The organism is Streptomyces sp. LBL (genome assembly GCF_029893585.1).
Classification (GTDB): domain Bacteria; phylum Actinomycetota; class Actinomycetes; order Streptomycetales; family Streptomycetaceae; genus Streptomyces.
On the sequence record NZ_JARXYX010000011.1, the window covers coordinates 113195 to 170865 of the forward strand.

General features: G+C 70.2%; 48 protein-coding genes and 1 pseudogene (1 of these 49 cut by a window edge). 22 read left to right on the forward strand and 27 right to left on the reverse strand.

The annotated features are described in order from the left end of the window. Positions 1-109 precede the first annotated feature (109 nt). Entirely contained in the window at positions 110-718 is a 609-nt protein-coding gene (locus M2271_RS15730) for a DUF1349 domain-containing protein (protein ID WP_280887820.1), read from the reverse strand. Positions 719-737: 19 nt separating this feature from the next. Further along, positions 738-2267 (reverse strand): aldehyde dehydrogenase (NADP(+)), encoded by a 1530-nt coding sequence (locus M2271_RS15735; RefSeq protein WP_280887821.1) that lies wholly within the window; start codon positions 2265-2267, stop codon positions 738-740. A gap of 144 nt (positions 2268-2411) precedes the next feature. On the opposite strand from M2271_RS15735, the gene M2271_RS15740 reads away from it, so the two are divergent. The 6 genes from M2271_RS15740 (at position 2412) to M2271_RS15765 (ending at position 9269) form a co-directional block, all read left to right on the forward strand. Beyond that, positions 2412-3185 (forward strand): IclR family transcriptional regulator, encoded by a 774-nt coding sequence (locus M2271_RS15740; protein WP_280887822.1) that lies wholly within the window; start codon positions 2412-2414, stop codon positions 3183-3185. Between the two features lie 4 nt (positions 3186-3189). Beyond that, positions 3190-3660 carry a GNAT family N-acetyltransferase gene (locus tag M2271_RS15745; protein ID WP_280887823.1) on the forward strand — a complete coding sequence of 157 codons (471 nt, stop codon included), beginning with the start codon at positions 3190-3192 and terminating at the stop codon, positions 3658-3660. A gap of 94 nt (positions 3661-3754) precedes the next feature. Beyond that, a complete protein-coding gene (locus tag M2271_RS15750; RefSeq protein ID WP_280887824.1) occupies positions 3755-5206 on the forward strand; it encodes a penicillin-binding transpeptidase domain-containing protein in 1452 nt (483 codons plus the stop codon). A gap of 215 nt (positions 5207-5421) precedes the next feature. Further along, positions 5422-5988, forward strand: a complete 567-nt coding sequence (locus M2271_RS15755) for a SigE family RNA polymerase sigma factor (RefSeq protein WP_280887825.1) — start codon at positions 5422-5424, stop codon at positions 5986-5988. Beyond that, positions 5985-6890, forward strand: a complete 906-nt coding sequence (locus M2271_RS15760; RefSeq protein ID WP_280887826.1) for a hypothetical protein — start codon at positions 5985-5987, stop codon at positions 6888-6890. The genes M2271_RS15755 and M2271_RS15760 overlap by 4 nt, the downstream gene beginning before the upstream one ends. Before the next feature lie 177 nt (positions 6891-7067). Next, entirely contained in the window at positions 7068-9269 is a 2202-nt protein-coding gene (locus M2271_RS15765) for a family 43 glycosylhydrolase (RefSeq protein ID WP_280887827.1), read from the forward strand. Between the two features lie 134 nt (positions 9270-9403). Here the strand turns inward: M2271_RS15765 and M2271_RS15770 are convergent, their stop codons facing one another. The 10 genes from M2271_RS15770 to M2271_RS15815 form a co-directional block, all read right to left on the reverse strand. Beyond that, positions 9404-10735 (reverse strand): polysaccharide lyase family 1 protein, encoded by a 1332-nt coding sequence (locus tag M2271_RS15770; protein ID WP_280887828.1) that lies wholly within the window; start codon positions 10733-10735, stop codon positions 9404-9406. A 212-nt stretch (positions 10736-10947) separates the two neighbouring features. Further along, entirely contained in the window at positions 10948-12297 is a 1350-nt protein-coding gene (locus tag M2271_RS15775) for a sugar ABC transporter substrate-binding protein (protein WP_280887829.1), read from the reverse strand. 93 nt (positions 12298-12390) lie between these two features. Then, on the reverse strand, positions 12391-13893 hold the full coding sequence (locus M2271_RS15780) for a glycoside hydrolase 43 family protein (protein WP_280887830.1): 1503 nt from the start codon (positions 13891-13893) through the stop codon (positions 12391-12393). Beyond that, positions 13890-14738: a PmoA family protein gene (locus M2271_RS15785; protein WP_280887931.1), complete on the reverse strand. Its 849-nt coding sequence runs from the start codon at positions 14736-14738 to the stop codon at positions 13890-13892. The genes M2271_RS15780 and M2271_RS15785 overlap by 4 nt, the downstream gene beginning before the upstream one ends. Positions 14739-14740: 2 nt before the next feature. Next, positions 14741-15895, reverse strand: coding sequence for a Gfo/Idh/MocA family oxidoreductase (locus tag M2271_RS15790; protein WP_280887831.1), 1155 nt, complete (start codon positions 15893-15895; stop codon positions 14741-14743). Between the two features lie 121 nt (positions 15896-16016). After that, positions 16017-16913 carry a carbohydrate ABC transporter permease gene (locus M2271_RS15795; protein WP_280887832.1) on the reverse strand — a complete coding sequence of 299 codons (897 nt, stop codon included), beginning with the start codon at positions 16911-16913 and terminating at the stop codon, positions 16017-16019. After that, on the reverse strand, positions 16910-17845 hold the full coding sequence (locus M2271_RS15800) for a sugar ABC transporter permease (RefSeq protein WP_280887833.1): 936 nt from the start codon (positions 17843-17845) through the stop codon (positions 16910-16912). The genes M2271_RS15795 and M2271_RS15800 overlap by 4 nt, the downstream gene beginning before the upstream one ends. A gap of 229 nt (positions 17846-18074) precedes the next feature. Then, positions 18075-19811 (reverse strand): L-arabinonate dehydratase, encoded by a 1737-nt coding sequence (araD, locus tag M2271_RS15805; protein ID WP_280887834.1) that lies wholly within the window; start codon positions 19809-19811, stop codon positions 18075-18077. Then, a complete protein-coding gene (locus M2271_RS15810; RefSeq protein ID WP_280887835.1) occupies positions 19808-20716 on the reverse strand; it encodes a dihydrodipicolinate synthase family protein in 909 nt (302 codons plus the stop codon). The genes araD and M2271_RS15810 overlap by 4 nt, the downstream gene beginning before the upstream one ends. Then, positions 20713-21381 carry a GntR family transcriptional regulator gene (locus M2271_RS15815; protein WP_280887836.1) on the reverse strand — a complete coding sequence of 223 codons (669 nt, stop codon included), beginning with the start codon at positions 21379-21381 and terminating at the stop codon, positions 20713-20715. The genes M2271_RS15810 and M2271_RS15815 overlap by 4 nt, the downstream gene beginning before the upstream one ends. A 210-nt stretch (positions 21382-21591) precedes the next feature. Between M2271_RS15815 and M2271_RS15820 the strand changes: the two are divergent. Beyond that, a pseudogene (locus M2271_RS15820) lies at positions 21592-22503 on the forward strand (MFS transporter); the annotation flags it as partial. Here the strand turns inward: M2271_RS15820 and M2271_RS15825 are convergent. Both M2271_RS15825 and M2271_RS15830 read right to left on the reverse strand, forming a co-directional pair. Next, positions 22440-23603, reverse strand: coding sequence for a hypothetical protein (locus M2271_RS15825; RefSeq protein ID WP_280887837.1), 1164 nt, complete (start codon positions 23601-23603; stop codon positions 22440-22442). The pseudogene M2271_RS15820 and the gene M2271_RS15825 overlap by 64 nt on opposite strands. 192 nt (positions 23604-23795) lie before the next feature. After that, positions 23796-24737: a 5-dehydro-4-deoxyglucarate dehydratase gene (locus tag M2271_RS15830; RefSeq protein ID WP_280887838.1), complete on the reverse strand. Its 942-nt coding sequence runs from the start codon at positions 24735-24737 to the stop codon at positions 23796-23798. Between the two features lie 227 nt (positions 24738-24964). Between M2271_RS15830 and M2271_RS15835 the strand changes: the two genes are divergently transcribed. From M2271_RS15835 to M2271_RS15865, 7 genes are all read left to right on the forward strand, one after another. Next, a complete protein-coding gene (locus tag M2271_RS15835) occupies positions 24965-25774 on the forward strand; it encodes an NAD(P)-dependent oxidoreductase (RefSeq protein ID WP_280887839.1) in 810 nt (269 codons plus the stop codon). A 264-nt stretch (positions 25775-26038) separates the two neighbouring features. Then, positions 26039-26809: a DeoR/GlpR family DNA-binding transcription regulator gene (locus tag M2271_RS15840; RefSeq protein ID WP_280887840.1), complete on the forward strand. Its 771-nt coding sequence runs from the start codon at positions 26039-26041 to the stop codon at positions 26807-26809. Between the two features lie 79 nt (positions 26810-26888). Next, entirely contained in the window at positions 26889-28262 is a 1374-nt protein-coding gene (locus M2271_RS15845; protein ID WP_280887841.1) for a sugar ABC transporter substrate-binding protein, read from the forward strand. Continuing rightward, positions 28259-29203: a sugar ABC transporter permease gene (locus tag M2271_RS15850; protein WP_280887842.1), complete on the forward strand. Its 945-nt coding sequence runs from the start codon at positions 28259-28261 to the stop codon at positions 29201-29203. The genes M2271_RS15845 and M2271_RS15850 overlap by 4 nt, the downstream gene beginning before the upstream one ends. Further along, on the forward strand, positions 29200-30051 hold the full coding sequence (locus M2271_RS15855; protein WP_280887843.1) for a carbohydrate ABC transporter permease: 852 nt from the start codon (positions 29200-29202) through the stop codon (positions 30049-30051). The genes M2271_RS15850 and M2271_RS15855 overlap by 4 nt, the downstream gene beginning before the upstream one ends. Then, entirely contained in the window at positions 30048-31037 is a 990-nt protein-coding gene (locus M2271_RS15860; protein ID WP_280887844.1) for a zinc-dependent alcohol dehydrogenase family protein, read from the forward strand. The genes M2271_RS15855 and M2271_RS15860 overlap by 4 nt, the downstream gene beginning before the upstream one ends. Before the next feature lie 168 nt (positions 31038-31205). Continuing rightward, complete coding sequence (locus M2271_RS15865; RefSeq protein WP_280887932.1) at positions 31206-32426, forward strand: TerD family protein; 1221 nt, start codon at positions 31206-31208, stop codon at positions 32424-32426. An 81-nt stretch (positions 32427-32507) separates the two neighbouring features. On the opposite strand, the gene M2271_RS15870 is transcribed toward M2271_RS15865, so the two are convergent. From M2271_RS15870 to M2271_RS15905, 8 genes are all read right to left on the reverse strand, one after another. Then, the gene (locus tag M2271_RS15870) at positions 32508-33380 is read right to left on the reverse strand and encodes a carbohydrate ABC transporter permease (protein WP_280887845.1); all 873 of its coding nucleotides are present in this window, start codon (positions 33378-33380) and stop codon (positions 32508-32510) included. After that, complete coding sequence (locus M2271_RS15875; RefSeq protein ID WP_280887846.1) at positions 33370-34401, reverse strand: sugar ABC transporter permease; 1032 nt, start codon at positions 34399-34401, stop codon at positions 33370-33372. Before M2271_RS15875 ends, M2271_RS15870 begins: the two co-directional genes overlap by 11 nt. A gap of 1 nt (position 34402) precedes the next feature. After that, positions 34403-35710, reverse strand: coding sequence for an extracellular solute-binding protein (locus tag M2271_RS15880; RefSeq protein ID WP_280887847.1), 1308 nt, complete (start codon positions 35708-35710; stop codon positions 34403-34405). Between the two features lie 274 nt (positions 35711-35984). Then, positions 35985-37028 carry a LacI family DNA-binding transcriptional regulator gene (locus tag M2271_RS15885; protein ID WP_280887848.1) on the reverse strand — a complete coding sequence of 348 codons (1044 nt, stop codon included), beginning with the start codon at positions 37026-37028 and terminating at the stop codon, positions 35985-35987. A gap of 128 nt (positions 37029-37156) precedes the next feature. Beyond that, positions 37157-38173 (reverse strand): 1-aminocyclopropane-1-carboxylate deaminase, encoded by a 1017-nt coding sequence (locus tag M2271_RS15890; protein WP_280887849.1) that lies wholly within the window; start codon positions 38171-38173, stop codon positions 37157-37159. A 12-nt stretch (positions 38174-38185) separates the two neighbouring features. After that, entirely contained in the window at positions 38186-38824 is a 639-nt protein-coding gene (locus M2271_RS15895; RefSeq protein ID WP_280887850.1) for a GntR family transcriptional regulator, read from the reverse strand. Positions 38825-38993: 169 nt separating this feature from the next. Then, a complete protein-coding gene (locus M2271_RS15900; protein WP_280887851.1) occupies positions 38994-40451 on the reverse strand; it encodes an alkaline phosphatase PhoX in 1458 nt (485 codons plus the stop codon). 516 nt (positions 40452-40967) lie between these two features. After that, positions 40968-42404 (reverse strand): hypothetical protein, encoded by a 1437-nt coding sequence (locus tag M2271_RS15905; protein WP_280887852.1) that lies wholly within the window; start codon positions 42402-42404, stop codon positions 40968-40970. 322 nt (positions 42405-42726) lie between these two features. Here M2271_RS15905 and M2271_RS15910 point away from each other — a divergent pair, with 322 nt between their 5' ends. After that, positions 42727-44553, forward strand: a complete 1827-nt coding sequence (locus M2271_RS15910; protein WP_280887853.1) for an endonuclease/exonuclease/phosphatase family protein — start codon at positions 42727-42729, stop codon at positions 44551-44553. A gap of 48 nt (positions 44554-44601) precedes the next feature. On the opposite strand, the gene M2271_RS15915 is transcribed toward M2271_RS15910, so the two are convergent. After that, complete coding sequence (locus M2271_RS15915) at positions 44602-45339, reverse strand: SRPBCC domain-containing protein (protein ID WP_280887854.1); 738 nt, start codon at positions 45337-45339, stop codon at positions 44602-44604. Positions 45340-45352: 13 nt separating this feature from the next. Beyond that, on the reverse strand, positions 45353-45964 hold the full coding sequence (locus M2271_RS15920) for a helix-turn-helix domain-containing protein (RefSeq protein WP_280887855.1): 612 nt from the start codon (positions 45962-45964) through the stop codon (positions 45353-45355). Positions 45965-46499: 535 nt separating this feature from the next. On the opposite strand from M2271_RS15920, the gene M2271_RS15925 reads away from it, so the two are divergent. From M2271_RS15925 to M2271_RS15935, 3 genes are all read left to right on the forward strand, one after another. Beyond that, positions 46500-48728: an MMPL family transporter gene (locus M2271_RS15925; RefSeq protein WP_280887856.1), complete on the forward strand. Its 2229-nt coding sequence runs from the start codon at positions 46500-46502 to the stop codon at positions 48726-48728. A gap of 289 nt (positions 48729-49017) precedes the next feature. Then, entirely contained in the window at positions 49018-50235 is a 1218-nt protein-coding gene (locus tag M2271_RS15930; RefSeq protein ID WP_280887857.1) for a sensor histidine kinase, read from the forward strand. Beyond that, the gene (locus M2271_RS15935) at positions 50232-50900 is read left to right on the forward strand and encodes a response regulator transcription factor (protein ID WP_280887858.1); all 669 of its coding nucleotides are present in this window, start codon (positions 50232-50234) and stop codon (positions 50898-50900) included. The genes M2271_RS15930 and M2271_RS15935 overlap by 4 nt, the downstream gene beginning before the upstream one ends. Positions 50901-50923: 23 nt before the next feature. On the opposite strand, the gene M2271_RS15940 is transcribed toward M2271_RS15935, so the two are convergent. Together M2271_RS15940 and M2271_RS15945 are read right to left on the reverse strand one after the other, a co-directional pair. Then, positions 50924-51394: a DUF3618 domain-containing protein gene (locus tag M2271_RS15940; protein ID WP_280887859.1), complete on the reverse strand. Its 471-nt coding sequence runs from the start codon at positions 51392-51394 to the stop codon at positions 50924-50926. After that, the gene (locus M2271_RS15945; protein ID WP_280887860.1) at positions 51391-51810 is read right to left on the reverse strand and encodes a phage holin family protein; all 420 of its coding nucleotides are present in this window, start codon (positions 51808-51810) and stop codon (positions 51391-51393) included. Before M2271_RS15945 ends, M2271_RS15940 begins: the two co-directional genes overlap by 4 nt. Before the next feature lie 428 nt (positions 51811-52238). Between M2271_RS15945 and dapA the strand changes: the two genes are divergently transcribed. Beyond that, positions 52239-53129, forward strand: coding sequence for a 4-hydroxy-tetrahydrodipicolinate synthase (dapA, locus tag M2271_RS15950; RefSeq protein WP_280887861.1), 891 nt, complete (start codon positions 52239-52241; stop codon positions 53127-53129). 193 nt (positions 53130-53322) lie between these two features. On the opposite strand, the gene dapD is transcribed toward dapA, so the two are convergent. Then, a complete protein-coding gene (gene dapD / locus M2271_RS15955) occupies positions 53323-54312 on the reverse strand; it encodes a 2,3,4,5-tetrahydropyridine-2,6-dicarboxylate N-succinyltransferase (RefSeq protein ID WP_280887862.1) in 990 nt (329 codons plus the stop codon). A 268-nt stretch (positions 54313-54580) separates the two neighbouring features. Between dapD and M2271_RS15960 the strand changes: the two genes are divergently transcribed. From M2271_RS15960 to M2271_RS15970, 3 genes are all read left to right on the forward strand, one after another. Next, complete coding sequence (locus tag M2271_RS15960) at positions 54581-55441, forward strand: AbfB domain-containing protein (RefSeq protein WP_280887863.1); 861 nt, start codon at positions 54581-54583, stop codon at positions 55439-55441. 193 nt (positions 55442-55634) lie between these two features. Continuing rightward, positions 55635-56450 (forward strand): response regulator transcription factor, encoded by an 816-nt coding sequence (locus M2271_RS15965; RefSeq protein ID WP_280887864.1) that lies wholly within the window; start codon positions 55635-55637, stop codon positions 56448-56450. Position 56451: 1 nt separating this feature from the next. Continuing rightward, positions 56452-57671, forward strand: partial view of a HAMP domain-containing sensor histidine kinase gene (locus M2271_RS15970; protein ID WP_280887865.1) — the 5' portion only. It continues 73 nt past the right edge of the window; only the first 1220 of its 1293 coding nucleotides appear in the window; the start codon lies at positions 56452-56454; its stop codon lies off the right edge, out of view.

A 57671-nucleotide genomic window follows, 5' to 3' on the forward strand; every position in this document is an offset into this window, starting at 1 on the left:
TCGTGGCCGGTCCCGCGTCTCACAGTCGTTCTCCGGGTGACTACGGCGTAGTCCCGCAGCACCCCGGCGTCGGCCGCCGCCTCACCGGCGAAGTCGGTGACCTTCGCCCTCAGCTGCCGTCTCGCAGGCCGTCCGGCCAGTGAGGCCTGAACTCGAGGTGGTCGTACGTCACGACGCATCCCTCCCCCATCGGCGACTGCGTCATGAAGCCGACCAGGGCGTCGCCGGTCTCCTTCTCGTCCCCGAGCGTGAAGAGCCGGACGAAGGTCCAGCGCTCGCCGTCCCGGGAGGCGTGGAAGGCGAAGGCCCGCCCGGTGCGGCTCACCCGCAGCCACACCGAACTGCCGTCCACGGTGAAGGAGTTGGCGTCGTCGGAGTGGCCCCGGGTGACCACCGTGCACACGGTGGGCACGTCCGGGGAGTACTCCAGACACAACTTGGCCCAGGCCCGCTCCCCGACATGGACGTACAGCACCCCTGCGTCGAACGCCTTGGCGAACCCGACCCGGACGCGGGCGACGAGCTGGAAGTCCCCCAGGGGCGCGCCGAGGAGGCGGGGTGCGTCGGAGGCGGGGTCCAGCGCCTCACCGGTGGGCGTCACGAAACGGTCCTGGCGAGGACCGGCCCATCCGGTGAGGACTCCGTCCTCGTAGGACCAGTTGCCTTCGGGTCCGTAGGTACGGAGGGGGAAGGGCAGTTCGGGAATGTCGACGTCCATGGCCCTCACCCCTACGGCGCTATCGCTCCAGCAGCCCGTCGAACCGACGAGGCAGCCCCAGCGGATTGTCGTCCTTCAGCTCCGGCGGCAGCAGGGCCTCCGGCGCGTTCTGATACGCCACCGGCCGCAGCCAGCGCTCGATGGCCGTACCGCCGACGGACGTCGACGTGGACGTCGTGGCCGGGTACGGCCCCCCGTGATGCTGAGCCGCGGCCACCGCCACACCCGTGGGCCAGCCGTTCACCAGCACCCGCCCGGCGAGCGGGGTCAGCTCCTGAAGGATCTCCGCCCCGCGCCCCTCCCCGGCCGCTTCCCCGGCGGACAGCTGAACGGTCGCCGTCAGGTTTCCCGGCAGCCGCGACAGCACCGACTTCACCTCGGCGTCGTCCTCGTAGCGGGCCACGACGGTGACCGGCCCGAAGCACTCCTCCAGCAGCAGGTCGTACGCGCCCTCCCGCGTCAGCTTGTCGGCCGGCACCGTCAGGAAGCCCGGGCTCACCGTGTGCTCGCCGCCCGGGCCCGGCGTCACCGGCGAGTCCACGTGGGGCAGCTCGGTCCGCTCGGCGACCCCCGCGATGAAGTTGTCCCGCATCCGGTGGTCGAGCAGGACGCCCGCGTCGGTGTCGCTGACCGCGTCCGTGAGTGACTTGACCAGGCCGTCACCGGCGGCGCCGGACGGCACCAGCACCAGGCCCGGCTTCACGCAGAACTGTCCGACGCCCAGAGTCATGGACCCGGCGAGGCCCGCACCGATCGCCTCGGCCCGCTCGGCGGCGGCGGCCTCGGTGACGACGACGGGGTTCAGCGATCCCAGCTCGCCGTGGAACGGGATCGGCACCGGCCGGGCGGCGGCGGTGTCGAACAGCGCGCGCCCGCCCCGGATGGATCCGGTGAAGCCCGCCGCGGTGACCAGCGGGTGCTTGATCAGCTCGATGCCCGCCTCGAAGCCGTGGAGGAGGCCGACGACTCCCTCGGGGATGTCGTGCGTGACGGCGGCCCGGCGCAGCACGGAGGCCACGAGCTCGGACAGGCCCGGGTGGTCGGGGTGGGACTTGACGACGACCGGGCAGCCCGCGGCCAGCGCGCTCGCGGTGTCACCGCCGGCGACCGAGAAGGCGAAGGGGAAGTTGGAGGCCGAGTACACGGCGACGACGCCCAGCGGCACCTTGTAGCGGCGCAGGTCGGGGATGGGCGGGGTCGCGGTGTCGTCGGGGTGGTTGATGACGACGTCGAGGAAGGCGCCCTCGTCGACGATGTCCGCGAAGGCCCGCAGCTGGTAGCAGGTACGGGCGAGTTCGCCGGTCAGCCGGACCGGACCGAGCGCGGTCTCGGCGTCGGCGGCCTCGACGAGGTGTTCCTTGGACGCCTCCAGGCCGTCGGCGGCGGCGCGCAGGAACGCCGAGCGCACCGTGCGGTCGGCGAGGGAGCCGCGTGCGGCGTGGGCGGCGCGCACGGTGGCGTCCACCTCCTCGGCCGTGGCCTCCACCGCGACCTGCTCACGCTGCTTCCCGGTACGGGGGTCGACACTCCAGACTGGTGCTGCTGCCACCGAGGGTCCCTCCAGGTATGTGTAGCGCTGTAATGCCGCAGTATGTGGGTCATCCACCAGGGTCGTTCGATATGCTGAACGCTGTCTCTGATGATGAATATGCTGTTGGAGACTATTTCCCGTCGAACGAAGGGGTCAAGGGCGATGTCGGCAGCCGAGACAGGCGGCGGGGCGCAGGTCAAGTCCGCGGTACGGACGGTTGAACTGCTCGAATACTTCGCCGGTCGCCCCGGCATGCACTCCCTGGCGGCGGTCCAGGAGGCCGTCGGGTACCCCAAGTCCAGTCTGTACATGCTGCTGCGCACGCTCGTGGAGCTGGGCTGGGTGGAGACGGACGCGACAGGCACACGGTACGGCATCGGCGTACGGGCGCTGCTGGTGGGAACGTCGTACATCGACGGCGACGAGGTGGTCGCGGCGGCCCGCCCGACGCTGGACCGGCTGTCGGACGACACCACGGAGACCATCCACCTGGCCCGTCTGGACGGCACCAACGTGGTCTACCTCGCCACCCGCCAGTCCCAGCACTACCTGCGCCCCTTCACCCGGGTCGGCCGTCGGCTGCCCGCGCACTCGACCTCCCTCGGCAAGGCGCTGCTGAGCACGTACTCCGACGAGCAGGTGCGCAAGATGCTCCCGGAGACCTTGCCCGCGCTGACCGAGCACACGATCACCGACCGGGAGAAGCTCATCGAGGAGCTTCACCAGATCAGGGACCAGGGTTTCGCCGTCGACCGCGAGGAGAACACGCTGGGGCTGCGCTGCTTCGGCGTGGCGATCCCCTACCGGACGCCCGCCCGCGACGCGATCAGCTGTTCCGTGCCGGTGGCCCGGCTGACCCCCGCGCACGAGCAGATGGTGAAGGACGCCCTGTTCGACGCCCGCGACCGGCTCACCCTCGCCACCCGGAGGCTCTGAGTCCATGGAGGTCGTACTCCGCGCGGTCCACGACAGCGACCTGCCGGTCTTCTTCCGGCAGACGAACGACCCGGAGGCCCTCCGCATGGCGGCCTTCGGCCCGGCGGATCCCGCCGACCGGGACGCCTTCGAGGCCCGGTGGAAACGGATCCGGTCCTCGGCCGACGTGGCGCGGACCGTGCTGGCCGACGGTGACGTGGTGGGCAGCGCGGCGGTGTACGGGGAGCCGGGCGAGCGCGAGGTGACGTACTGGGTGGACCGCGCGTACTGGGGGCGGGGCGTGGCCACCGCCGCCCTGCGCGGGCTGCTCGCCGAGGTGCCCGAGCGCCCGCTGCACGCCCGCGCGGCCGCCGACAACCAGGGCTCGCTGCGTGTCCTGGAGAAGTGCGGCTTCCGGATCACCGCACGGGCCAGGGGATTCGCGAACGCGCGGGGCGAGGAGATCGACGAGGCCGTGCTGGTCCTGAACGGTTGAACCGTCCCTTCCCGGATGGGTGTTCATGAACACCCGGTGAGAATCCCGACGGGCGGGAACGTTCCGCTTGCCCCCGTTCGTCTTTCCCAGCGGCATGAACAAGACGATCAGGCGCGCCTCCGTCTTCACACTGCTGCTGGTGCTCGCCCTGCTGGTGAGGGCGACCTGGGTGCAGTTCTACGACGGCCAGGCGCTCGCGGACGACAAGGACAACCGGCGCAACGCGATCGAGACGTACGCGGCTCCGCTCGGGAACATCATCGTGGCCGGAAAGTCGATCACCGGTTCCACGGCGACGAAGGGCAGCGACCTCACGTACAAACGCACGTACCCGGACGGGCCGCTGTACGCGGCGGTCACGGGCTACGCCTCGCAGGCCTACGCGCCCACCCAGTTGGAGGGCATCTACCAGGATCTCCTCAACGGCACGGACAGCCGGCTGAAGACCGTCATGGACACGGTCACCAACGAGCGTGCCGAGCCGGGCAACGTGGTGACCACGATCGACCCCGCTGTGCAGAAGGCGGCGTACGACGCGCTCGGTGACAAGAAGGGCGCGGCCGTCGCGATCGACCCGAGCACCGGCAGGATTCTCGCCATCGTGTCGACGCCGTCGTACGACCCGACGGAGCTGACCGACGCCAACACCGCCGGGTCCGCCTGGCAGAAGCTCACCACGGACGCGGACAAGCCGCTGACCAACCGGGCGCTGCGCCAGCCGCTGCCGCCGGGCTCGACGTTCAAACTGGTCGTGGCGGCGGCCGCGCTGGAGGACGGGCTGTACTCGTCGGTGGACGAGAGGACGGCCAGCCCGAACCCGTACAAACTGCCGCTGTCGAACGACGTGCTGTCGAACGAGAACCCGTCGGCGCCCTGTGAGAACGCCACGATCCGGGTGGCGCTCGAGTACTCCTGCAACAACGTCTTCGCGAAGATGGCCGTCGACCTGGGCCAGGGCAAGGTCCGGGCGATGGCCGAGAAGTTCGGCTTCGACAACGCGACGCAGGACGTGCCGGTGCGCGCGTACGAGAGTGGTTACCCGAAGGACATGGACAAGGCGCAGACGGCCCTCACCGGCATCGGCCAGTTCGATGTCACCGCCACCCCACTCCAGATGGCCATGGTGTCCGCCGCCATAGCCAACGGCGGCAAGCTGGTCTCGCCTCATATGGTGTCGGAGATCACCACCAGTGGTGACGACGTTCTGGAGAACTACGACGACGCCACCGACACCACGGAGGTCGTCAGCTCCTCGACCGCCGAGCAGTTGCAGTCGGCGATGCGGACGGTCGTCGAGGACGGCACGGGGACCAACGCGCGGATCTCCGGCGCGACGGTGGGCGGCAAGACGGGCACGGCCCAGCACGGCGAGAACAACAGCCAGACGCCGTACGCCTGGTTCACGTCCTACGGAAAGGCCGACGGCAAGGAGGTCGCCGTGGCGGTTCTCGTGGAGCAGTCGAACGCGGCACGGTCGGAGGTCAGCGGCAACGGGCTGGCCGCGCCGGTGGCCAAGGCGGTGATGGAGGCCGCGCTCGGGAGGTAGGGCACCGTCGGGTCATTGACGTTTTCTCCGTGTGACGGCATCAGGGCCGACCCGGTCGGCCCGCCACACGATGTTCGAAGAGCCGTACGAACAATGCGGCCATCGCTGCTACGCTTCCGGATCTCGTCCGGACCCCTCCGGGTCATCACATGTCAGACACATGACACGCACGGGCGCCCTGTGGGTGCCCGAGCCCCTGTGAGGAGAGGTCACCCGTGGGCACAGTCGTCGACGACGCCGCCTCCGCGGAGTTCCATGCCTTCTTCGAGCGTCACTACGCCGAACTCTCCCGACTCGCCCATCTGCTGACGGGTGAGGCGGACGCAGCCGACGACCTGGCGGCGGACGCGCTCCTCGCGTTATGGCACCGCTGGGACCGGGTCCGCGCGGCCGACCATCCGGTGGCGTACGCGCGTGGAGTGGTCGCCAATCTGGCCCGCACCCGGATCCGCAGCGCGGTCCGCGAGCGACGGCGGGTGGCGCTGTTCTGGTCGCAGCGCGAGGAGAAGACCGAGAACCCGGACGTGGCGGGCGTGGTCGACGTGCAGGAGGCGTTACGCAGACTCCCGTTCCGCAAACGCGCCTGCGTGGTGCTGCGGCACGCCTTCGACCTCTCGGAGAAGGACACCGCGCTCGCCCTGGGCATCTCGGTCGGTACGGTGAAGAGCCAGACCTCCAAGGGAATGGCCGAACTGCACCGGTCGCTCGGAACACAGGCGGTCCCGCGGCAGGTGCACGCGGCGATGGCACGCACCGGTGAGGCCGGAGGAAGGAACCGATGACCATGCGGCGGGACGTGCACGACGAGCTGCGCGCCCGGCTGCACGAGGCGGCCGGGGCCCACGAGCCCGACCCCGCGCGCATCCTGGCGCGGATCGAGCGCGGTATGACCGAGCAGACCCGCACCGACGACCGGGCGACCCGTCCGCCCGTGTTCGGCTGGGTGCGGGTGGTGAGCGCCACGGCCGCGGTCGCCTGTGTGCTCGGTGTCGGCGGGTACGCGGTCGCCTCGGCGGTGAAGGAGAAGGCTCCCGCGCGGCAGACGGTCGCCAAGTCGCCGCCTCCCGCCCCGGCACCGGACGCGACGACCGGGGCGCCCATTTGGCCGGTGGAGCCGACGGACGGGACGGACGGGACGAAGGGGACGGCTGGAACGCCGGGCTCCCCGCAGGAAACCGGCAGGCCGAGCACGTCGCCCCCGCGGTCCCCGAGGTCCACCGCGACCGCGGCACCGCCCGCCTCCGGCACCGAGGACGGCCCGTTGTGGTCGGACGGTTCGGTCGACCCGCACAGCAACGAGTTCTGGGCGCAGAGCGACATCACCCTCAAGACCACCGAGAAACTCACCGCGCTCACGGTCGAGCTGAAGGTCAGGCAGACCGGCGGGGTCAGCTCGGCGGGCGCCTGGCGGTCCCTTCCCGAGGGCGACTTCACGGCGACGGTCACCGAGCGGGACGGCTTCCTCGTCTACACCTGGGTGCTCAGGACGGGCCGTACGGTGTGGCCGGGCGAGTGGGTGTTCGCGGGCCAGTACGACCACACCCGCGGCGGCCGGGACGCGACGAACGACGGCTACTCGGTCACCGCCACCGCGAGCGGCGAACAGCTGGCCGTGGCGGGCGACTTCGCCGCTCACGGAGACGGTGGGGAAGACGACGGGGAAGACGCCGCGGGCGACTCGTAGCAAAGCGACGAGGGCGATCCCTCAAGAGACCGGAAGAAGTCGCCGCGGCCGAGCGAGAACGATCGAAACTTTCGCCGGGTCTCGTCCCGCTCTCGCCGATTGACGCGCGGATTCCCACTGGTGACACTCCGAGGCGCAACACTCAACAGAAACCCCCACGCTCCGACAGGATTGCCCATGCGCCTACGAGCCGCGCTCCTCGCCTGTCTCACCCTTCTGCTCTCCCTCCTCGCGATACCCCCCAGCACCGCCCAGTCAGGAGCACCACCCGTGAAGCAACCCCAGTACGCCGGGTATCTCTTCGCCTACTTCACCGGTGAGGGCACCGCCGACGGCGAGCAGATCCGCTACGCCCTCAGCCGCGGCAACGACCCGCTGCACTGGCGTGAACTCAACGCGGGCAAGCCGGTCCTGACGTCCACGACCGGGGAGAAGGGGCTGCGCGACCCGTTCGTGATCCGCTCCCCCAAGGGGGACAGGTTCTACCTGATCGCGACCGACCTGCGCATGTACCAGAACAGCAGCGGCAGCTGGGACGACGTCCAGCGGCACGGCAGCAGGTCGATCATGGTGTGGGAGTCGACGGATCTGGTCCACTGGACCGACCAGCGGCTGGTGAAGGTCTCCCCGGACAGCGCGGGCAACACCTGGGCCCCGGAAGCCTACTGGGACGACTCACTCGGTGAGTACGTCGTCTTCTGGGCGTCGAAGCTGTACGCCGACGACGATCCCGGTCACACGGGATCGACGTACAACAAGATGCTGTACGCGACCACCAAGGACTTCCGCACCCTCAGCGAGCCGAAGGTCTGGAACGACCCGGGCTACTCGGTCATCGACTCCACGGTCGTGAAGGACAAGGACACCTACTACCGGTACACCAAGGACGAGCGGGACCCCACCTCCAGCTCGCCCTGCGCCAAGTTCATCACCGGGCAGAAGTCCAAAAGCCTGACGTCGACGACGTACGACTCCGTCGCGGACTGCATCGGCAGCGGTGCGATGGAACGCGGTGAGGGGCCGACGGTCTTCAAGTCCAACACCGAGAACAAGTGGTATCTCTTCATCGACGAGTACGGCGGCCGCGGCTACGTCCCGTTCGAGACCACCGACCTCGACTCGGGCAAGTGGACCCCGTCCACCGACTACCAACTGCCCGCCAGCCCCCGGCACGGCACCGTCCTGCCGGTGACCCAGAAGGAGTACGACCGGCTGCTGTCCGCGTACCCGGTGAGTCCCACGTCGGTCGTGGACGCGACGGCCAAGGGACAGCAGGGGTACGCGATCACCACCGATGCCGCGTCCAAGGTGGTGCTGCCGATGGAGCCCGACGCGGACCTGCGCGGCCTCGCTCCGAAGATCCACGTGGGTGAGGGCGCGACCGTCAGTCCCAGGTCCGGTACCCGCCGGGACTTCCGCACGCCGCAGACGTACACCGTGACGGCCGCGGACGGGACGAAACGCACCTGGACGCTCAAGGCGGCGGTGACCCGAAGTCCCGTCCTGCCCGGCCTCAACGCCGACCCCGATGTGCACTATCTGAACGGCGAGTACTGGATCTATCCGACGACGGACGGTTTCCAGGGCTGGAGCGGTACGCGGTTCAAGGCGTACTCGTCGAAGGACCTGGTCCACTGGAAGGACCACGGCGTGATCCTGGACCTCGGGCCGGACGTGGCCTGGGCGGACAAGAACGCGTGGGCGCCGGCGATCGCCGAACGCGACGGCACGTACTACTTCTACTTCTGTGCCGAGCAGCAGATCGGCGTGGCGGTGGCGGACTCCCCCGCCGGCCCCTTCAAGGACGCGCTGGGCAAGCCCCTGGTGGCGAAGGGCGGTGCGCTGAGCGGCCAGATGATCGACCCGGCGGTGTTCACGGACGACGACGGGACGTCGTATCTCTACTGGGGCAACGGGCACGGGTACGCGGTGCCGCTGAACGACGACATGGTCTCCTTCGACGCGACGAAGGTGAAGGACATCACCCCGGACGACTTCCGCGAGGGATCCTTCGTGATCAAGCGGAAGGGCACGTACTACTTCATGTGGTCCGAGGACGACACCCGCAGCGAGAACTACCACGTCGCCTACGCGAGTGGACCGTCCCCGCTCGGCCCGTGGACCAAGCGGGGGACGATCCTGTCCAAGCGTCCCGACCACGGCATCCTCGGCACCGGCCACCACTCCGTGGTGAACGTCCCGGGCACCGACGACTGGTACGTCGTCTATCACCGGTTCGCCCTGAACGGTCCCGGCCGGCCGGGCGGCGACGGCATGCACCGCGAAACGACCATCGACCGCATGGAGTTCGCGGCGGACGGCACGATCAAGCCCGTGCTGCCGACGCTGGAGTCGGTGAGCCCCGTGCGTTCCGGCTGACCAGCTCGGAGGACGGAGTCGAGCCGGGTGACGGCGCCGCGGCGGCGGCGCCCGTCACGCACGTCAAGGGTCTCGCGCGCGAGGGGGTGGGGCCGGGGCGGAGTGGGATCCGCCCCGGCCGGTTCGGGAGCGGGTCAGCGCAGGCGGCCGGCGCCCGCGCCGTGGTCGACGATCGCGGGGACCGCCCTGGTCCGGTCGACCTCGGTGCGCAGGGTCGGCGTCCAGCCCGCGCCGGACCGGAGGGTCTCGCCGGGGATCTCCGCGTTGTGCACGGCGATCAGGTCGACGGGCTTGCCGTTGACCTGGTTGTCGGCGGCGGTGACCGGCGCCTCGCTCCACTTCTTGAGGGCCTTCGCCGCGCTGACACCGGCGGGCAGCGTGAACGCGTTGTGCTCGGCGACGAGTTGGGACTCCTTGCCGATGCCGAAGCTGTAGGCGTAGTCGCCGTTCGCCACGAAGTGGTTGTTGTACGAGTCGACCTGCCCGAAGCGGACCCGGGGCGCGCGCTCGACCAGGTGCGAGAACAGGTTGTGGTGGAAGGTGACCTTGAGGTGCCCCCGGTCGCCCACCGCCGTGGACTCGCTGTCGCTGTTGCCGATCAGGATCGTCTTGTCGTGCTCGGTGAAGACGTTCCAGGAGGCGGTGACGTGGTCGGCGCCGCGGACGATGTCCAGTTCGCCGTCGTGCTGCTGGTAGAGCATCCCGAAGTAGGTCGGGGCCGCGCTGTCGGGGTGGCTGCCGTCGGTGAACGTGTTGTGGTCCAGCCACACATGCGTGGAGCCGTAGACCACGGCGGTGTCGTACTCGGAGTTCCAGTTGCCGGTGGAGCCGTCCGTCGGGTCCCACTGCGGGAAGCAGTCGACCGGGCTCTCGAAGGTGAGGTTGCGGACGATGACGTTGTCCACGGCCTTGATCTGGAGGCTGGCGCCCTTGAAGCCGGCGTTCCGGCCCACCCCGATGATCGTCGTGTTGGCGGGGACGTCGGCCTTGACGGTCTTGTCCTGGTCGGCGGCGGAGACGCGGCGCAGTCCCTCGGGGCTGTCGGCGGGCTCGGCGCTCAGGTCGGTGTCCAGGCCCCACTTCTCGGGCGAGTACTTCGCCAGATAGGCGTCGAAGTCGTAGCCCGGCGCGGCGAGCGCGGCGCAGCCCTCCGAGACCGCGTCGATCGTCCCCTTCACCTTGATGATCTTCGGCGCGCCGCCGCCGGCGGCGAGGGCGGCCTTGAACCCGGCCCAGGTCGTCACCGTGTAGACGTGCTCGGCGTCGGCAGCGGCGCCGCCGGTGGTCCCCGTCCCGTACGAGGCCCAGCCGTCGTGGGCGGCGAGGGTCTGCCGGGCCGGGTCACGGGGCGGGGCCGGGTGACGGGGGTGGGCCTGGGCGGCGGGGCCGACGGCCGTCAGCACGAGGGCGGCGCAACCCACCACGACGCTACTCGTGACATGGGCATGCCATCTCGGTGTGTTCATTATGGGCCTCTCTCTTCCGGATCCGGGGTGGGTTACGCGGTGGTGACCTGTCTGCGGGTGAGGGACACGACGGTGCCTTTCTCACCAGGCGTACCAACAGGCGTACGAAGAAAGGTGCTGAACGGTGTCTTCAAGTGGGGGTGCCCCGCGCCCCGGAAGGGCGCGGGGCGGTGCCTGATGTGCGACTGCCGCCGCGCGGGCGCGACCGGCTTCTAGTTTTTCCGGCCGTTCCACTCGGTCTGCGCCTTGTTCAACTGTTCGGCCAGCGTGTCCAGGAAGTCCTTCGCACTCATCTTCCCGAGCAGCACCTTCTGGAAGTTCGGCTCGTTGTCCGACTTCGAGATCGTGTTCCAGTCCGGCAGGTAGTACGGCAGCTGCACGATGGTGGTCGACCCGTCGGTCAACGCGTCCGCCGCCAGCTTCGTGGGCTCGGCCTTGGAGATCCACGCGTCCTTCGCCGCATCGGTGTTCGACGGCACTTGCCCCGCCGTCTCGTTGAACTTCGAGTTCTCCGCGCGCGAAGTGGCGAACTCGATGAACTTCCAGGCGGCTTCCTTGTTCTTGGAGTTCTTGAACAGCCCCATCCCGTCCACCGGGTTGGACACCTGGACCCGCTTGCCGCCCGGACCCGTCGGCTGCGGAATGCCGCGGAACTTGTCGGCGCCGAGTGCCTTCACATGGTCCTGGTAGGAGCCGAGGTTGTGGTTGAGCATTCCGATCGTGCCGGAGTCCCACTGGGCGACCATCTTGGTGAAGTCGTTGTTCAGGTCGGCGGCCGGCGTGACCTTCTTGTAGAGGGCCGCGTACTTCTCCAGCGCCGCCACGTTCTTCAGGTCGTTGACCGTGGTCTTCTCACGGCTCGCGTCCCAGAACGACGTGATGCCGGACTGCCCGTACATCGCGTCCAGCGCCTGGGCGATGGAACCGGTGCCACCACGGATGGTGTAGCCGAACTTGTTCTTGCCCGCGTCGGTGAGCTTGTCCGCGGCGTCGTAGAACGTGTCCCAGGTGGTCGGCGCGTCCAGGCCGGCCTGCTTGAACAGGTCGGTCCGGTAGTAGAGGACACCGTTGTTGGCGGAGGTCGGGATCGAGTAGAGCGTGTCGTCCCGGCCGCCGGCCGCCTTCAGCGACTTGACCATGTCCTCGTTGAGCTTGCCGGCCAGGGAGGACTTGGCCACACGGCCGTCCAGCGGCTCCAGCGCGTTCTGCGCGGCGAACGACGCGATCATCGCGGCGCCGACACCGCCGACGTCCGGCAGACCCCCGCCCTGGATGGCGGTGTCGACCTTCGACTGGTACTCGGTGGAGGCGATCCCGACGTACTCGACCTTGATGTCCGGGTTCGCCTTCTCGAAGTCGGCGATGACCTCCTTCCAGATGTCGGTGCGCACACCGCCGTTGTTGTCCCAGAAGACGATCTTGCCGTCGCCGCTGCCCTCGGCGCCCTTGCCACCGCCCGAGCCGCTGCCGTCGTCACCGCAGGCGGTGGCGGTCAGCGCGAGGACGGAGCCCAGGGCGACGGCTATGGCGGCGCGCCTGCTTCTGCGGATGCTGATCTTCATTGGTCGGCTCTCTTCTTCTGGATCCGGCGGAGCTACGAAATGGTGACGTGCGGTGCCGCGCGTCAGAGGGTGTTCAGAGGGTGGTGCCGTGCGTCAGAGCGTGGTGATGCGGAACGTCTCGAAGCTCGCCGCGCCGGCGTGTCCCGGTCCGGCGGGGGCGAGGGCGAACAGGCCGAGCAGAGCGCCGACCCAGCGCCAGGGGGTGGCGGCGAAGACAGGACCCGACGGCCTGAAGCCCTCGCCGACGTCGTAGAAGAAGCGGCAGCGCGCCCCGGCGCCGATCTCGATCCGCAGCCTGGCCCGTCCCTCGGGCGCGAGGCGCGGATGGTCGGCGTCGCGCTCCCGCTCCGCGACCGTTTCGGCGAACCGGTGGACGAGGTGGACCGTGCCGTCGGCGCCCCGCTGCAGGCCGATCCAGCTGAAGGCGTCCCCGAGGACCGCGAGTCCGGCGCGTGCTCCCGGCTCCTCGCCGTGCAACGTCAGTTCCACCTCGGCGGCGGACGGGGTGCCCGGCAGCCGCTGGGTGAGGACGTTCGGCAGGGTGCGCAGGTCGTGCGCGGCGGCCGCGCGGACGCAGGTCAGACGCAGCCCGTCCCCGGAGTGCTGGGTGGCCCAGCCGTCCTGGGGATCGGCGGTCCATGACCACTGGCGGCCGAAGCGTCCGCCGGGGAAGTCGTCGTCGGTGGCGGGGGCGGCGGCCGGCTGCGGCGGCAGGTCCGGCTTCTCGTGCACGGCGACGGGGGCGCCGTCGTCGCCGATCACCGGCCAGCCTCCCTCTGAGTCCCAGCGCATCGGCTGGAGGTGGACGACCCGGCCGTAGGCGCCGCGCTGCTGGAAGTGCAGGAACCAGTCCTCGCCCGAGGGGGTGCGCACCCAGCCGCCCTGGTGCGGCCCGTTGACGTCGGTGTCCTTCTGTTCGAGGACGACCTTCTCCTCGTACGGCCCGAAGAAGGAGCGGGAGCGGAAGGCGCCCTGCCAGCCGGTCTCCACGCTCCCGGCGGGGGCGAAGATCCAGAACCAGCCGTCGTGCCGGTAGAGCTTGGGGCCTTCGAGGGTGAACCAGCCGGGGATGCGGTCCCCGTCGACGATCACCTCGCCCTCGTCGAGGAGGGAGGTGCCGTCCGGGTGCATCCGGTGGCCGGTGAGACGGTTCTTGATGCCGGAGCGGGATTTGGCCCAGGCGTGCACGAGGTAGGCCTCGCCGGTCTCGTCGTCCCACAGGGGGCACGGGTCGATCAGGCCCTTGCCCTCCTTCACCAGGTGCGGGCGGGTCCACGGGCCGCGGATGCCGGGGGCGTTGACCTGGAAGACGCCCTGGTCGGGGTCGCCCCAGAAGATCCAGAAGCGGTCGTCGTGGTAGCGGAGGGAAGGGGCCCAGACTCCGCAGTCGTGGCGCGGGGTCCTGAACTCGGCCGCCGGTTCGAGGCGTTCGAGTGCGTGACCGACCAGGGTCCAGTTCACCAGGTCCCGGGAGTGCAGCAGCGGCAGGCCGGGGGCGCGGCCGAAGCTGGAGGCGGTGAGGTAGAAGTCGTCGCCGACGCGGATGACGTCCGGGTCGGACCAGTCCGCGTCGAGGATCGGATTGCGGTACGTCACTGGCTGACCGCCTTCCTGACCAGGGCCGCCGACGCGTCCCGGTCCAGCCGGCCGTCCGCGACCACGGTGACGATCCGCCGTACGACGGTGTCCCCGGGCGGGATCGGCAGCCGCTCGTCGTACGCCAGGGACGAGCCGACGCCCGGGTACTGGGCGGTGCGCACGAACCACGGGTCGCGGCGGGTCCGGTCGGTGGCGCCGGCGAAGACCAGGGTCCAGGTGGAGCCGGCCAGGGCGAGCCAGTCGGCGCGGGCGCCGTGGACCTCGGCCTCGCCCTCGGCGCCGGAGGTGAAGACCCGCGGGGCCTCTCGCTCCTTGCGGGCCCGCCAGAAGAACCCGCCGTAGGCGGCGCCGGGCCGGCCGTTGGTCGCCGGACTGCCGATGGACAGCGGGCCCGGGGTGACATTGGTGAGTGAGAAGGTGAAGTCCAACGCCCAGGCCCTGTCGGTGAGTTCGGTGGCCGCCACGGTACGGCGCTCGCGCAGCACCTCCGCTCCCGAGGCGACCCAGCGCAGCTCCTCCACGAAGCCGTCGGGGTCCCGCAGCTGGAACGTGGTGTGGCGCTGGGCGCCGTGGTTGTCGAGCTCGGTCGGACCCTGGTCGCGGACGTAGGTGCGGCCGCCCCAGAAGTTGGTCCCCTCGACGTCGGGAACGGCGACACCGACGCCGAGGTGGTGGGTGTGGTCGGCGGGGCTGAGCTCGGTGACCGCCGTGCCGGCCAGGGTGGTGACGGGGTGCAGGTAGGGGCGTGGGGAGAGCCGGACGGGCAGCTCGGGCCGGGTGACATACCGGCCAACCGGGCGGCCCGCGACACGCAGCACCGGCGTGTCGTTCGTGGTCGTCATCATCAGGTGCTCACCTCTTTGCGTGGAGCGTTCGGGGGCGTCCAGGGGGCGCCCAGCTCTGAGTAGAGGGCGAGGGTGTCGGCGGCGGCCGCGACCAGTCCGTCGATGCCGGGCACGACCCGCCGCTGCTCGTCGGGGAGCAGCTGCCAGGTCCCCGCCGGCAGCGGGGTCGGGTCGGGGGCCCGGCGGATCGCCTCGACGACCTTCATGAAGGAGCCCGTCGCCTCCGGCGTGACCAGCAGTTCGGCGCTGTCGGTGAGGTGGTCGACGAGGTTCTCGAGCAGGTCGGTGCGGCCGTACTCGTACTCCTCGGGGCCGTGGCCGGCGCGCTGGAGCAGGACGCGGTCCTGCTTGTACCAGAAGGTGATCCGGCCGCCGCTGCCGTGCACCAGGACGTAGGGCTCGCCGGGGTGCTCGGCGCACAGGGTCACGGCCACGGTCACCGGCAGGTCCTGAGCGGTGGTGACGCGGACGCACGAGGTGTCGTCGGACTCGATGGCGTTGGCGCGCAGCAGCTCGGTCTCGATCGCGCTGACGTCCTCGGCGCGCGGGGCGCCGGCCAGCGCCAGGGCGGTGGCGACGGCGTGCGCGAGCGGGTTGGTGAGCGCCCCGTCGATCACCTCGACCCCGTTCAGCCGCCGCTTGCCCGCCCAGGGGGCCCGCCGGTAGTAGGCCTCGGGCCGGGCCCAGGCACCGGCGCCGCCGACCCCGGTGAGCTCGCCGATCACGCCTTCGTCGATCATCCGGCGGATCGCGGGCACCGCGTGCGAGCCCAGCGACTGGAAGCCGATCTGACAGGCGACCTGGGCCGCGGCGACCCCGTCGGCCATCCGGCGGAACTCGGCGTAGGAAGGGGCGGGCGGCTTCTCCAGCAGGAGGTGCACGCCCTTGCCGGCGGCGGTCAGCGCCAGGTCGGTGTGGGTCGGGATCGGCGTGCAGACCACCGCGATCCGGGCGCCCGTGGAGTCGAGGAGGGCACCGAAGTCGGCGGACTGCTCCGGCGCACCGAGGCCCTCGGGGATCTCGTCCCCGGTCAGCGGGGTCAGCTCGCAGATCCCGGCGAGCCGCACGATGCCCTTGTCCTGGAGCCGGCGGATGTTGTCGAGGTGCCAGCGGCCGTGGCCACGCGCGCCCGCCAGGACGACGGGTACGGTCATGGGATCCTCCCCGCGCCCGCGCCGCGTGCCACCTCTCGGTCGGCCGTGGCGGCGTTGTCGATCGGTATCGCCCTGTCGTGGTCGGCGAACCGGCTCCGGGAGAGGGTGATCTGACGGATCCTCATCCCTTCACCGCCCCCGCGCTGAAGCCGGTGATCAGCCACTTCTGGATGAAGGCGAACACGATCACGACCGGGACGGCCGCGATGATGCCGCCCGCGGCGAGCGCGCCGAGGTCGACGCTGTCCGCGCTCATCAGGGAGTTGAGGCCGACGGGGATGGTCTGCTTGCTCTGGTTGTTCAGGAACATCAGGGCGAACAGGAAGTGGTTCCAGGAGTGCACGAAGGCGAACGAGCCGACGGCGATCAGACCGGGCCTGAGCAGCGGCAGGACGACGATCCTGAAGGCGGTCATCCGGTTGCAGCCGTCGACCCAGGCCGCCTCCTCCAGCGAGTACGGCACGTTCTTGATGAAGTTGCTGATCAGGATCATCGACAGCGGCAGCTGGAAGACCGTCTCCGCGATGATGACGCTGCCCAGCGAGTTGATCATCTTCAGCTCGGCGAAGATCTCGAACAGCGGCACCAGGAGCAGCGCGCCCGGCACGAACTGGGAGCAGAGCAGGGCCAGCATGAACGCCTGCTTGATCTTGAAGTTGAAGCGGGCGAGAGCGTAGCCGCCGGCCAGCGCGACGAGGGTGGTCATCAGAAGGGTGGCGACGCCGACGAGCACGCTGTTCTGGAAGTAGGTGCCGAAGCTGCGGTCCGTCCAGACCTTCTCGAAGTGGTCGAAGGTGATCGGCCAGGGCACCAGCGAGCTGGAGCCGGCCGGGCGCAGCGCGAAGAGCAGGATCCAGTAGAACGGGATCAGGGTGAAGACGAGGTAGATCGACAGGGGCAGATAGATCTGCCAGCGCGGGGCCTCGTCCCAGTTGCGGCCGGCCTTGCGGGGCCGCGGGGGGTCGGGGAGCACAGGCGCGGGGGCGGGCGCCGGCTGGGTGGCCTCCTTGGTGATCACTTGGCCTCTTTTCCGAACTTGCTCAGCCGCAGATAGATCATCGAGCAGAACAGCAGAATCACGAACGCGACCGTGGTCAGGGCGGACGCGTAGCCGAAGTTGTGGGCGTCGACGCTGGTGTTGGCGATGTAGAGCGGGAGGGTGGTGGTCTCCCCCGCGGGTCCGCCGCCGGTCAGGGTGTAGAGCAGGTCGACGTTGTTGAACTCCCACACCGCGCGCAGCAGCGTGGCCAGGACGATCGCGTCCTTCAGGTGCGGCAGGGTGATGTGCCAGAACTGTTTGATCCGGCCGGCCCCGTCGACCTCGGCGGCCTCGTACAGGTCCTTCGAGACGGACTGCAGGTCGGCGAGGATGAGGATCGCGAAGAAGGGGACACCGCGCCACAGGTCGGCCACGACCGCCGCCGGGAACACGGTGGAGGTGTCCGACAGCCAGCTGGTGCCGTAGCTGCCGATGCCCATGTCCGCGAGGTACCGCGTGATGCCGGTCTGGGAGTTGTAGAGCAGCACCCAGATCGCGGAGGTCAGTACGCCGGAGACGGCCCACGGGGAGAAGACCATCGCGCGGCCCAGCCCTCGTCCGACGAAGGTCTGGTTGACGATCAGCGCCAGCGCCAGCCCGAACAGCAGCTGCAGCCCGACCTCGACGACGACCCACTTGGCGCTGAAGGTGATCGTGTCCCAGAACACCGGGTCGTCGGTGAAGGCGTGAACGAAGTTGTCGAAGCCCGCGTAGCCGTTCCGCCACGGCTTGGTGGGGTTGTAGTTCTGCAGGCTGTAGTAGAAGACGCTGATCACCGGGTAGGCGATGAAACCCAGCATGAGCAGGGCGGCCGGGGCGATCAGCAGGTACGGCAGTCTGCGGGGCGTGGCGGATCCACGGCGCCGCCGGGGTGGCGCGGGCGGCTTCGCCACGGCTGCGGCTTGGGCCATGACTGTTCTCCGTTCTCGTACGTCGTCGTACGCGGTGCTTACGTCGTGCAGGAAGCGCTTTCTCTCTGCGCAGGGAGGTGCAAGGTGGTGCACGGTGTGCGGGGGGCGTGCGTGGTCGTACCGGGGCGTGCGTGGTCGTACCGGGGCCTGCGGATGGTGCACGACCGTGCACGGTCGTACCGGGACGTGCACGGTCGTGCGGGGCGTGCGGCGTGCGGGCGGTGGCTCTTCAGCCGGCGTACGGGTCCTGCACCTTGCCCGGACGGGCCAGGAACTCGAAGTCGCAGCCGGTGTCGGCCTGCGTGATCTGCTCGTTGTAGAGCGCGCCGTACCCGCGCTCGTACCGCACGGGCGGGGGCGTCCACTGCGCTCGTCGCCGCTCCAGCTCCTCGTCGTCCACGTGGAGCTGGAGACTGCGCGCCTCGACGTCGAGGGTGATGCTGTCCCCGGTGCGGACGAGGGCGAGCGGACCGCCGACGTACGACTCCGGGGCCACGTGCAGCACACAGGCGCCGTAACTCGTGCCGCTCATCCGGGCGTCGGAGATGCGGACCATGTCCCGTACCCCCTGCTTGAGCAGGTGGTCGGGGATCGGCAGCATCCCGTACTCGGGCATGCCCGGGCCGCCCTTGGGCCCGGCGTTGCGCAGCACCAGCACCGTGTCGGCGGTGATGTTCAACGACGGGTCGTTGATGGTCCGTTGCATGGTCCGGTAGTCGTCGAAGACGACCGCGGGCCCGGTGTGTTCGAGCAGGTGCGGCTCGGCGGCGATGTGCTTGATGACCGCGCCGTCCGGGCAGAGGTTGCCGCGCAGCACGGCCACCCCGCCCTCCGCCGCCACGGGGTTGTCCCGGGTGCGGATGACGTCGTCGTTGTGCACCTGCGCGCCGGTGATCTGCTCCCGCATGGTGTCGTACGAGACGGTCGGGCGCTCCAGGTGGAGCAGGTCCGGGATCCGGGAGAGGAACCCGGGCAGACCGCCCGCGAAGTGGAAGTCCTCCATGAGGTACTTCTGTCCGCCGGGCCGTACGTTGGCCAACACCGGGACCGTACGGGCGATGCGGTCGAAGTCGTCCAGGGTGAGCCTGGCGCCGGCGCGGCCCGCCATGGCGATCAGATGGATCACCGCGTTGGTGGAGCCGCCGAGGCCGAGGACCGTGGTGACGGCGTCCTCGAAGGCGTCCTGGGTGAGGATGTCCGAGAGCTTGCGGTCCCGGTGGACGAGTTCGACGATCGTCAGGCCGGCCTTGGCGGCCATCCGGTCGTGTCCGGAGTCGACGGCGGGGATGCTGGACGCGCCCGGGACGGTCACCCCGAGGGCTTCCGCGGCGGCGGTCAGCGTGGAGGCCGTACCCATCGTCATGCAGTGGCCGGGCGAACGGGCGAGGCCGCTCTCCAGCTCGGTCATCTCGCAGTCACTGATGAGGCCGGCCCGCTTGTCGTCCCAGTACTTCCACATGTCGGTGCCGGAGCCGAGGATCTCGTTGCGCCAGTGGCCCGGCAGCATCGGCCCGGCGGGCACGAAGACGGCCGGCAGGTCGACGCTCGCCGCACCCATGAGCAGGGCGGGCGTGGACTTGTCGCAGCCGCCCATCAGCACGGCGCCGTCGACGGGGTACGACCGCAGCAGTTCCTCGGTCTCCATCGCGAGCATGTTGCGGTAGAGCATCGGGGTCGGCTTCTGGAAGGTCTCGCTGAGCGTGGAGACCGGGAACTCGAGCGGGAAGCCCCCGGCCTGCCACACCCCGCGCTTGACGGCCTGAGCGCGATCCCTCAGATGCACATGACACGGGTTGATGTCCGACCAGGTGTTGAGGATCGCGATGACCGGCTTGCCCAGGTGTTCCTCGGGGAGGTAGCCGAGCTGGCGGGTGCGGGCGCGGTGGCTGAAGGAGCGCAGGCCTTCGGTGCCGTACCACTGATGGCTTCTGAGCTCTTCGGGGCGCTTTTTGACCGGCTCGTTCATATCGCCCACCCGGAGGCTATGGCGGCGACCTCGGTCCGCTCGTCCTCGGACAGCGGGCTGCTCGGCGGGCGGACGTCACGGCGGCACAGGCCGAGGGAAGCGAGGGCCTCCTTGACGACGGTGACGTTGTTGGCGGAGCCGTTGGCCGCGCGGAGTTCCTCGAAGCGGCGGATCTGCTCCCAGACCTTCATGGCGGCCGGGTAGTCGCCGGACCGAAGGGATTCGATCATGTTCAGCGAGACGGACGGGGCGACGTTCACGAGTCCGGAGGTGAAGCCCGTGGCGCCCGCGGAGAAGTACGAGGGAGCGTAGGGCTCGGCGAGGCCGGCGACCCACACGAAGCGGTCGAGGCCCGCGTCGCGGGCGAACGCCGCGAACCTGGCCGCGTCCGGGACGGCGTACTTCACGCCGATCACGTTGGGGCAGGCGTCGGCGAGTTCGGCCAGACGAACGCCGTGCAGCTGCGCGTTGCGCAGGTACGGGACGACGCCCAGCTCCGGCACCGCCTCGGCGATGGCACGGTGGTAGTCGACCCAGCCGCTCTGCGAGACGTACGGGTGGACCGGCTGGTGGACCATGACCATCTGCGCCCCGAGCTCGCGGGCGTGCCGCGCGGAGGCGATCGCGGTGGGGGCGTCGTGGCCGACGCCGACGAGGACGACCGCCCGCTCCCCCGCCTCGTCGACGGTCAGCTCGGTGACGAGCTGCCGCTCCTGGGGCGTCAGTGCGTAGAACTCGCCGGTGTTGCCGTTCGGGGTCAGGGTCCTGACCCCGCCGTCGAGCAGACGACGCAGCAGGGCCCGGTGGGTGTCCTGGTCGACGGAGCCGTCCTCGGCGAAGGGAGTCACCGGGATCGCCACCACGTCGGCCAGGGCCGCCCGCTGGGTCTCGAACGTCGTTGTCATGCCTGACCGTCCTTTCCGTGGGCCTCTGACCCCGCTTGCGGGAAGGCCCGTTCGACGAAGGACGCGATGTGTGCGTGCAGGGCACGTCCGGCCCCGTCGGCGTCACCGGCCAGGGCGAGCCGCAGGATCTCCCGGTGCTCACCGGCCTCCCGCTCCCAGGAGGGCGAGGCCGCCCAGGCGACGGCGGAGACGAGGGCGGCCTGGTCGCGGACCTCGTCGAGCATCCGGCCGAGCAGCGGGTTGCCGCACGGGAGGTACAGGGCGCGGTGGAACTCCCGGTTGGCGAGGGAGCGTTCGGCGGTGTCCGTGGAGTCGTCGGCCCGGGTCAGCGCGTCCCGTGCGGCGTCGAGGGAGGCCCCTCGCCGCACCGCCCGCTTCAGCGCCTCGGGCTCCAGGAGCAGCCGCACGTCGTACACCTCGCGCGCCATGTCCGCGTCCACCATGCGCACCGTGACGCCCTTGTACTGGCTCATCACGACGAGCCCGGTGCCGGCCAGGGTCTTGAGCGCCTCGCGCACCGGGGTCTTGGACACCCCGAACTGTGCGGCGAGTTCGGTCTCGACGAGGGCCTGACCGGGCGTCAACTGCCCGGTGAGGATGCGGTGCTTGATCCCTTCCAGCACGTACTGCGTGCGGGAGGGGATCGGCGTGGGCACAGAGGTCATGCGCGCCTCTCGGATCTCGCGGACCGGATCTCAGGGATCGGATCTCACATATCGCGTCTCATATATGACGTACGAAGTACGACCCGGTTGAAGTTAGGAGGAGACTCGTGTTTCGTCAATGCTTCTGACAGAAGAACAGGAAGTGCGGCGACACCGAGCGCGCATCCGCCCGCCGGGCGACTCCCCGGCGCCTCGCCGCCCCGGGACGTGGTGCTGTTCGTGTACGGCGCCGCGGGCGTCGTACACGACGCGGCGGAGTCGGCTCTGGTCACGGCCGCCGTCGACCCGTCCCTGCTGGGCGACTTCAACGGCCTGCGAATGACGGCCACCGAGAGCATGAAACTCGTGGCCCCCCTGGCGGGTGCCGGGCTCTACGCGGCGTACGGCGGCCCGGGCGTCGCCCTGCTGGACGCCCTCACCTTCGTGCTCGCCGCCGGCCTGTACGCCGGTCTCCGCGTCCGCGAGAGCAGGCCCGGGCCGCCGCCGCCCACGACCGGGTGGTGGGCACAGACCGGCGAGGGGGCCCGCCGTCTCCGGGCAGACCCGCTGCTGCGTTCCCTGGTCCTGGCCGGCGGCGCCACCATGCTCTGCGCGGGCCTGAACGGGGCGATGATCTACGCCGTCATCGACGACCTCGGGCACTCTCCCGCGTACGCCGGCGTGCTGTACGCCGTCCAGGGCGCCGGGTCCGTGGCGGTCGGACTGTTCTCCGGGCCCGCCCTGCGGCGCCTCGGCGAGCGCCGTTTCGCCGCGTACGGCATCGCCCTGACCGCTGCCGCGGCGGGCCTGCGAGCCGTGCCGTCCGACGCGGTGGCCGTGGTGTGCAGCGCGGCGATCGGTGCGGGCCTGCCCTGTGTGCTGATCGCCGCGCTCACCGCCGTACAGCGCCGGACACCGGACGCCCTGCTCGGCCGGACGGCTGCCACGGCCCACACCCTGCTGTTCGCTCCGAACGTCCTCGGGTTGGCCGTGGGAGCCGTTCTGGTCGAAGTCCTCGACCAGCGGCCCCTGTTGGCCGTACTGGGCGCGCTGTGGCTGCTGACGGGGCTGCCACTGTTTCAGAGGCCGGCGAGGGCCTCGCGTACCGCCTCCAGGTCGCCGTCCGATGCCAACCCGGCGTGATACAGCCGCAGTTCCGTGGCCCCCAGCTCCCGGGCCCGCGCCGCGTCCGCCACGAGCGTGCCGGGGCTGCCGCCCATCCCGGAGACGACGCCGAAGTTGGCGGCGACCACGGCACCTGGCTGCCGCTGCTCCACGAACGGCGTCAGCAGGCCGGGGCCGCCCGCGCACGGGACGACGACGCCGTCCGCGACGGACAGGATGTGCGCGGGGTCGACGCCCGGGTTGGCGCCGACGTGGTAGGCCACGGGGTCGGCGTGCAGCAGGACCTGGAAGCCCTCGGGGGCGGCAGCGCGGACCTTGGCGACCGCCGTCTCCTGGAGGGTGCGGGCGGTGTCGTCGCGCCACGCGCGCGTGGCGGCCGCGTTCGCCTCGCCGAGCAGCTTCTCGACCCCCGCCCAGCCCCCGTCGTCGGGCGCGCCCCGCCACAAAGGCTCCAGCGCCCCGCGTACGGCGGCCGCCAGCTCGTCGGCGTCCAGACCCTGTCGGCCGTACCCGTCCCGGCAGGTCGGGCAGAAGCAGAGCGCCATGAGGTACATCCCGGCATCGCCGAGCGGCACCCCGCCGGTCTTGTCGTGGGCGTGCAGGTGCTGGAACCCGTACCAGCCGAGGGACTCCAGTTCGGTGCCGCGCGCGCCGGGCCGTACGGCGGCCTCGGCGGCCAGGTCGACGAGGTACGCGCGGGTGGCGGGCTGTGCGATGCACGGGGCCCACGGGTAGCGGTCGCCGTAGGCGTTGACGACCGACGTGTCCGGGTGCTCGGCGCCCAGACGGGAGTTGTGCGCGAGGACGACCCAGGTGTGCACCTCCAGGCCGGCGTCCGCGAGCGCGGCGGCGGCCTCCCCGAAGGCGTCACCGGGTGCCCAGTCGCCGGCCGCGTACGGGCGCAGCTTCCGGCCGTCCCAGCGGTCGTCCGTGGGGTAGAGCACGGCCGCGTGCTCGGCGGTGACGATGCGGCGGTGGGGATGGCGGGGGGTCAGGGCGCGGGTGGAGTGGTAGGCGGCGGCGAGGGTCGCCTGCCGCACGCCGAGCGCGGCGATGCGTCCCGCGGCCTCCGGGTCCCCGTTGACATCCCAGGGGTAGACGAACGTCGACGCCTTCACTTGTCCTCCGCCTTCACGTGCTTGTCCTCCGCCTTCACGTGCTTGTCCTCCGCCTTCACGTGCTTGTCCTCCGCCTTCACGTGCTTGTTCTCCGCTTTCACGTGCTCGCTTCGCCGCTTTCACGTGCCCGTTCCGGGCGTTCTCCTGCCCTCGACCGGCCGTGCGTTCACTCGCCCTCGACCGGCCGTGCGTTCACTTCCCCTCGTCCAGCAGCGCGTACCCGCGCTCGGTGATCTGGGCGAGCTGCTTGACATGATCCTCGCTCGGCTCGTGCAGCGGGGGCCGCACCTCCCCCACGTCGAGTCCGCGCAGCCGTACGCCGGCCTTGACGAGGGCGACAGCGTACCCGCGGCCCTGAGCGCGCAGCTCGACGAAGGGGCGGTAGAAGCCGTCGAGGAGGCGGTGGGCGGTGGTGTCGTCGCCGGTCTTGTGGGCCTCGTAGAAGGCGAGGGCGATCTCGGGCGCGAAGCAGAACGTGGCGGACGAGTAGAGCGTGACGCCGAGGCCGCGGTAGGCGAGCTGGGTCTGTTCGGCGGTCGGCAGACCGTTGAAGTAGAGGAAGTCACCGGGGGCCTCGGTGCGGACGGCGCTGATGATCCGCTGCAGCAGGTCGAGGTCGCCGAGCCCGTCCTTGAAGCCGATGATCCCGTCGGTGCGGGCCAGCTCCACCACGGTTTCCGGGGTGAACACGGCGTTGTCGCGCTGGTACACGATCACCGGCAGCGGGGTCGCCGCGGCCACCTCCCGGTAGTGCCGCAGCAGCCCCTCCTGGCCGGCGACGACGAGGTAGGGCGGCATGGCGAGCAGCCCGTCGGCCCCGGCCGCCTCGGCCAGCCGTGCGTACCGCACGGCGAGCGCGGTGCCGTATCCGGCGCCGGCGACGACCGGTACCCGGCCCGCCGTCTCCTCGACGGCCGCCCGGACGCACGCCTCGTACTCCTCGGGCGCGAGCGCGTGGAACTCCCCGGTGCCGCAGCAGGCGAAGACGGCGGCGGCGCCGGCCTCCACGCCTCGGCGCACATGCGTGCGGAGGGCGTCGAAGTCGACGGAACCGTCGGGGCCGTAGGCGGTGACGGGGAAGAACAGCGGCCCGCCGGGAATGCCGAGGCGAGTGGCGAGGGGGGCTGACGTCACGGGCTCTCCCTAGAACAGGCGCTCATGTTTCTGACTTAAATCTATATTTATGAACGCCATCACCCTAAGGAGCCCCTTCGATGCCGGTCAAGCGCACAAACCGGCATGACAGAAGCGGATTCCTTCGGTCCACGCCACACTTGACGGAGAACACCCACGATCCCTAGCGTGTCCACGCATGTGAATGGAATCCATGCATGCGGCCGTCGACTCAAGGAGACCCGAGGATGCCCGCTCCCCGCACCGTTCTGCTCACCGGCGCCGCCGGCGGACTCGGCACCCTGATGCGGAACCTGCTCCCGGCCTTCGGATACGAACTGCGTCTGCTCGACGTGCGCCCGATCGAGGGCGACCCGGACGCCGTCACCGCGGACCTCGCCGACCGGGACGCCCTACGGGAGGCCGTGCGGGGCGTCGACGCGATCATCCACCTCGCGGGCATCTCCCTGGAGGCCCCCTTCGAGAAGATCCTCAAGGCCAACATCGAGGGGACGTACAACCTGTACGAGGCCGCCCGCGAGGAGGGCGTACGACGCATCGTCTTCGCCTCCTCCAACCACGCGGTCGGCTTCACGCCGCGCCCCCAGGGCGACGACCCCCTCATCCCGATCGACACCCCGCGCCGCCCGGACACCTTCTACGGCCTGTCCAAGTGCTTCGGCGAGGACCTCGCCCAGCTCTACTGGGATCAGCACGGCATCGAGACCGTCTCCGTGCGCATCGGCTCCTGCTTCCCCGAACCGACCAGCGTGCGCATGCTCTCCGTGTGGATGAGCCCCGCCGACGGCGCCCGGCTCTTCCACGCGGCCCTGACCGCCGAGGACGTGAAGCACACCGTCGTCCACGGCTCCTCCGCCAACACCCGCCTGTGGTGGGACCTGTCCACCGCGCGGGCCCTCGGCTACACACCGCAGGACGACTCCGAGCCGTACGCCGAGAAGCTGATCGCCGAACAGGGTGAGCTGGACCCGGACAACGTGGCACACGCCTACCTGGGCGGCCACTTCGTCAGCGACCCGCCGATCTGGCCGTACTGACACTTGTGCGAGCGCACTTCTGGGGCGGGCGGGCACCGAACGGGCCCGCCCGCCGCCGTATTCGGGCATCCGAGCTGCCCGATCTGACCCGTCGTCACGCAGCCCCCCAGGTCCGAGACGATCATCACCCGCCGGGAACGGGCACATCCGGGCAGGATCGGGCTGACATCAGGCCTGGTCAGTGACGCGCCCCCGCTGTAGAACTTCCCCCATGGGTCTCACCGGGCCCGAACGGGCAAGGAAGCGCGGAGGCAGGTGTCGGCCATGCACATCAAGTCGGCAGAGGAACGCCAGCGGGAGATCGTACGGGTCGCCCGCGCCACCGGCTCGGTCGACGTCACCGCGCTCGCCGACGAACTGGGCGTGGCCAAGGAGACCGTACGGCGGGATCTGCGCGCCCTGGAGGACCACGGTCTGGTCCGCCGCACCCACGGCGGGGCCTATCCGGTGGAGAGCGCCGGCTTCGAGACGACGCTCGCCTTCCGCGCCACCAGCCATGTCCCCGAGAAACGCCGGATCGCGGCCGCCGCGGCCGAACTGCTCGGGGACGCCGAAACGGTCTTCGTCGACGAGGGCTTCACCCCGCAGCTCATCGCCGAGGCACTGCCCAGGGACCGGCCGCTGACCGTGGTCACCGCGTCCCTGCCGGTCGCGGGCGCGCTCGCCGAGGCCGAGAACATGTCCGTCCTGCTGCTGGGCGGCCGGGTCCGCTCCGGCACCCTCGCCACGGTGGACCACTGGACGACGAAGATGCTGGCCGGCTTCGTCGTCGACCTCGCCTACATCGGCGCCAACGGCATCTCCCGCGAACACGGCCTGACCACCCCCGACCCCGCGGTCAGCGAGGTCAAGACGCAGGCGGTCCGGGCCGCGCGCCGCACGGTGTTCGCGGGCGTGCACACCAAGTTCGGAGCGGCCAGCTTCTGCCGGTTCGCCGAGATCGGCGTCCTGGAGGCGATCGTGACGAGCGCCCTCCTCCCCTCGGCCGAGGCCCACCGCTACTCACTGCTGGGACCACAGGTCCTCCGCGTCTGAAACAACCGACACACCGGCAAGAGGGGCGCTTCCCCACCCTGTGGCGCCCTTTATCTCCCTATACGTCCAGGAGCGATCCATGCGAACCCAGAGCCGACGACGGCCCCCGCGAGCCACGCTCGCCATGGCCGTCGCAGGGACGCTGCTCGCCCCGCTGCTCTCCGGCTGCTGGGTCGGAGCGGGCGGGGCGGGATCGGGTGGCAACTCGATCAACGTCCTGATGGTCAACAACCCCCAGATGGTCGAGCTGCAGAAGCTCACCGCCGCCCACTTCACCCAAGAGACCGGCATCAAGGTCAACTTCACCGTCCTGCCCGAGAACGACGTCCGCGACAAGATCAGCCAGGACTTCGCCAACCAGGCGGGCCAGTACGACGTGGCCACCCTGTCCAACTACGAGATCCCGATCTACGCCCGCAACGGCTGGCTGCACGAGATGAACTCCTACGTCGCCAAGGACCCGGCGTACGACGAACAGGACGTCCTCAAGCCGATGCGTCAGTCCCTCACCGGGGACGACGGCAAGCTCTACGGCCAGCCCTTCTACGGCGAGTCGTCCTTCCTGATGTACCGCAAGGACGTCCTGGCCGAGAAAGGTCTGACGATGCCCGCGCACCCGACCTGGACCCAGGTGGCCGACCTGGCCGCCAAGGTCGACGGGGCCGAGCCCGGCATGAAGGGCATCTGCCTGCGCGGCCTGCCCGGCTGGGGCGAGGTGATGGCGCCCCTGACGACGGTCGTGAACACCTTCGGCGGCACCTGGTTCGACAAGGACTGGAAGGCGCGACTGGACTCCCCCGAGTTCGAGAAGGCGGTGAAGTTCTATGTCGACCTGGTGCGCGATCACGGCGAGTCCGGTGCCGCCCAGTCCGGCTTCGCCGAGTGCCTCAACAACATCACCCAGGGCAAGGTCGCCATGTGGTACGACGCCACCTCCGCCGCCGGTTCCCTGGAAGCGGCGAACTCCCCGGTCAAGGGCAAGCTCGGCTACGCCCCCGCCCCCGTCGAGAAGACCAGGTCCGCCGGCTGGCTCTACACCTGGGCCTGGGGCATCCAGGACGCCTCCCGCAACTCCGACAAGGCCTGGAAGTTCGTCTCCTGGGCGTCCAGCAAGCAGTACGAGCAGCTGGTCGGCGACCAGATCGGCTGGGCCAACGTCCCGGCGGGCAAGCGCGCGTCGACGTACACGAATCCCGCCTACGCCAAGGAGGCCGCCGCCTTCCAGGAGATGACCAAGAAGGCCATCGAGGGCGCCCGGCCGAACGACCCGGGCGTGCAGCCGCGCCCCGCGCCCGGCATCCAGTTCGTCGGTATCCCCGAGTTCACCGATCTCGGCACCAAGGTCTCCCAGGAGATCAGCGCGGCCATCGCCGGACGCCAGTCCGTCGAGTCGGCCCTGAAGAAGTCCCAGCAGCTCGCCGAGCGGATCTCCGAGGAGTACGAGGGACGATGACCGCCACCACGACGGCCCCGCCGGCCACCACCACCACCGTAAGCACCGCACCACCACAGTCCTCCGACCGCCTGCGGGCCTGGGCCACGAGAGCGCCCCTGCTCCCCGCCCTGATCTTCATGGTCGCGGTGACCCAGCTCCCCTTCGTGGCCACGCTGGTGATCTCCTTCTTCGACTGGAACGCCCTCTATCCCAAGGCCCGCCACTTCACCGGCTTCGACAACTACCAGCAGGTACTGACCGACGCCGACCTGCGCGAATCCGTGTGGACGACGGTCCTGCTGACGGTCGCGGTGGTCGTCGCCAGCCTGGTGCTGGGCCTGGCCCTGGCGCTGCTGCTGGACCGGAAGTTCCGGGGCCGGGGCGTGGTCCGCACGCTGCTGATCGCCCCGTTCCTGGTGGTCCCGGTGGCCGCCGCCCTGCTCTGGAAACATGTGCTCTACAACCCCGAATACGGCCTGTTCAATGGGCTGTTGCACTATGTGGGCGGCCCACAGCCCGACTGGATATCAGGCACTCCGCTGCTCGCGGTCGAGGCGTCCCTGGTCTGGCAGTGGACCCCGTTCATGATGCTGATCCTGCTGGCCGGCCTGCAGAGCCGGGACCAGCAGCAGATGGAGGCCGCGCGGGTGGACGGCGCGAGTGACTGGCAGATCTTCCGCTACCTGACGCTCCCGCACCTGCGCCGCTACCTCGAACTCGGCGCGCTGCTGGGCTCGATCTACATCGTCCAGAACTTCGACGCGGTGTTCACCATCACCTCGGGCGGCCTGGGCACCGCCAACCTCCCCTACACCGTCTACCAGAGCTTCTACCAGGCCCACGAGAACGGCCTCGCCTCGGCCGCCGGTGTCCTGGTGGTCATCGGCTCGATCATCATCGCGACCTTCGCCCTGCGCGTGGTGTCGTCCCTGTTCCGCGAGGAGGTGGGCCGGGCATGAGCAGCATCGCCGTACGACCCCGCAGTGACCGTCGCAAGGGCGCGGGCCTGGGCCTGGTGGCCTGGCTGCTGGGCATCCTGTTCTTCCTGCCCGTCGCCTGGATGGCCCTGACGTCCTTCCACTCGGAGCAGGACGCGGCCACCAACCCGCCCTCCTTCGGGGCGGCCCTGAGCCTGGACAGCTACCGCGAGTTCTTCGGCACGGGCGGCGGCGCGAGCCCCTGGCCGGCGCTGATCAACTCCACGGTGGCGTCGCTCGCGTCGACGCTGTTCGTCCTTCTGCTGGCCTTCCCGGCGGCCTACGCGCTGTCGATCCGCCCGGTGAAGAAGTGGACGGACGTCCTGTTCTTCTTCCTGTCGACGAAGATGCTCCCGGCCGTGGCGGGCCTGCTGCCGATCTACCTGTTCGCGAAGAACACCGGCATGCTGGACAACATCTGGCTGCTGGTCATCCTCTACACCTCGATGAACCTGCCGATCGCGGTGTGGATGATGCAGTCCTTCCTCGCCGAGGTCCCGGTCGCGGTGATCGAGGCGGCGAAGGTGGACGGCGCGCGCCTGCCGACGATCCTCGCGCGCATCGTCGCCCCGATCGCCCTCCCGGGAATCGCCGCGACAGCGCTCATCTGCTTCATCTTCAGCTGGAACGAGCTGCTGTTCGCCCGAGTGCTGACCGGCGTGGCGGCCGAGACGGCCCCCGTCTTCCTGACCGGCTTCATCACCAGCCAGGGCCTGTTCCTGGCGAAGGTGTGCGCCGCGTCGCTCGTGATCTCCCTGCCGGTGCTCGCCGCGGGGTTCGCCGCCCAGGACAAGCTGGTCCAGGGCCTGTCGTTGGGAGCCGTGAAATGAAGGCCGCCGTCATCGAGTCCGTGGGCCGTGCCGTCGTCACCGAGGTCCCTGACCCGACACCGGGCCCCCGCGAGGTCGTCGTCGAGGTCGCCGCCTGCGGCCTGTGCGGCACCGACCTGCACATCCTCCAGGGCGAGTTCGCGCCCAAGCTGCCCATCGTCCCCGGGCACGAGTTCGCGGGCGCGGTGGTCGGGGTGGGCACCCAGGTCACGGAGCTCGCGGTCGGCGACCGGGTCGCGGTGGACCCCTCGCTGTACTGCTACGAGTGCCGGTACTGCCGTGCGGGCCACAACAACCTCTGCGAACGGTGGGCCGCGATCGGGGTCACCACGGCCGGAGGCGCGGCGCAGTTCGCGGTGGCCCCGGTGGCCAACTGCGTGAAGCTGCCCGAGCACGTGCGCACGCAGGACGCGGCCCTGGTCGAACCGCTCTCCTGTGCCGTCCGCGGCTACGACGTCCTCCAGTCCCGCCTCGGCGCACATGTCCTGATCTACGGCTCCGGGACGATGGGCCTGATGATGCTGGAGCTCGCCAAGCGGACGGGGGCGGCGAGCGTGGACATGGTGGACATCAACGCACAGCGCCTTTCCACGGCGAAGCTGCTCGGGGTGTCGTCCTCGGCGACGAGCGCCGACGAACTCGACCGGCCGCAGGGCTGGGACGTCGTGGTCGACGCGACCGGCAACGCGGCGGCGATCCAGGACGGCCTGGACCGCGTGGCCAAGGCGGGCACGTTCCTCCAGTTCGGCGTCGCCGACTACGCGACCCGCGTGACGATCGACCCGTACCGCATCTACAACCAGGAGATCACCATCACCGGCTCGATGGCGGTCCTGCACAGCTTCGAGCGGGCGGCGGAGCTCTTCGCAGGCGGTGTCCTGGACCCGGAGATCTTCATCAGCGACCGCATCCCCCTGGACCGCTACCCCGAGGCGCTCGACCAGTTCAAGTCGGGGGTGGGGCGGAAGATCGTGGTGGTGCCGTAGCCCTGTCGTCACCTTCCCGCCTGTCCGACCTTCCCGCCTGTCCGACGGTACGGCCGTCGGACAGGCCCCGGGGGTGACAGCCTCCGGGGGTGACGGCCTCCGACCCGATTGGCTCTTGGGTAAGGGAACGGTAAAACGGGCTCGCTCGTTCACCCGGGTATGACAGCTATGACCCCCGGCTCGAACATCCCCCTCTCCGCCGCCCGCGTGACGGTGGACGTCGCCGCCCCGGTGCGGCTCGACGTATCGGGCCTGCTGCTCACCGCCGACGGCAAGGTGCGCTCCGACGACGACTTCATCTTCTACAACCAGCCCACCGGGCCCGGCGTGACCTACCGCTCGGGCGGTGGCACGGCCCCCGACTCGATCACGGTCGACACCAGTGCCGTCCCGCCGGGCATCGAGAAGATCGTCGTCACCGCCAGCCCGGACGCCGCCGGCCAGACGTTCCAGGGCATCGAACCGACGGCCACCATCCGCAACGGGGACGACAACAGCGTCCTGGCCACGTTCACGCCCCCGCAGCTCGGCGCCGAGACGGCCCTGGTGATCGTGGAGGTCTACCTCCGCAACGGCGCCTGGAAGGCCCGCGCGGTCGGCCAGGGATACGCCAACGGCCTCGCGGGCATCGCCACCGACTTCGGCGTCTCCGTGGAGGAGCCCGCGGCCCCGGCCGCCGCTCCCGCCCAGCCGGTGACCCCTCCCCCTCCGGCCACGCAGCCCTCGGTGGCGCCGCTCGACCCGCGGGTCACCGCACCCCCGGCCCCCGCCGCGCCGCCGGCGGCCCCGCCCGCCCCCACCCTCGGCGCCGGAAAGATCAACCTCGACAAGGGCCGGGTCAGCCTCCAGAAGAACCAGACCGTCTCCCTGGTCAAGGGCGGCCGCCCACTGCTGTCCCAGGTCAAGATGGGCCTCGGCTGGGAACCGGCGTACCGCGGCAAGGACATCGACCTGGACGCCTCGGTCATCGCGTACGGCCCGCAGCGCAACCACGTCGACAGCTGCTACTTCGGCAAGCTCTCCATCGTCGGCGGCGCGATCAAGCACTCCGGCGACAACCTCACGGGTGAGGGCGGCGGCGACGACGAGGTGATCGTCGTCGACCTCGGCCGGCTCCCGCAGGACGTCACCGGGCTGGTTTTCACGGTGAACTCGTTCTCCGGCCAGAAGTTCACCGAGGTCGCCAAGGCCTACTGCCGCCTCCTGGACGCCGCGTCCGGTGAGGAACTCGTCCGCTTCGACCTCACCAGCGCCGAACCCCAGACGGGCGTGCTGATGGCCAAGCTGATCAAGCAGTTCTCCGGCGAGTGGGAGATGACGGCCATGGGCGAATTCGTGAAGGCCCGCACGGTCCGCAACATGGTGAAGCCGGCGGCCAAGGCCCTGTGACCACCCACCGCGACGACCACTCGGGCGCCCCCTTCTCAGGGGGCGCCCGGTGTTCAACGCCCGGTGTTCAACGGCCGGCGATCACATCTTCGTCGCCCCCGCCGCGAGGTCCCGCAGGAAGTGCCGTGCCCCGAACAGGAAGACGATGATCAGCGGGACGACGCTCATCAGTGCCCCGGCCATCACCAGGGAGTAGTCGGTGTTGTACAGGACGTTGAGGTTCGCCAGCGCGACCTGGAGGGTGACCTTGTCGGGGTCGATCATGACGACCAGCGGCCAGATGTAGTCGTTCCAGATGCTGATGAACGTGAAGATGCCGAGGAAGGCCAGGGCCGGCCGGAACAGCGGCATCGCGATCTGCCAGTACAGCCGGAAGAAGCCGGCGCCGTCGATCCGCCCGGCGTCCAGCAGTTCGTCGGGCAGCGAGTTCTGGGCGTACTGGCGCATCCAGAAGATACCGAAGGCGTTGGCCGCGCCGGGAATGATCAGCGCCTTCAGTGAACCGGCCCAGCCGAACTCGGCCATGGTGACGAACTGCGGCACCAGGGAGAGCTGCGCGGGAATCATGTACGTGACCAGCAGCGCGCCGAAGAGGAACTTCTTGGCCGGGAACTCGTACTTGGCGAAGGCGAACGCGGCCAACGAGTCGAAGAACAGCACCAGCGCGGTCCCGAGCACCGCGGCGACGACGGTGTTGAACAGCGAGCCCCAGAAGTCGACGGTGTCGAGTACCCGCCGCATGTTCTCCAGGAGATGCGGCCCCGGTATCAGCTTGGGCGGGTAGCGGTAGATGTCCTCGGTGGTGCCGGAGGCCATCACCACCAGCCAGTAGAAGGGGAACAGCGAGATCACCACCCCGAGCAGCAACACCCCTCGGACACCGGCCCGGGTGAGTCTGCTGCCGGACCCGATGGCGAGGCCCGCGCTGCCGGTCGTCCTCTCGTCAGCGGCCATTGCGGGCCCCCTTGCGACGCAGCAGTGACCTGATGCCGCCGCGGTCCTCGCGGTCGGAGCCCGAGACCAGCCGCCAGTTGATGAGGGTGAAGACCGCGATGATCGCGAAGAGGAGCCAGCCCATCGCGGCCCCATAGCCGAACTGGTGGTCCTTGAAGGCCTTCTGCCACAGATAGAGCACGATGGTCATACCTTCCTGGCCGGGTCCGCCCGTGGTGCCGACGTCGGTCGACTGGAAGAGCACCTGGGACTCGGTGAAGATCTGCAGGCCATTGATGGTGGACGTGACGGCGGCGAAGAGGACCACCGGCCGCAGTTGCGGGAGCACGACCCGGAAGAGGGTCTGCCAGCTGTTCGCACCGTCGACCCGGGCGGCCTCGAAGTGCTCGGTGGGGATGGCCTGGAGGCCCGCCAGGAAGATCAGGGCGTTGTACCCGACCCACCGCCAGATGATCATGATCGAGAGGGACGACTTGATCCCCCACTCGGAGGCCAGCCAGCCCACACCGTCCACCCCGACCAGCCGCAGCGCCGAGTTGGCGAGGCCCGTCTGGGCGAAGACCGAGCCGAAGACGACCGTCATGGCGACCATCGAGGTGACGTTGGGGATGAAGTACGCCACCCGGTAGACACCGGTGAACCGGACCTGCGAGTGCAGCAGGAACGCGAGCACCAGGGCCAGGAACAGCATCGGCACCGTGGACAGGAACCAGATCTCGAAGGTGTTGAGAACCGAGTGCCAGAACACCGAGTCCTGGAGCAGCCAGCCGTACTGCTTGAGGCCGACGAAGCGCATGTCGCCGATGCCGTCCCAGTCCTGGAAGGACAGGTACAGGGAGAAGACCACCGGGAAGGCGCCGAAAAGGGCGAACAGCACATAGAACGGGGAAATGGCGAGGAGGGGCCCGAGATGACGTCGGCGTCCGCCCGGGACGGTGGCGCGGGAGCCGCGGCCGTCCGCCCGCTCCGGACCGTCGGCCGCGGGGGCACCGGCATTCGCCGGGTCGGCGACTGTGGTCACGTCAGCTCACCCCCAGCCGGGACAGCGTGGTCTCGGCGGTGTTCACCGCGTCCCGCCAGGCCCTCTCGGGTTTCTTGCCGAGCGATTCCACGTTGGTCAGCTCCTGGAAGAACGGGGTGTTGGCGGTCTCCTCGTACGGACTGAAGTAGACGACCGGAGCCTTCTGGGCGGCCGGACCGAAGACGTCGATGGGCTGCTGACCGCCGAAGAAGGGGTCGGGCCTGTGCATCGCGGGGTCGGCATAGGCGGCCGGAGTGGTGGGGAACAGGGCCATCTCCTGGTAGCTCTTGAGCTGGTTCGCCGGGCCGAGCAGCCACTTCAGGAAGGCGAAGGCGGCCTCCGGGTCGCGGCAGTAGCGGGTCAGGGTGACGTACGACCCGCCGTAGTTGGCGGGGCCGTCCGGCATGGTGGTCAGCCGCCAGGCCCCGGACGTCTTCGGCGCGGTGTCCTTGAGGGTGTTGATGGCCCACACCGCCGTGGTCATCGAGGCGACCCGGCCGCCGCTCATGGCCGCGTTGAAGTCGGGCGTGCCGTCCGTGATCCTGGCGCTGAGCCCTTGGCGGAGCATCTCCACGGACACGTCCCAGGCGTGTCGGATGTGGGACTGGTCGCCGATGAAGCGGTTGTCGGCGTCCACGAACTGCTTGGGGCTCTGGAGCAGGACCTGTTGGAAGACATTGCCGACGTTGCTCACCAGGTACGGCTTGCCGGGGCCCTTCGTCCGGAGCGTCCGCCCGGCGGCGAGGTACTTCTCCCAGGTGTCGATCTCCGCGGCGACCTCCTGCGGCTCGTCGGGCAGTCCGGCCCGCCGGAAGAGGTCCCTGCGGTAGTAGAGCGCGGTGGGGCCGGCGTCGAGAGGGAAGCCGATCATCCGGCCCGACGGGGTGAAGCATGCCTTCCACTTCCAGTCGAGGTACTGGTCGCGGACCGTTTCCGCGCCCAGCGTCCGCAGGTCGAGGAACTCGTTCTCGTCCGGGAAGAACGTGGCGAGGTTGTCGTTGTTCACGACCGTCAGGTCCGGCACATAGGCACGGGCGGCGAGACTGGTGCGCACCTTCGAGTCGATGTCGCCGTCGGGGATCTGGGAGCCCCGCACCTTCAGCCCCGGCACGCCGGGTACGGCACGCCTGGCGGTGGCGAGCAGGGAGTCGCTCAGCGAGCCCTTCCAGTACCAGAGGCTCAGGTGGTCGGTGCCCGTGGAGGCCGAGCCGTCGTCCGCCCCGCATCCCGACAGGCCCAACAGGGCTCCGCCGACTCCGCCGAGGGAGGCTCCCAGCAGACGTCTGCGGGAGATCGTTCGGTGTTCCATCGGCGCGCACTCACTTTCCGGGCACGGCTCGGCCGGGGCAGGGCGCTGCCGCGGGCCCGTCTGCAGGGGGACAAAAGAAGACAACGATGTCGACCGGTGGTTCCGGGCTCGGGGCCGACACCGACTTGGGGTTCTTGAGGTCCGTGAACGTTCACGTGAACGTTGCCGTCGAGTATCAGGGTGGCTGAAAACCAGTGTCAAGGGACCGACGGCGGCAATGTGCTGACGCACCTTCGACGGCCCGGCGGCGTCAGGCGGAACCCCGTACCACCCGTCAGGCGGAACCCCGTACCACCAGTTCGGGAATCACCCAGGCGTCCGCCCCGTCGAGCGGCTTCTCACCCGCCCGCAACCGGGCCACCTGATCGACGGCCAGCCGTCCCAGCCGGCGTTTGTCGAGGTGCAGGGTGGTCAGCGCGGGCTCCACCAGCTCGCCCAGCGAGAGCCCGTCGAAGCCCATGACGGCCAGGTCGTCGGGCACCCGTAGGCCACGGCGCCGGGCGGCCCGCATCGCGCCGACGGCGATCAGGTCGTTGAAGCCGAAGACGGCGGTCATCTCGGGCCGCGCGCCCAGCAGTTGCTCCAGGCCGGCCGCACCACCGGCGACGCTGTGCTCGGGGCACCGTACGATCCAGCTCTCGTCGACGGGCAGGCGGTGCCGCCGGACCTCGGCCAGGAAGGCCTCCCGCCGGGGGCCGGGAACGTCCAGCCGGTCGCCGTCGAGCATGCCGATGCGGCGGTGACCCGAGCGCACCAGGTGGGCGACGCCCTGCTCCAGCCCTGCGGCGGCGTCGATGCCGACGGCGGCGAACCGGGTCTGCTGCGGGCCGCGCTCCAGCAGTACCAACGGCACCCCGCCGAGGTGCCGGGCGAGGACGTCGTCCGCGTTCTTGAAGTAGCCCAGGACCGCGTCCGCCTGGTGGGACAGCATGTCGAGTGCCTCCCGCTCCCGGACCCCGTCGGTACGGGAGTCCCACACCACCACCTGCCAGCCGCGCTGCTCGGCGGCCTCCAGCACTCCGGCGGCCACCTCGGGGAAGAACGGGTTCATCAGGTCCGGGATCACCAGCCCCGCCGTCACGGTCCCCTTGCGCACCAGGCCCCGCGCGAACCGGCTCGGCCGGTAGTCCAGCCGCCGTGCCACCTCGAGCACCCGCTCCTTGGTGGCCGGGTCGATCTCGCCCTTGTCGTTGACCGCCCGGGAGACCGTCTGCCGGGACACTCCCGCCAGTTGGGCGACGTCATGGATGGTGGCCCGGCGGCGGGGGCCGTCAGGCTGGTCGGTACGCGGCTCCCGCTGCTGGTTATCGGCCCACACGCTGTGCACTGTATCCGGCCGTCGCGGACCCGGCGTCGGAGCCGGGGCCAGGACCTGTCCGCCTGCGGCATGATCGGCTCCGCCTGCGGCATGATCGGCTCCGTCTGCGGCATGATCGGCCGGACAGGTCAGAACAGCGCGCTGTACGCGTTGAGCGCGGGCTGCCCGCCCAGGTGGGCGTAGAGGACGGTGGCGTTTCGGTCGATCTCCCCGCGCCGGACCAGGTCGATCATCCCGGCCATCGACTTCCCTTCATAGACGGGGTCGGTGACCATGCCCTCGGTCCGCGCGGCACATCGCATCGCCTCCAGGGTGGTCTCGTCCGGGATGCCGTACGTTCCCGCGTGATACCGCTCGTCGAGTTCGACATCCGCCTCCGTCAACTCCTTCTGTACGCCGATGAGTTGGCCGGTGCGGTGGGCGATCCGCGCGATCTGCCCCCGGGTGCGGGCGGGCGCCGCCGACGCGTCGATACCGAGCACCCGCCGTGGCCGTCCGCCGGCCTCCTCCAGCGCACGGAATCCGGCGACCATGCCGGCCTGGGTGGACCCGGTCACCGAGCACACCACGACGGTGTCGAAGAAGACCCCCGACTCCCGCTCCTGCTCGGCGACTTCGTACGCCCACCCGGCGAAGCCAAGACCGCCGAGCGGGTGGTCGGAGGCTCCGGCGGGAATGGCGTACGGCTTCCCGCCGCCCTCCTCGACCTCCCTGAGCGCCTGCTCCCAGCTTTCCTTGAACCCGATCCCGAAGCCGGCCTTCACCAGCCGTACGTCGGCCCCGGCGAGCCTGCTGATCAGGATGTTGCCGACCTTGTCGTACACGGAGTCGGGCCAGTCCACCCAACTCTCCTGCACCAGCACGCACTTGAGCCCGGCCCGGGCGGCACAGGCGGCGACCTGGCGGGTGTGGTTCGACTGCACTCCGCCGATGGAGACGAGGGTGTCGCAGCCCTGCGCGAGGGCGTCGGCGACCAGGTACTCCAACTTGCGGGTCTTGTTGCCGCCGTACGCGATCCCGGAGTTGCAGTCTTCGCGCTTGGCCCAGAGGGAGGCGCCGCCGAGGTGTTCGGTCAGCCGCTGGAGCGGGTGCACCGGCGAAGGGCCGAAGAGCAGCGGGTAACGTTCGTACGAGGAAAGAGACATGGGTCCTCCGTGTCAGTCGCTGTCGGCGAGTTCGGCCAGCCCTCGCCAGATCTCCGCCGTGACCCGGACCGCGCCATCCACGTCACCGGCCGCGCACGCCCGGATGAGCTGGTCGTGCAGTTCGACCGAGCGGCAGGTGCCGCCCTCGCCGAAGCGTCGTCGCTCCAGCCGGCGGATCAGGGGGATGTAGCGGGCGACGGTGGCGGCCGCCGCGCGGTTGCCGCACACCCGGACGAGAACGTCGTGCAGGTCGTCGTCGGCCTGCAGAGCGGCTTCCACCTCTCCTGCCCGTACGGCCGCCGCGAACCGTTCGTTGGCCGCGCGCATCGCCTCGACGTCCGCGGCGAACAACCGGGGCACCGCGACCCGGGTGACCAACTCGTGCAGGGCCCCGACCACGGCCGCCGCGTCCCGTACGTCGGCGGCGACGACCGGGGTGACCCGGGTGTAGCTCTGCGGCTTGCTCTCCAGCAGCCCCTCGTCGACGAGCCGGGAGAACGCCTCCCGCACCGGCGCCCGGGACAGCCCGAGCCGCTCGGCGAGATCAGCGTCCCGCACCACGGCACCGGGCTCGATCTCCCCGGTCACGATGGCATCCCTGATCGCTGCGTAGGCGCGGTCCCTGAGCAGGGTGCGTGGCACGGGTTCCATGAACTGAAATGTTAGATGTCAATTGCTGGGAAGAGAAGACCGGAAAGGGAGACCGCGAAGAGAGACCGGGAAAAGAAAAGGGGCCCGTACCGAAGTACGGGCCCTATGAGCGCGGTGCCGTGTCAGGCAGCCCACCGCTCGGTCGGCGTCTGGATCGGTTCCGCCCCTGTTACCGCTGCTGACGCTTCCACGGCCCGGTGATCGCCAGCATGATGCCCGGCGTCTGGATGTTGGCGTACAGCGTGCGGCCGTCGGGGGAGAACGTGACGCCCGTGAACTCGCTGTACTCCGGCTCCTTGGCGGTGCCGATGTTGAGTTCGTTGCGGGCGATGGGGTAGGTGCGGCCGCTGTCGGTCGCGCCGAACAGGTGCTGGATGCCCTCGCCGTCCTCGGCGATGACGAGGCCGCCGTAGGGCGAGACGGTGATGTTGTCGGGGCCGTCGAAGGCGCCGTCCTTGGAGGGGTCGGGGTTGACGCCGAGGAGGACCTTCAGGGTCAGGGTGCGGCGCTTGGGGTCGTAGAACCAGACGGCGCCGTCGTGCTGGACGGGGCTCTCGTCACGGGCGAAGGAAGAGACGATGTAGGTGCCGCCGTCGCCCCACCACATACCTTCGAGCTTGCGGGCGCGGGTGACCTGGCCGTCGGTGAACTGCTTGCGGACGGCCACCGTCTTGGCGTCGCGGTCGGGGACGTCGATCCAGTCGACGCCGTAGACCGTGCCGATCTTCGTGGCGCGGGAGAGGTCGTCGACGAACTTGCCGCCGGAGTCGAAGCACTTGAAGGCCTGAAGGACGCCGGCGTCGTCCGCGAGGGTGCGCAGCTTGCCGCGGCCGTGCCGGAAGCCCGCCGGCGGGGTCCAGCGGAAGAGCAGACCGTTGGGGCCGGAGGCGTCCTCGGTGAGGTAGGCGTGGCCGCGCTTGGGGTCGATGACGACCGCCTCGTGGGCGTACCGGCCGAACGCCTTGACGGGCTTGGGGGCGCGGTTGGCGCGGCGGTCCTCGGGGTCGACCTCGAATATGTAGCCGTGGTCCTTGGTCATGCCGTTCTGGCCGGCCTTGTCCTCGGTCTCCTCGCCGGTGAGCCAGGTGCCCCAAGGGGTGGTGCCGCCCGCGCAGTTGGTGGAGGTGCCGGCGATGCCGACCCACTCGGCGACGCGTCCGTCGGGGCGGACCTCGACGACCGTGCAGCCGCCGGACGCGGCCGGGTCGTAGACGAGGCCCTCGGTGAGCGGCACCGGGTGGGGCCAGTTGGCGCGCGGGCCCTTGAGCTCATGGTTGTTGACGAGGAGGGTGGTGCCGCGCGGGCCGTCGAAGGTGGCCGTGCCGTCGTGGTTGGAGGGGGTGAACTCGCCCGACTCCAGCTTGGTCTTCCCGCTGTAGGTGATGACGCGGTACTTGAACCCGGCGGGCAGCGCGAGCAGGCCCTCGGGGTCGGGGAGCAGCGGTCCGTAGCCGACGCCGTGGTGCCCGGCCGTCGATTCCGTTCCGGTGCTCCCGGCCTCCGGGGAGGTCTCCGTGGACGCGAGGGCGTTGGGCGCGGTGGCGAGGGCGCCGACGCTGCCCGCCAGCGCGACCCCGGCACCGGTGATCGCGGAGTTTCTGGCGAAGTCCCTGCGGGTGAGCGACATGGTGTCTCCTGTGACGCGTTAGGTGTGCCGTGGCGGGTGGCGGGCCTCGGTCCGCTCGACGGTCCCGCCCATGCCTGAACGCCGGTTGAACACAGGGCGACATCAGGGGACCCGCTTCCATCCGTGATCTTGCGTGGGAATCCCGGCCTTCAGGCCGGGCGGGAAACGCATCCTGATTGGCGGAGCCGCGAAGTGGCGTAGTACGCTGCGGGTCTGCCTCGGCAGCGGTCAGGGCTTGGCCGTCACGAGACTTCTCGGAGTCGAGTGAGAAGCCCCTTCGTTCACGAAGGGGAGGAGTCACGAATGCGTACACCCGGCCCCAAGAGAACCAAACGGGCTCGCCTCGAAGAGGCCAAAACGGGTCCGTTTTCGAGCCGCCCCGGAACACCGGACGGGCTCACCTCAAGAACCCGGACCGGACACCGCCGGCCGAGCGGACCTCACGCGCCCCCCTGCCCACGCGGCTGCGCGTACGCCGTCCCGAGCCGGGCCCTTCCCGAACCGGGCCCCTCCCCCTCAACCTCCGTGCTGCGAGCGCGCCTTGAACGCGGCCTTCCTGGCTTCCTTGGCGATCCGCTTGTCCGGATGCAGCCGTCCCATCGCCTCCAGTACGTCCGCCGTGGCGGGGTGGTCGACCCGCCAGGCCGCGGCGAAGAAGCCGCCGTGCTGCTGGGCCAGGCCCTCGACGAGGTCCCTCAGTTCGTCGGAGTTGCCCTCGGCGGCCAGCTGGGCGGCGACCGTGTCGACGGTCAGCCAGAAGACCAGGTCCTCGGAGGGTGGGGGGACGTCCGAGGCGCCGTGTTCGGCGAGCCAGACGCGGGCGAGGCCGCCCAGCTCGGGATCGTCGAGGACCTCCCGCAGGGCCGGTTCGGCCTCGGTACCCACCAGGGACAGCGCCTGCTGGCACAGCAGGCGCCGCAGCGGGCCGCCCGCGTCCAGGCCGCGCGCCGCCGCCAGCAACTCCCGTGCCGCGGCGAGGGGGTCGCGGCGGGCCAGCCACTGCTCGGTCTCGGCCTGGGCCGCGGTCGGCGAGAACGTGGCCGTGCCGTCGAGCAGCGCGTCGGCCCCCTTGTCCACGAGGTCGCCGACCGCGGGCGCCTCGAAGCCGGCCGCCAGCAGCCGTGTCCGCAGTCCGTACAGGCCGAGCGGGGTCAGCCGGACCAGGCCGTAGCGGGAGACGTCGGTGTCGTCGAGGGGCGTCGCGGACTCGTCCTCCGCGTCCGCCATCAGCGCCTCGTCGACGGGTTCGTACTGCACGAGTCCGACCGGTTCGAGGAGGCGGAACTGGTCGTCCAGCCGCATCATCGCGTCGGACACCTGCTCCAGCACGTCGTTGGTGGGCTCCCCCATGTCGCCGGGCACGATCAACGAGGCGGCCAGGGCCGGCAGCGGCACGGGAACGTCGCCAGGCCCGTTACCGGCGAGGGTGAGCAGATACAGGTTACCGAGCACGCCGTCCAGGAACTCCGCCTCGGCCTCTGGGTCCCAGTCCAGGGAGGAGAAGTCGACCTCGCCGCCGGAGTCCACCGCGTCGACCAGGTCGTCCAGGTCACCCAGGTCCGGCACGCTCGCGTCGGCCAGTACGGTCTCCAGCGCCCCCAGCCAGACGCTGAGCACGTCGTGCGGGGAGCCCGTGGTGAGCAGGGCCAGGTCCTCGCTGGTCGTGACGGTGCCGGCCTTCTCGTCGACGATCTCGACGAGCCCGGTCTCGAAGGCGACCCGCCAGGCCTCACTCGCGTGCGCCGCCGCCTCGTCCCCGCTCAGCCCGAGGACCTCGGCCGCGGCCGGCAGTTGCTCGTCGACGAGCCCGCCCCCGGCCTCGACGCGGGTCTCCGGGCCGGCCCAGCGGGCGAGCCGTGCGGCCCGGGACAGCAGTGGCGTGGACAGCGCGTCCCGCGCCAGCTCCGCTTCGGGGGGCAGCCGCACCGGGGGCAAGGGAGAGCTGTCTGACATCGGTTGGTTCTCCTAGGGACGCGTACTACCACTCAGCCACTCAGCCACTCAGCCTAGACGGATTTCCACCCATGCCGCCCGGTTCATCATCCGGTCGGCCTCTACACATGGCTGAAACCTTGACAACCGGACTGACCAAGCAGGAGATTGACGCGCGTAGAAGCGTGCAGAGGGCTGCCCGCGCAGAAGGCCGCCGGACACCTGTCCACTGTAGCTTCTACGCGCGTCACCACCGTCGGCCGCTGCACAGGTCGCGCTCCCGCCGTTCCACGCACCACCCTCGTCCCGGCGCCCACGTACGTACGTCCCCGGAGGGATCCCGTTGCCGAGCAAGTCCTCCGCGCGGCTCGCCGCGCTCACCGTCGCCGCCGTCTGTTCCGCGGCCTCGACCGTCGTTTTCACCTCCCCCGCGCACGCCGACTCCGTGCGCATCCATGACATCCAGGGCACGACCCGGATGTCGCCGTACGCCGGACAGCAGGTCACGGACGTGGCCGGAATCGTCACCGGCGTACGCACCTACGGCTCCTCCAGAGGCTTCTGGATCCAGGACCCGGCCCCGGACGCGAACCCGGCCACCAGTGAGGGCGTCTTCGTCTTCACCAGCTCGGTCCCGAAGGTCACGGTCGGCGACGCGGTGACCGTCTCCGGCACGGTCTCGGAGTACGTCCCCGGTGGCACCTCGTCCGGCAACCAGGCGCTGACCGAGATCACCAGGCCGACGGTCACCGTCGTCTCCACCGGCAACGCGGTCCCGGCCGCCACCGTCGTCTCCGCGAGGTCGGTGCCGAACGCCTACGCCCCGGCGGGCGACGCGTCCGCGAACGGCTCGGTCAACGCTCTGCCCCTGCGGCCCTCGAAGTACGCCCTGGACCACTACGAGTCCCTGGAGGGCATGAACGTCCAGGTCTCCGACGCCCGTGTGGTCACCGCCACCGACCCGTACGCCGAGCTGTGGGTGACGGTGAAGCCGCAGGAGAACCGCAACCGCCGCGGCGGCACGGTCTACGGCTCCTACGAAGCGCAGAACACGGGCCGGCTGCAGATCCAGTCACTGGGTTCGACGGCCGACTTCCCGGTCGCGAACGTCGGCGACACGCTGACCGGCACCACCGCCGGCCCGCTGGACTACAACCAGTTCGGCGGCTACACCCTGGTCGCGAACCAGATCGGCACGCTCAGGAGTGCCGACCTCGCGCGGGAGACCACCGAGAGGCAGAAAAAGGGCGAGTTGGCGGTCGCGACGTACAACGTCGAGAACCTCGACCCGGCCGACGCCACCTTCGAGGAGCACGCCGCCGCGATCGTGCACAATCTCCAGTCGCCCGACATCGTGTCGCTGGAGGAGATCCAGGACAACAACGGCGCGACGAACGACGGCACGGTGGCCGCCGACCGGACGGTGACGAAGCTGATCGACGCGATCGTCGCGGCGGGCGGCCCGACGTACGACTGGCGCTCCATCGACCCGGTGAACAACGCGGACGGCGGTGAGCCGGGCGGCAACATCCGCCAGGTGTTCCTGTTCGATCCGGAGCGGGTGTCCTTCACGGACCGCGCGGGCGGCGACGCCACGACCGCCACCGGTGTCACCAAGGACCACGGCAAGGCCGCGCTGACGGTCTCCCCCGGCCGGATCGACCCGGCGAACGCCGCCTGGGACAGCAGCCGCAAGCCGCTGGCCGGCGAGTTCGTCTTCCGTGGCCGGACGGTCTTCGTGATCGCCAACCACTTCAACTCCAAGGGCGGCGACCAGGGGCTGACCGCGCAGTACCAGCCGCCGGTGCGCAGCTCCGAGACGCAGCGACACCAGCAGGCCGCGCTGGTCAACGCGTTCGTCAAGGACATCCTGGCCAAGCAGAAGAACGCGGATGTCGTCACCCTCGGCGACATCAACGACTTCGAGTTCTCCGGGACCGCCAGGATCCTCGAGGGTGACGGCGAGCTGTGGTCGGCGATCAAGTCGCTGCCGAAGAGCGAGCGTTACACCTACGACTACCAGGGCAACAGCCAGGTCCTGGACCAGATCCTGGTGAGCCCGTCGATCCGGCGGGGCTGCGACTTCGAGTACGACAGCGTGCACATCAACGCGGAGTTCCACGACCAGATCAGCGACCACGATCCGCAGGTGCTGCGGTTCCAGCCGTAACGGTGCAGCCGTAACGGCTGGAACCGCACCCCCTTTCGGCAAGAGGCCTCACGGCTGGCTGAACACCCCGTTCAGCCAGCCCTGCCAGGCGAGTTCGTTCGCCTTGGCGTCGGCGTCCGGGGCGAAGTCGTGGACGCTGATGCCGACCGGGGCGCCCCAGTGGTTGCGCCCGAAGAAGCGGATGAGCGCGGTGTCGGTGCGCAGTCCGACGAAGTACGGGTCGCGGTAGTCGAGTACGGCGTCCAGCGCCCGCCCGTCGGGGCCCGAGACGCTCACCCGCTCCGCCGGGGCGGTGTCGTCGGCCAGGCCCAGCGCCCGGCCGACGGCAGCGAAGGCGTCGGAGGCGGTGGACTGCTCCGGGCCGTCCAGCGAGGCGAACGTCACCGGCCGGGGCGCGAAGTGGGCCAGGTACTCGCGGAGGGTGTGCAGGTAGAAGTCGGTGTGCTTGCTCGCGCCGTCGTACTGGTTGTCCCAGTCGTCGGTGAAGATCCCGCTGTGCACATAGCGCACCCAGGCGCGGCGACCGCCGTCCCGCGGCTCGATGGTGTGCTCGAGCTGGTTGACGCTCTGTACGGAGAACCCGACGTCCTCGCTGCGGATGGTGAGGTGCTGCGGCGGGTCCCAGACGGTGACCGTGGACCCGAAGGCCGCCGTGCCGCCCACGCGGGGCTCGGGGGCCTGCATCGGCCACAGGTAGCCACCGGTGCCGTGCGTGATCGCCTCCCACACCTCCTCGGGCGTGGCGTCGGCATCGAACTCGCGGACGATCTCGAATTCCTTGGACATGACGGGCTCCTGCTTACGGTGAGTCGATTTCCGGGGTGGCCTGGTTCTTGACCGTGGGATGGACGGCCACGACGATCCGGTGGTCGCGACCGCCCTCGCTGTCCGGGGCGTCGTACTTGCGGATCAGCGCGCTCACGCCGGCCGTCAGTTCCTGGACGAACGCGGCTCGGTCGGCGGCCGAGGCGAAACGCACCTCACCGTCCAGCGCGAACGTCGCCAGTCGCTTACGGGCCTTCGTGGCGCCGGTGATCAACGAGCCGACGTCCCGCACCAGGCGGGCGGCGAGCGCGAGCATCCAGCGCGCGGAGAGCTGGTCCCGGAAGCGGTCCGGGTCCGGCTGTACGGAGGCGAGGGCGAGCGGCGAGATGACGTACGACGCGGCGGTCGCCCGCATCAGCCGCTCGGTGACGTTCCCCTTGCGGCGCTCGCCGGCCAGTTCGACCAGGCCGTGCCGCTCCAGCGCCTTGAGGTGGTAGTTCACCTTCTGCCGGGGCAGTCCGACCTGGCCGGCCAGCATGGCGGCCGACGCGGGCCCGGCCGTCAGCTCGGCGAGCAGCCGCGCCCTTATGGGGTCCAGGGAGACGGCTGCGGCCTCGGGGTCCTCGATCACGGTCACGTCCAGCATGGGTCCACCGTCTCACCGAACACTTTTTTTGTCCAGACGATTCGAATTTTCGGTGAGGCTGCGGCCTACTCGGGTTTACGGCGCCCTGTCGCTGTTTCCGGCGGTGCTGGTGATGGTGTCCCTGCTGGGAGTCGTGGGACAGCGCGCGACGGCCTGCCACCGACGGAGGAGCCGTACGTGGCACCACGGGACACCCGGAAGTGGCCGGCCAGGCTGCGGGCGGCGCGGGGGAAGCAGCCGGGGGTGTCCTAGGCAGCCGGGGGTGCCCTGGGGTTGCGTCCGGCGGTGCTCTGAGGTCGCGTCCGGCGGGGTGCTGCCCGGCGGTGCCCTGAGGTTGCGTCCGGCGGGGTGCTGCCCGGCGGTGCTCTTGTCGACTCCGGCCCACGGACGGGGCGTCATACCTCAGGAGTACGAGCGGGCGGAAAGCGTCGTGCCGTTGCAGCAGGCAAGTTGCCAGCAGGCGCACGACGCCGTGGGGGGCCGAGTCAGCCAGTCTTGGGACATACCCAAGATCAGATGCGGAGAATCCTGACTCGTGGCTACCATCCTCTACCGCCTGGGCCGCACGGCCTTCCGACGGCGCTGGTCCGTCCTCCTGGTGTGGGCAGCCGTCCTTGTCGCCGTGGGTGCCGCGGCGGCCACGGCACCCGCCGCCGACGACGAGGGCTCGTTCATGCCCGGGATCGAGGCGCAGAAGGCCTTCGACCTGATGGACCAGCGCTTCCCCGGCTCCGACTCCCAGGGCGCGGGCGCCCGGATCGTCTTCGTCGCCCCGGACGGCCAGAAGATCACCGCAAGCGACAACCGGGCCGCCGTCGACGAACTCGTGGACAAGGTCGCCGCCGGCTCCCAGGTCGACCGTGCGGTGAGTCCGTTCAAGGCGAAGGCGGTGAGCAAGGACGCCACCACCGCGTACGCGACCGTCGGCTACAAGGTCAAGGCCGCCGACCTGACCGACGCCACCAAGAAGACGCTGGAAAGCGCCATCGACGTCGCCAAGAAGAAGGGCCTGACCGTCGAGCTCGGCGGAACCGCGCTGACGTCCCAGCCGGCTGCGGGCGGCATGGCCGAAGGCATGGGCGTCGCCCTCGCCGCGGTCGTGCTGGTGATCACGTTCGGGTCGCTGGCGGCAGCCGGGCTGCCGCTGCTCACCGCGATCATCGGCGTCGGCATCAGTCTGTGCTCGATCCTGGCCCTGGGCAGCACCTTCGGCCTGACCATGACGACCGGCACCCTGGCCACCATGCTCGGCCTCGCGGTCGGGATCGACTACGCGCTGTTCGTCGTCTCCCGCTACCGCGAGGAGCGTTCCAAGGGCCACGCCCCGCAGGAGGCGGCCGCTCTGGCTGCCGGAACCGCCGGGTCGGCCGTCGTCTTCGCCGGGCTGACGGTGGTCATCGCACTCGCCGGCCTCACGGTGATCGGCGTTCCCATGCTGAGCAAGATGGGCCTGTCCGCCGCGGGCGCGGTCGTCGTCGCGGTCCTCATCGCCCTGACCCTGGTCCCGGCGCTGCTCGGCTTCTGGCCCCAGGCCGTCCTCTCGCGCGCCACGCGGAAGAAGACGGGCATGCGCAGCGGCAGTGGCGAGCAGCCCGAGAGCGTGCCGCAGGAGAACGGCGGAACTCGCTGGGCGCGGTTCGTGCTGCGGCGTCCCGTGCCGGTCCTGCTGGCCGGTGTCGCGGGCCTGGGCGTCCTCGCCCTGCCGGTGACCGATCTGCAGATGGGCATGCCCGGTGACGAGGCCAAGCCCACCTCGACCACCGAGCGGCGTGCCTACGACGCACTCGCTGAGGGCTTCGGGGCCGGCTTCAACGGCCCGTTGACCATCGTGGTGGACGCCGGGAACGCCCCCGACGCGAAGGCGGCCGTGACCGCGATCACCGCGAAGATCGGCGACACGAAGGGCGTCGTCTCCGTCTCGCCCGCCCAGTTCAACGCGGCCGGTGACACCGCGATGTTCTCCGCGACACCCACCGCCGGCCCGAACGAAGCGGCCACGAAGGACCTCGTCCAGAGCATCCGTGACGAGCGCCCCGCCACCGAATCGGCGACCGGAGCCACCTTCGAGGTGACGGGCAGCACGGCGATGAACATCGACATCGCCCAGGCGCTGCAGAGCGCCCTGATTCCCTACCTGGCCATCATCGTGGGCCTGGCCTTCGTCCTGCTCCTGGTGGTCTTCCGCTCCGTACTCGTTCCCGTCAAGGCGGCTCTGGGCTTCCTGCTCTCCGTCCTGGCCGCCCTCGGCTCGGTCGTGGCGGTCTTCCAGTGGGGCTGGGGCGCCGAACTTCTCGGCGTCGAGCAGACCGGGCCGATCATGAGCCTCATGCCGATCTTCCTCGTCGGCATCGTCTTCGGCCTCGCCATGGACTACGAGGTCTTCCTCGTCGCCCGCATGCGGGAGGCCTACATCCACGGGGACAGGCCCGCCCAGGCTGTGCTCACCGGATTCCGCCACAGTGCCCGCGTGGTCGTCGCGGCAGCTCTCATCATGATCGCTGTGTTCTCCGCGTTCGTGGCTTCACCCGAATCGATGATCAAGACCATCGGATTCGGCCTCGCCATCGCGGTGCTCTTCGACGCCTTCGTCGTACGGATGGCCCTCGTGCCGGCCGTGCTCGCCCTGCTCGGCCAGAAGGCCTGGTGGCTGCCTCGATGGCTCGACAAGGCACTGCCCAACGTCGATGTGGAAGGCGAGGCCCTCCAGGCCCGGCCCGCCACGGGCCGGCCGCATCACGACACCATGGTGCTGGCCCGCAGGTGACCACCCGCTCCGGGGGCCGGAACGACTGATGGCTCGCCGTCCCGGCACCCGTCTCCGCCCGGTCGGCGCAGTCAACGGTTTCAGCGCCCGCGCCTCGGCATCGACTCCTCGATGTCGAGGCGCGGGATGGACCCGTCTGTGGCCAGGGAGCGAGAACCTACGGCAGGATTCCGGACAGGATGCAGGACTGGATTCCGGACTGAGTGCCGGACTGGATGACGGCCGTCCGCAAGGACGCCACCGCCCGGCCTCCGCCCATCAGGCGGTCCGGCCGACGAGAGAGAGAACCATGAGTACTCCCTGGCGGGGCCGTTTGGAGTCCCATCCCCGCGAGGTGGACATCACGGTGGCCCTGGCGCTGTTCGTGTTCTCCGCCGCCGGAAGCGTCTTCAGCAGCAACACGCTCGACGCACGGCTCCCGATCTGGCCCACGGTGCTGCTGTCCGCACTCTCCAGCGCAACCCTGCTCCGGCGCCGGAGCAACCCCCGCACGGTGGTGGCGGTGACCGCCTTGTGCGCCCTGGTGGAAGGAGCCCAGGGATATCTGCTCAGTCCACTCGACCAGGCCCCGCTCATGGCCGCCCTGTACTCACTGGGCCTGCTCACCGACCGCAGAACCACCCGCACCTATGCCACGCTCACCATGCTGCTGCTGGTCGCCACGGCTCTCCTCGCCTCCCCGGACGGCTACGGAACGTTCATGCTCACCGCTGTCAACCCCGTCGCCTGGGTCCTCCTGCCCGCTGTCGGGGGCGGCGCCGTCCAACTCCGCCGTGCCTACGTCGACGCGGTGCACGACCGCGCCGAACACGCCGAACGGACCCGTGAGGAAGAAGCCCGCCACCGGGTGGCGCAGGAACGCATGCGCATCGCCCGCGAACTCCACGATGTCGTCGCCCATCACCTGGCGCTGGCCAACGCCCAGGCCGGCACCGCGGCCCACCTGGTGCGCACCCGACCCGATCAGGCGGGTGCCATGCTCGACAACCTCGCGCAGACCACCGCGGCCGCGTTGCGCGAGATGAAGACGACCGTGGGACTTCTGCGCCAGGACAACGATCAGGACAACGACATCGACCTGCCGATGAGCCCCGCCCCCGGACTCGCCCGGCTCGCGGAACTGACCACGGCCTTCGCCGCCGCAGGTCTCAACGTCTCCACCGATGTCGAGGGAGAGCCCCGCCCTCTGCACCCCGGGGCTGACCTCAGCGCCTACCGGATCGTGCAGGAGGCCCTGACCAACGTGACCAAGCACTCCGCAGGCAGAACGGCACGCGTGCACCTCCGCTACTCCTGGGACCGGCTGACGCTGACGGTCAGCAACGACGGAGCCGCCGCCACCGCAGGCCCCGCCACCGGGCGCGGATTCGGTCTGGTCGGCATGCGGGAGCGCGCCCAGTCCGTCGGCGGGACCTTCTCGGCGGGCCCCCGCCCGGGAGGCGGCTTCGAGGTCACCGGCACACTGCCGCTGCCCCCTCAACAATCCGAGAGAAATGGGGCCACATGAGCACCATCCGCGTCCTCCTCGCCGACGACCAGGCCCTTCTGCGGGCCACTTTCCGCGTCCTCATCGACTCCACCTCGGACATCAGCGTCATCGGCGAGGCCGCCGACGGGGGCGAAGCGGTCGAACAGGCACGCGCCGACCGTCCCGATGTCGTCGTGATGGACATCCGTATGCCGGGGACCGACGGTCTGACGGCGACCGCCGCCATCTGCGCCGACCCCGATCTGGCCGGCACCCGCGTTCTGATCCTCACCACTTTCGAGAACGACGAGCACGTCGCCCGGGCGCTGCGGGCCGGCGCCAGCGGCTTTCTGGGCAAGGACGTCACCGCCGATGTGCTCCTGGACGGCATCCGCACCGTGGCCGCGGGTGACTCCCTCCTCTCCCCTCTCGCCACCCGCGCCCTGGTCACCCGCTTCCTGGCCACCCCGGAACCCGAGGCCCGGCTCGTCCACCCGGAGGGTCTGACCGTCCTCACCGATCGCGAGCGGGAGATGACGGCGCTGGCGGCCCTGGGGAAATCGAACGCCGAGATCGCCGACGAACTCTTCCTCAGCCCGCTGACCGTACGCAGCCACATCCAGCGAGCCATGACGAAACTCCATGCCCGCGACCGCGCACAACTCGTCGTCATCGCCTATCAGAGCGGCCTCGTCCGGACCTGAAGCAGTTCATCCGTTTTCCGTGCTCACCGCCCGTGACGCCGTCGCAGTACCCCCACCGCCACGACCGCACCGACTCCTACGGCCGCCCCGGCGACCAGCACCGGCCGCGGGTTCCGCCGGCCCGCCTCGACCGCGTTGCGGACCGGGACGGGCAGGTTGTGCTCCACGGTGTGGGTCCTGTGCTGGAGGCGGTGCTCCATGGCGTGGGTCTTCTCCTGAACTGTGTGGCCGGCCTGCGCCGCGGTGCTGCGGAGCTGGACCGTCATCGCGCCGGCCTTGTCGCGGAGGTCCTCCGCCCGTGCCCGGGCACGTCCCTTGACGTCGACCTTCCCGGCCAGCTCCTCGACCGTGTCGCCGAGCTCGCCCCGGGTCCGCTCGATCTGGCGGCGCAGTTCGTCGGGTCCCTTGGCGCCGACCTCCTGCGGGGCCTCACCGCCCGGTTCGCTCCCGCGTTCGTGTTTGTTCCCGTGCGCTGTCCTGTCCATGTCCGTCATCGGTGCGCCCTTTCCCTGATCTCCTCGACGTCGGCCTTCACGCTGCCCAGGGCTTCCTCGGGCGTGGGCGGGGTGGCGCGGCGCAGCTGTGCGCGGCCGGCCGCCGCGAGCAGGCCTGCGAGTGCGAACAGCACGCCCGTCACGATCAGCGCCGCGGCCCACACGGGCAGTACCAGCGAGAGCGCGGCGGCGGCCGCGGCGGCCAGCGCGAGCAGCCCGGCGTAGCCGACAGCGCCCGCGGCGCCCAGCAGCCCGCCGCCGCGTCCCGCGCGACGGCCTTTCTCGGCCAGTTCCTCCTTGGCGAGCGCCACTTCCTGTCGTACGAGTCGGGAGAGCTGTTCGGTGGCCTGTCCGACGAGCTCGCCCACCGAATGGTGTTCGTCGTGTGCCGCCTTGGGGGCCGTGGTCGCGGTCACGGTTCGCCTCCTCTCGGTAGGGGAACCCCCGGGTACCCCTGGCCCGCCGTCGATACCCATGCACGGTTGCACGGCAGCGGTTCACCGGGTTTTCTGCGAGGATGCCCCAGCTTCCAGAGAGAGCCGCAGCCTCATCGGACGGCCGGGACCTCTTCGGGGAGTTCACGTTCGGGTTCGGTTCGGGTTCAGGTTCTTCCACGGTGGGCCTGCGGTCGCTCTTCCGCGACTCCGGTGGCGAGTGCCTTGCCGAGCTTCATTACGCCCCGCATGACCAGGGGTCGTCGACCGCCCTGGCCTGGTGGCCCATGAGGGGCGACGCGGACATAGGGCATGCCGCCCGCGCACGACCGGCAGCACATCAGCATCCCTTACGAATATCTCGTAGAAAATAAGTGGAGCTTCACTGTCGGCGTGCCGAGACTACCCCCATGACGACACCCCACCCCTTCGGCCGCACCCTCTGCGCCATGATCACGCCCTTCACCGACGCCGGCGCGCTCGACCTCGACGGCGCACAGGCTCTCGCCGAGCGGCTGGTCGCGGACGGCTGTGACGGGCTGGTCCTGTCCGGTACGACGGGCGAATCACCGACGACGACGGATGCGGAGAAGGCCGCGTTGATCACGGCCGTGCGCGAGGCGGTGGACGGGCGGGCGTCGGTTGTCGCGGGGGTGGGTACCTTCGACACCCGGCACACTGTCGACTTGGCACTGGCGGCCGAAAAGGCGGGCGCTGACGGCCTGTTGGTGGTCAGCCCGTACTACAGCAGGCCCCCTCAGGACGCGTTGGAGGGTCATTTCCGTGAGATCGCCGACGCGTCCGGACTACCGCTCGTCCTCTACGACATCCCGGGCCGCACCGGCATCCGCATCGAGCCCGACACCCTGATCCGTCTCGCCGACCACCCCCGGATCGTCGCCGTCAAGGACTGCTCCTACGACTTCCTCGGCGCCCAGAAGGTGCTCTCCCGCACCGAGTTGGCGTACTACGCGGGCTGCGAGGAGCACAACCTCGCCCTGTACGCAGTGGGCGGCGCGGGATACATCAGCACCGTCGCGAACGTGGTCCCGGGCCAACTCCGCGCGGTTCTGGACGCGTTCGACGCGGGCGACACGGCCCGAGCCGCCCGCCTCCAGCAACACGCCACAGAGCTCATCGAGTTGCTGATGTCCTCCGGCCTGCCCGGCGCGGTCACCGTCAAGGGACTCCTCAACGCCCTGGACCTGCCCGCGGGCCCGGTCCGCGCACCGCTGCGGCCCGCCGACCGGGAGACGGCCGACGTTCTGCTGGCGGCGTACGAGTCGCTCACCGCGGGCTGATCAGCGGCACGCGAAGACGGGCTCCCGCGTGGACCGACGTGTAAGCGCCCTTCCCCGGCCGTCCCCGGCCGTCCCCGGCCGTGGAGGGCGCTCAACGATGACCAACGCCGACAGCTACCGACAGCTGCCGGCAGCTCGGCAGCAGGTCGGGGCGTTGATCGATGAGGCGGCCGCAGGTCACGGCCGCCGGTGATCAGTTGTGGCTGTGCAGGATCTCGTTGAGGCCGCCCCAGACCGCGTTGTTCGGGCGGGCCTCGACCGTGCCGGTGACCGAGTTGCGGCGGAACAGGATGTGGGAGGCGCCGGACAGCTCACGGGCTTTGACGATCTGCCCGTCGGGCATGGTCACGCGGGTACCGGCGGTGATGTACAGACCGGCCTCGACCACGCACTCGTCGCCCAGCGCGATACCGACGCCCGCCTCGGCGCCGATCAGGGAGCGTTCGCCGATGGAGATGATCACATTGCCGCCGCCGGACAGCGTGCCCATGGTCGAGGCACCGCCACCGATGTCGGACCCGTCCCCGACCACGACACCCGCGGAGATCCGGCCCTCGACCATCGAGGTCCCGAGGGTGCCCGCGTTGAAGTTGACGAAGCCCTCGTGCATGACGGTGGTGCCCTCGGCGAGGTGCGCACCGAGCCGCACCCGGTCGGCGTCGGCGATCCGCACGCCCTTCGGGGCGACATAGTCCGTCATCCGCGGGAACTTGTCGATGCTCGTCACCTGGAGGTGCAGCCCCGCGGCACGGGCGTTCAGCCGTACCTTCTCGATGTCGCCGACGGCGACCGGGCCGAGCGAGGTCCAGGCGACGTTGGCGAGGAAGCCGAACATGCCGTCCAGGCTCTGGCCGTGCGGCCGGACCAGCCGGTGGGACAGCAGATGCAGGCGCAGGTACACGTCGTGCGCGTCGATCGGCTTCTCGTCCAGTGAGGAGATGACCGTACGGACCGCGACCACCTCGACGCCGCGACGGGCGTCCGGCCCGACCGCCGCGTTCGCGCCTCCGCCGAGCAGCTCAGCGGTCCGCTCGGCGCTCAGCCGCTCCGTGCCGGAGGGACCGGGTTCCGCGGCCAGCTCGGGTGCGGGGAACCAGGTGTCGAGTACGGTGCCGTCGGCGGCGACGGTGGCGAGCCCGGCGGCAACAGCGCCGGTGGTACGAGGAGCAGTCGTGTCGGTCATATGGGCAACCTAACCGGCTGGGACCCACGGAGGCCAACCAGCGGACGGGGCGTCTCAGGTACCGGTTCGTCCCGGCTGGGTGCGGGTGGTGCCGTGGCGGGTCGTGTCGTCCCGGCGGAGCCGGGACCCTCCCTGGGAAAAGGAATGTGGAATCCGGCCGTTTCAAACGGCTGCAATGAAGCCACAGGCTCCACTAGTGTTTCACCGTTCACCTACTTCCCCATCACCGCCGCAGCCGGCGCCCCGGGCGCCGGTGGAGGAACCGCGCATGCCAGAAGGAAAGTCCCGGCCTCCTCAGGATCAGCCCTGGGAGAGCGGCTGGGCCCCGGACACCTCCCGGGTGCCGGGGACACGACGACTGTGGCTGGCCGGCGCGTTGGCGATAGCCACCGTCGCCGCGTGTGTGACGGCGATCGTCCTGACGGACCGGCACGCCGACGACACATCAGCCGCACAGGACCGACAGGACCGCACGACCGCGGCCGATCCGACCGGCCCCGGTCTGATCTCCTACGCCAGTGCCTCCCCCAGCGGCACGGCGTCCCCGGCCGCCGGCCCGGGCAGGAAGAGCGACAAGCCCTCGGCCGGCCCCGCCACCACGACCGCTCCGAAGCCGCATCGCTCCCCCTCCCCCTCCACGCAGCCGGCCGACCCGCCCGAACCCCCCGCGGCGCACCCCACTTCCGCCGCGCCCAAGCCGTCGTCCACCTGGCGCTCGGTCCGCTCGGTCAACTACCCGGACCGCTACTGGCACGTCAACGGCAGCTACGTCGGGTTGGACCGGGTCACCTACGGCTCGGCCCGCCAGGACGCCACCTTCAAACTGGCCAAGGGCCTGGCCGACGCCTCCTGTTACTCCTTCGCCACGACCGACGGCAGCTACCTGCGCCACCGCAACTTCGTCCTCCGGTCGGAACGCGACGACGGCTCCTCCCTCTTCAAGCAGGACGCCACGTTCTGCCCCCGCACCTCGCTGGTCTCCGGCGCGATCATGCTGGAGGCGGTGAACTACCCCGGCCGCTACCTGCGCCACAAGGACTTCAAGCTCCGCCTGGACCCGTACCAGTACGGCGGGCAGTACCAGTCGGACTCGGCCTTCCGGCTGGTGGAAGCGCTGGCGTCAACTTGACCCGGCCCTGAAGGACTTTGTTGGCGGATTCGGCAACTGCTCTTGGTGATCTTGTTTGGTCGGGCAGTCTGGTGGAGGTTCGGTTCGGCGAACCCGGCCCCGGTGCGGGTGCGGCGCGGTGCAGACGGAATACGACAGCCAGAGATTCTCTTTTGCATGATGGATCTTCAACACCTACGTCCGATGGGAAGAGATGTCGGTTCCAGTGGCAGGGGGAGACGCCCTGGCGCCTGTGGCGATCCTGCTCGTCGAGGACGACGAGGTGATCCGCAGGTCGGTCGCGATGGCGCTGGAGCGCTACGGCTACCGTGTCGTCTCCGCCGGTGACGGGCTGACCGGTCTCGAACTGTTCAGGGAGGGCGGGCACGACCTGCTGTTGCTGGACGTCATGCTGCCGGAGCTCGACGGCATCGGGCTGTGCCGCCGGATCCGGGAGAGCAGCACGGCCCCGATCCTGATGATGTCGGCCCGCGGGGACAACATGGACGTCGTGTCCGGCCTGGAGGCCGGCGCCGACGACTATGTCGTCAAGCCGGTCGACACCGCGGTGCTGGTGGCCCGGATCCGGTCGCTGCTGCGCCGCGCCACGTTCGCGCCGACTGCGGCACCGGCGGGTAGCGTCGTAGCGACGGCGGGACCCGCGGTCCACCGACCGGACCGGCCGGACCAGTACCAACCGGATCAGGCGGCCCGCTTCGATCAGGACGACTCGCGCCGCCGGAACGACCGGCTCGTCTTCGGGGACCTGGCCATCGACACGGCCGGCCTGGAGGTGTTCCTGGCCGGTGAGCCGGTTGCACTGGCCCCTACCGAACTTCGCCTGCTGTTGGAGTTCGCCGCGCACCCGGGCATTGTCCTGGACCGGCAGACCCTGCTGCGCAACGTGTGGGACTACGGCTGGGACGGCGACAGCCGTGTGGTCGACCTGTGCGTGCAGCGGCTGCGAAAGAAGATCGACGCCGGTCGAATCGAGACGGTCCGTGGCTTCGGCTACAAGTTGAGGCGCTGACATGGGGATCCCAGAGCCTCTGTTCGACTCGGGAACCAGAGGGAGCCTGCTCAACTGGCGCTCGCTACGCTGGAAGATCGCGCTGTTGGTGGCCACGGCGTGTTGCGGCATCGCGCTGACGGTGGGACTGCTGGTGCACCACAGCACGTACGAGTGGTCCATGAACGACGGCGCGGCCCGGGCATACACCGCCCTGGACACCGCCCTCTCGGCGGAGGACAGCGGCAGGACCGACGGCGTGGTGCACGCTTCCGGGGAGATGCCGACGGACCTGGTGCGGATGGTGCGGGAACACGGGGACGGCGCCGTGTACGACGAGAGGAACGAGTACCGGTCGTGGATGTGGGCCGGCAAGCGGATGCCGGACGGGCGCCTGGCGGCGATCTCGGTCGACATGACGTCCGACCGGCTCAGTCGTCGTGCCCTGGACCGGCACATGTGGAAGTACTCACTGGCCGCGCTGGCCGTCATCGTGCCCCTGTCCGCTCTCGCCGCCGAACTGCCCAACCGGCGCTTGCGGCGGGTGGCGCGCACCGCACGGCGCATCGCCTCGGGCGACCTGGCCGCCAGAACCGAGGGGGGCGGCCGGACGGGCGACGAGATCACCGAAATCTCGGTCACCGTCGACTCGATGGCCGACAGTCTGCAGAACCGGTTGCGCAGCGAGCAGCGCTTCACCGCCGATGTCGCGCACGAACTGCGCACCCCGCTGATGGGCCTGGTCACCTCCGCCGAACTGCTCCCCGAGAGCGAGGCCACCGACCTCGTCCAAGACCGGGTCCGGGTGCTGCGCACCCTCGTCGAGGACCTGTTGGAGATCTCCCGCCTCGACGCCGGCGTGGAACGTGCCGACCTGCGGCCTGTCCCCCTCCTCGACGTGGTCCGGGACTCGCTGGCCCGCACCGGCCTCGACGCACGGCTCGTGGTTGGCGCCGCGCCCGCCGTTGTGGAGACAGACCCCCGCCGGCTCGACCGGGTACTCGCCAACCTGATCGTCAACGCCCACCGCCACGGCGCCGGGCCGATCGAGGTCACCGTCGTGGGCACGACCGTCGTCGTCCGCGACCACGGCTCCGGCTTTCCCGGCAGTCTCCTCGCCGAGGGGCCGCAACGCTTTCGCACCGGAGCAGCTGAGCGCGGCCGCGGACACGGCCTCGGACTGACAGTCGCCTCGGGCCAGGCCCGGGTCATCGGCGCGTCGCTGCTCTTCTCGAACGCCGT

Coding starts and splice junctions, on each gene's coding strand:
- M2271_RS15730 (WP_280887820.1), bottom strand. CDS start 718: ATGGACGTCGACATTCCCGAACTGCCCTTCCCCCTCCGTACCTACGGA.
- M2271_RS15740 (WP_280887822.1), top strand. CDS start 2,412: ATGTCGGCAGCCGAGACAGGCGGCGGGGCGCAGGTCAAGTCCGCGGTA.
- M2271_RS15745 (WP_280887823.1), top strand. CDS start 3,190: ATGGAGGTCGTACTCCGCGCGGTCCACGACAGCGACCTGCCGGTCTTC.
- M2271_RS15750 (WP_280887824.1), top strand. CDS start 3,755: ATGAACAAGACGATCAGGCGCGCCTCCGTCTTCACACTGCTGCTGGTG.
- M2271_RS15760 (WP_280887826.1), top strand. CDS start 5,985: ATGACCATGCGGCGGGACGTGCACGACGAGCTGCGCGCCCGGCTGCAC.
- M2271_RS15765 (WP_280887827.1), top strand. CDS start 7,068: ATGCGCCTACGAGCCGCGCTCCTCGCCTGTCTCACCCTTCTGCTCTCC.
- M2271_RS15770 (WP_280887828.1), bottom strand. CDS start 10,735: ATGAACACACCGAGATGGCATGCCCATGTCACGAGTAGCGTCGTGGTG.
- M2271_RS15775 (WP_280887829.1), bottom strand. CDS start 12,297: ATGAAGATCAGCATCCGCAGAAGCAGGCGCGCCGCCATAGCCGTCGCC.
- M2271_RS15785 (WP_280887931.1), bottom strand. CDS start 14,738: ATGACGACCACGAACGACACGCCGGTGCTGCGTGTCGCGGGCCGCCCG.
- M2271_RS15790 (WP_280887831.1), bottom strand. CDS start 15,895: ATGACCGTACCCGTCGTCCTGGCGGGCGCGCGTGGCCACGGCCGCTGG.
- M2271_RS15800 (WP_280887833.1), bottom strand. CDS start 17,845: ATGGCCCAAGCCGCAGCCGTGGCGAAGCCGCCCGCGCCACCCCGGCGG.
- araD (WP_280887834.1), bottom strand. CDS start 19,811: ATGAACGAGCCGGTCAAAAAGCGCCCCGAAGAGCTCAGAAGCCATCAG.
- M2271_RS15810 (WP_280887835.1), bottom strand. CDS start 20,716: ATGACAACGACGTTCGAGACCCAGCGGGCGGCCCTGGCCGACGTGGTG.
- M2271_RS15815 (WP_280887836.1), bottom strand. CDS start 21,381: ATGACCTCTGTGCCCACGCCGATCCCCTCCCGCACGCAGTACGTGCTG.
- M2271_RS15835 (WP_280887839.1), top strand. CDS start 24,965: ATGCCCGCTCCCCGCACCGTTCTGCTCACCGGCGCCGCCGGCGGACTC.
- M2271_RS15840 (WP_280887840.1), top strand. CDS start 26,039: ATGCACATCAAGTCGGCAGAGGAACGCCAGCGGGAGATCGTACGGGTC.
- M2271_RS15845 (WP_280887841.1), top strand. CDS start 26,889: ATGCGAACCCAGAGCCGACGACGGCCCCCGCGAGCCACGCTCGCCATG.
- M2271_RS15850 (WP_280887842.1), top strand. CDS start 28,259: ATGACCGCCACCACGACGGCCCCGCCGGCCACCACCACCACCGTAAGC.
- M2271_RS15855 (WP_280887843.1), top strand. CDS start 29,200: ATGAGCAGCATCGCCGTACGACCCCGCAGTGACCGTCGCAAGGGCGCG.
- M2271_RS15860 (WP_280887844.1), top strand. CDS start 30,048: ATGAAGGCCGCCGTCATCGAGTCCGTGGGCCGTGCCGTCGTCACCGAG.
- M2271_RS15865 (WP_280887932.1), top strand. CDS start 31,206: ATGACCCCCGGCTCGAACATCCCCCTCTCCGCCGCCCGCGTGACGGTG.
- M2271_RS15870 (WP_280887845.1), bottom strand. CDS start 33,380: ATGGCCGCTGACGAGAGGACGACCGGCAGCGCGGGCCTCGCCATCGGG.
- M2271_RS15880 (WP_280887847.1), bottom strand. CDS start 35,710: ATGGAACACCGAACGATCTCCCGCAGACGTCTGCTGGGAGCCTCCCTC.
- M2271_RS15890 (WP_280887849.1), bottom strand. CDS start 38,173: ATGTCTCTTTCCTCGTACGAACGTTACCCGCTGCTCTTCGGCCCTTCG.
- M2271_RS15895 (WP_280887850.1), bottom strand. CDS start 38,824: ATGGAACCCGTGCCACGCACCCTGCTCAGGGACCGCGCCTACGCAGCG.
- M2271_RS15900 (WP_280887851.1), bottom strand. CDS start 40,451: ATGTCGCTCACCCGCAGGGACTTCGCCAGAAACTCCGCGATCACCGGT.
- M2271_RS15905 (WP_280887852.1), bottom strand. CDS start 42,404: ATGTCAGACAGCTCTCCCTTGCCCCCGGTGCGGCTGCCCCCCGAAGCG.
- M2271_RS15915 (WP_280887854.1), bottom strand. CDS start 45,339: ATGTCCAAGGAATTCGAGATCGTCCGCGAGTTCGATGCCGACGCCACG.
- M2271_RS15920 (WP_280887855.1), bottom strand. CDS start 45,964: ATGCTGGACGTGACCGTGATCGAGGACCCCGAGGCCGCAGCCGTCTCC.
- M2271_RS15930 (WP_280887857.1), top strand. CDS start 49,018: ATGAGTACTCCCTGGCGGGGCCGTTTGGAGTCCCATCCCCGCGAGGTG.
- M2271_RS15935 (WP_280887858.1), top strand. CDS start 50,232: ATGAGCACCATCCGCGTCCTCCTCGCCGACGACCAGGCCCTTCTGCGG.
- M2271_RS15940 (WP_280887859.1), bottom strand. CDS start 51,394: ATGACGGACATGGACAGGACAGCGCACGGGAACAAACACGAACGCGGG.
- dapA (WP_280887861.1), top strand. CDS start 52,239: ATGACGACACCCCACCCCTTCGGCCGCACCCTCTGCGCCATGATCACG.
- dapD (WP_280887862.1), bottom strand. CDS start 54,312: ATGACCGACACGACTGCTCCTCGTACCACCGGCGCTGTTGCCGCCGGG.
- M2271_RS15960 (WP_280887863.1), top strand. CDS start 54,581: ATGCCAGAAGGAAAGTCCCGGCCTCCTCAGGATCAGCCCTGGGAGAGC.
- M2271_RS15965 (WP_280887864.1), top strand. CDS start 55,635: ATGTCGGTTCCAGTGGCAGGGGGAGACGCCCTGGCGCCTGTGGCGATC.